General features: G+C 67.1%; 55 protein-coding genes and 1 tRNA gene (2 of these 56 only partly in view). 32 read left to right on the forward strand and 24 right to left on the reverse strand.

The features are described 5' to 3' along the window. Positions 1–368, forward strand: the end of a protein-coding gene (locus ACS0OT_RS00995; RefSeq protein ID WP_065178417.1) for a patatin-like phospholipase family protein. The gene continues 1,480 nt to the left of window position 1, outside the view; only the last 368 of its 1,848 coding nucleotides appear in the window; its start codon lies off the left edge, out of view; it ends in the stop codon at positions 366–368. Between the two features lie 43 nt (positions 369–411). Next, positions 412–849 (forward strand): hypothetical protein, encoded by a 438-nt coding sequence (locus ACS0OT_RS01000; RefSeq protein ID WP_065185588.1) that lies wholly within the window; start codon positions 412–414, stop codon positions 847–849. Between the two features lie 426 nt (positions 850–1,275). Here the strand turns inward: ACS0OT_RS01000 and ACS0OT_RS01005 are convergent, their stop codons facing one another. Then, positions 1,276–2,643: a helix-turn-helix domain-containing protein gene (locus ACS0OT_RS01005; RefSeq protein ID WP_065196016.1), complete on the reverse strand. Its 1,368-nt coding sequence runs from the start codon at positions 2,641–2,643 to the stop codon at positions 1,276–1,278. Between the two features lie 115 nt (positions 2,644–2,758). Between ACS0OT_RS01005 and ACS0OT_RS01010 the strand changes: the two genes are divergently transcribed. The 5 genes from ACS0OT_RS01010 to mmsB are packed head-to-tail and all read left to right on the forward strand — an operon-like array spanning position 2,759 to position 8,298. After that, positions 2,759–4,264, forward strand: a complete 1,506-nt coding sequence (locus ACS0OT_RS01010; RefSeq protein WP_188239505.1) for a CoA-acylating methylmalonate-semialdehyde dehydrogenase — start codon at positions 2,759–2,761, stop codon at positions 4,262–4,264. A 14-nt stretch (positions 4,265–4,278) separates the two neighbouring features. Then, positions 4,279–5,445, forward strand: a complete 1,167-nt coding sequence (locus ACS0OT_RS01015; RefSeq protein WP_065185591.1) for an acyl-CoA dehydrogenase family protein — start codon at positions 4,279–4,281, stop codon at positions 5,443–5,445. Then, entirely contained in the window at positions 5,442–6,239 is a 798-nt protein-coding gene (locus ACS0OT_RS01020; RefSeq protein ID WP_005420654.1) for an enoyl-CoA hydratase, read from the forward strand. The genes ACS0OT_RS01015 and ACS0OT_RS01020 overlap by 4 nt, the downstream gene beginning before the upstream one ends. Beyond that, the gene (locus ACS0OT_RS01025) at positions 6,236–7,411 is read left to right on the forward strand and encodes an enoyl-CoA hydratase/isomerase family protein (RefSeq protein WP_164093131.1); all 1,176 of its coding nucleotides are present in this window, start codon (positions 6,236–6,238) and stop codon (positions 7,409–7,411) included. Before ACS0OT_RS01020 ends, ACS0OT_RS01025 begins: the two co-directional genes overlap by 4 nt. Further along, positions 7,408–8,298: a 3-hydroxyisobutyrate dehydrogenase gene (mmsB, locus tag ACS0OT_RS01030; protein ID WP_005420650.1), complete on the forward strand. Its 891-nt coding sequence runs from the start codon at positions 7,408–7,410 to the stop codon at positions 8,296–8,298. Before ACS0OT_RS01025 ends, mmsB begins: the two co-directional genes overlap by 4 nt. A gap of 317 nt (positions 8,299–8,615) precedes the next feature. On the opposite strand, the gene ACS0OT_RS01035 is transcribed toward mmsB, so the two are convergent. Next, a complete protein-coding gene (locus ACS0OT_RS01035) occupies positions 8,616–9,041 on the reverse strand; it encodes an organic hydroperoxide resistance protein (RefSeq protein ID WP_004153735.1) in 426 nt (141 codons plus the stop codon). A gap of 111 nt (positions 9,042–9,152) precedes the next feature. Then, a complete protein-coding gene (locus ACS0OT_RS01040) occupies positions 9,153–10,133 on the reverse strand; it encodes a cation diffusion facilitator family transporter (RefSeq protein ID WP_262089783.1) in 981 nt (326 codons plus the stop codon). Positions 10,134–10,341: 208 nt separating this feature from the next. Between ACS0OT_RS01040 and ACS0OT_RS01045 the strand changes: the two genes are divergently transcribed. The 7 genes from ACS0OT_RS01045 to ACS0OT_RS01075 all read left to right on the forward strand — a co-directional run bounded on the left by ACS0OT_RS01045 (position 10,342) and on the right by ACS0OT_RS01075 (position 18,878). Continuing rightward, a complete protein-coding gene (locus ACS0OT_RS01045; RefSeq protein ID WP_442256003.1) occupies positions 10,342–11,793 on the forward strand; it encodes a SulP family inorganic anion transporter in 1,452 nt (483 codons plus the stop codon). Positions 11,794–11,939: 146 nt separating this feature from the next. After that, a complete protein-coding gene (locus ACS0OT_RS01050) occupies positions 11,940–12,542 on the forward strand; it encodes a lysozyme inhibitor LprI family protein (protein WP_329953537.1) in 603 nt (200 codons plus the stop codon). A gap of 25 nt (positions 12,543–12,567) precedes the next feature. Further along, the gene (locus tag ACS0OT_RS01055) at positions 12,568–14,958 is read left to right on the forward strand and encodes a peptidoglycan-binding protein (protein WP_235648718.1); all 2,391 of its coding nucleotides are present in this window, start codon (positions 12,568–12,570) and stop codon (positions 14,956–14,958) included. A gap of 94 nt (positions 14,959–15,052) precedes the next feature. Continuing rightward, entirely contained in the window at positions 15,053–16,084 is a 1,032-nt protein-coding gene (gene dusA, locus ACS0OT_RS01060) for a tRNA dihydrouridine(20/20a) synthase DusA (RefSeq protein ID WP_176556893.1), read from the forward strand. Positions 16,085–16,296: 212 nt separating this feature from the next. Further along, on the forward strand, positions 16,297–16,671 hold the full coding sequence (locus ACS0OT_RS01065) for a hypothetical protein (protein WP_005420623.1): 375 nt from the start codon (positions 16,297–16,299) through the stop codon (positions 16,669–16,671). A gap of 73 nt (positions 16,672–16,744) precedes the next feature. After that, on the forward strand, positions 16,745–17,428 hold the full coding sequence (locus tag ACS0OT_RS01070) for a response regulator transcription factor (RefSeq protein ID WP_004136763.1): 684 nt from the start codon (positions 16,745–16,747) through the stop codon (positions 17,426–17,428). A gap of 25 nt (positions 17,429–17,453) precedes the next feature. Continuing rightward, positions 17,454–18,878 (forward strand): ATP-binding protein, encoded by a 1,425-nt coding sequence (locus ACS0OT_RS01075; RefSeq protein ID WP_014645620.1) that lies wholly within the window; start codon positions 17,454–17,456, stop codon positions 18,876–18,878. Positions 18,879–18,963: 85 nt separating this feature from the next. Here the strand turns inward: ACS0OT_RS01075 and ACS0OT_RS01080 are convergent, their stop codons facing one another. Continuing rightward, positions 18,964–19,755 (reverse strand): zinc-dependent peptidase, encoded by a 792-nt coding sequence (locus ACS0OT_RS01080; RefSeq protein WP_176556894.1) that lies wholly within the window; start codon positions 19,753–19,755, stop codon positions 18,964–18,966. Next, positions 19,722–20,006: a hypothetical protein gene (locus ACS0OT_RS01085; RefSeq protein WP_049412595.1), complete on the reverse strand. Its 285-nt coding sequence runs from the start codon at positions 20,004–20,006 to the stop codon at positions 19,722–19,724. The genes ACS0OT_RS01080 and ACS0OT_RS01085 overlap by 34 nt, the downstream gene beginning before the upstream one ends. 144 nt (positions 20,007–20,150) lie before the next feature. Between ACS0OT_RS01085 and birA the strand changes: the two genes are divergently transcribed. From birA to ACS0OT_RS01105, 4 genes are all read left to right on the forward strand, one after another. After that, complete coding sequence (birA, locus tag ACS0OT_RS01090; protein WP_065179623.1) at positions 20,151–21,119, forward strand: bifunctional biotin--[acetyl-CoA-carboxylase] ligase/biotin operon repressor BirA; 969 nt, start codon at positions 20,151–20,153, stop codon at positions 21,117–21,119. Then, a complete protein-coding gene (locus ACS0OT_RS01095) occupies positions 21,116–21,847 on the forward strand; it encodes a type III pantothenate kinase (protein WP_053498757.1) in 732 nt (243 codons plus the stop codon). Before birA ends, ACS0OT_RS01095 begins: the two co-directional genes overlap by 4 nt. A gap of 9 nt (positions 21,848–21,856) precedes the next feature. Next, positions 21,857–22,705: an SPOR domain-containing protein gene (locus ACS0OT_RS01100; RefSeq protein WP_065185600.1), complete on the forward strand. Its 849-nt coding sequence runs from the start codon at positions 21,857–21,859 to the stop codon at positions 22,703–22,705. A gap of 40 nt (positions 22,706–22,745) precedes the next feature. After that, a tRNA-Thr gene (locus tag ACS0OT_RS01105) sits at positions 22,746–22,821 on the forward strand. 83 nt (positions 22,822–22,904) lie between these two features. On the opposite strand, the gene ACS0OT_RS01110 is transcribed toward ACS0OT_RS01105, so the two are convergent. The 3 genes from ACS0OT_RS01110 to ACS0OT_RS01120 form a co-directional block, all read right to left on the reverse strand. Then, positions 22,905–24,029: an XVIPCD domain-containing protein gene (locus ACS0OT_RS01110; RefSeq protein WP_442256004.1), complete on the reverse strand. Its 1,125-nt coding sequence runs from the start codon at positions 24,027–24,029 to the stop codon at positions 22,905–22,907. A 22-nt stretch (positions 24,030–24,051) separates the two neighbouring features. Next, positions 24,052–24,651 carry a hypothetical protein gene (locus ACS0OT_RS01115; RefSeq protein WP_139726619.1) on the reverse strand — a complete coding sequence of 200 codons (600 nt, stop codon included), beginning with the start codon at positions 24,649–24,651 and terminating at the stop codon, positions 24,052–24,054. A gap of 287 nt (positions 24,652–24,938) precedes the next feature. Further along, positions 24,939–25,340, reverse strand: a complete 402-nt coding sequence (locus tag ACS0OT_RS01120) for a hypothetical protein (protein ID WP_164229725.1) — start codon at positions 25,338–25,340, stop codon at positions 24,939–24,941. A gap of 577 nt (positions 25,341–25,917) precedes the next feature. On the opposite strand from ACS0OT_RS01120, the gene ACS0OT_RS01125 reads away from it, so the two are divergent. Next, positions 25,918–26,688 carry a DUF3011 domain-containing protein gene (locus tag ACS0OT_RS01125; protein WP_111176962.1) on the forward strand — a complete coding sequence of 257 codons (771 nt, stop codon included), beginning with the start codon at positions 25,918–25,920 and terminating at the stop codon, positions 26,686–26,688. Positions 26,689–26,743: 55 nt separating this feature from the next. Here the strand turns inward: ACS0OT_RS01125 and ACS0OT_RS01130 are convergent, their stop codons facing one another. Then, entirely contained in the window at positions 26,744–27,193 is a 450-nt protein-coding gene (locus ACS0OT_RS01130; RefSeq protein WP_065196028.1) for a hypothetical protein, read from the reverse strand. A gap of 275 nt (positions 27,194–27,468) precedes the next feature. On the opposite strand from ACS0OT_RS01130, the gene rocF reads away from it, so the two are divergent. From rocF to ACS0OT_RS01145, 3 genes are all read left to right on the forward strand, one after another. Continuing rightward, positions 27,469–28,389 (forward strand): arginase, encoded by a 921-nt coding sequence (rocF, locus tag ACS0OT_RS01135; protein ID WP_005420594.1) that lies wholly within the window; start codon positions 27,469–27,471, stop codon positions 28,387–28,389. A 163-nt stretch (positions 28,390–28,552) separates the two neighbouring features. Next, positions 28,553–28,690: an entericidin A/B family lipoprotein gene (locus ACS0OT_RS01140; RefSeq protein ID WP_005407710.1), complete on the forward strand. Its 138-nt coding sequence runs from the start codon at positions 28,553–28,555 to the stop codon at positions 28,688–28,690. A gap of 206 nt (positions 28,691–28,896) precedes the next feature. Continuing rightward, complete coding sequence (locus ACS0OT_RS01145) at positions 28,897–29,118, forward strand: CsbD family protein (RefSeq protein ID WP_004153772.1); 222 nt, start codon at positions 28,897–28,899, stop codon at positions 29,116–29,118. A 72-nt stretch (positions 29,119–29,190) separates the two neighbouring features. Here ACS0OT_RS01145 and ACS0OT_RS01150 read toward each other — a convergent pair whose 3' ends face one another. Further along, the gene (locus ACS0OT_RS01150; protein ID WP_164093135.1) at positions 29,191–29,991 is read right to left on the reverse strand and encodes a hypothetical protein; all 801 of its coding nucleotides are present in this window, start codon (positions 29,989–29,991) and stop codon (positions 29,191–29,193) included. Between the two features lie 108 nt (positions 29,992–30,099). Here ACS0OT_RS01150 and ACS0OT_RS01155 point away from each other — a divergent pair, with 108 nt between their 5' ends. From ACS0OT_RS01155 to ACS0OT_RS01170, 4 genes are all read left to right on the forward strand, one after another. Then, complete coding sequence (locus ACS0OT_RS01155) at positions 30,100–31,395, forward strand: tryptophan--tRNA ligase (protein ID WP_065178978.1); 1,296 nt, start codon at positions 30,100–30,102, stop codon at positions 31,393–31,395. Between the two features lie 204 nt (positions 31,396–31,599). Next, a complete protein-coding gene (locus tag ACS0OT_RS01160) occupies positions 31,600–31,902 on the forward strand; it encodes a hypothetical protein (RefSeq protein ID WP_032954673.1) in 303 nt (100 codons plus the stop codon). Positions 31,903–32,061: 159 nt separating this feature from the next. Next, the gene (locus ACS0OT_RS01165) at positions 32,062–32,994 is read left to right on the forward strand and encodes an MBL fold metallo-hydrolase (RefSeq protein ID WP_065185635.1); all 933 of its coding nucleotides are present in this window, start codon (positions 32,062–32,064) and stop codon (positions 32,992–32,994) included. A gap of 105 nt (positions 32,995–33,099) precedes the next feature. Next, positions 33,100–34,752, forward strand: a complete 1,653-nt coding sequence (locus ACS0OT_RS01170; protein WP_053498772.1) for a M28 family metallopeptidase — start codon at positions 33,100–33,102, stop codon at positions 34,750–34,752. Between the two features lie 73 nt (positions 34,753–34,825). Here the strand turns inward: ACS0OT_RS01170 and ACS0OT_RS01175 are convergent, their stop codons facing one another. Both ACS0OT_RS01175 and ACS0OT_RS01180 read right to left on the reverse strand, forming a co-directional pair. Beyond that, positions 34,826–35,161: a hypothetical protein gene (locus ACS0OT_RS01175; protein WP_231109056.1), complete on the reverse strand. Its 336-nt coding sequence runs from the start codon at positions 35,159–35,161 to the stop codon at positions 34,826–34,828. Positions 35,162–35,192: 31 nt separating this feature from the next. Beyond that, positions 35,193–36,527, reverse strand: a complete 1,335-nt coding sequence (locus tag ACS0OT_RS01180) for an MFS transporter (RefSeq protein ID WP_005420583.1) — start codon at positions 36,525–36,527, stop codon at positions 35,193–35,195. 223 nt (positions 36,528–36,750) lie between these two features. Here ACS0OT_RS01180 and yedA point away from each other — a divergent pair, with 223 nt between their 5' ends. After that, positions 36,751–37,656, forward strand: coding sequence for a drug/metabolite exporter YedA (gene yedA, locus ACS0OT_RS01185; RefSeq protein ID WP_188239499.1), 906 nt, complete (start codon positions 36,751–36,753; stop codon positions 37,654–37,656). Further along, the gene (gene rarD / locus ACS0OT_RS01190) at positions 37,653–38,549 is read left to right on the forward strand and encodes an EamA family transporter RarD (protein ID WP_065178981.1); all 897 of its coding nucleotides are present in this window, start codon (positions 37,653–37,655) and stop codon (positions 38,547–38,549) included. The genes yedA and rarD overlap by 4 nt, the downstream gene beginning before the upstream one ends. 120 nt (positions 38,550–38,669) lie before the next feature. On the opposite strand, the gene ACS0OT_RS01195 is transcribed toward rarD, so the two are convergent. After that, positions 38,670–41,495, reverse strand: coding sequence for a TonB-dependent receptor (locus ACS0OT_RS01195; protein WP_188239498.1), 2,826 nt, complete (start codon positions 41,493–41,495; stop codon positions 38,670–38,672). Between the two features lie 358 nt (positions 41,496–41,853). Between ACS0OT_RS01195 and ACS0OT_RS01200 the strand changes: the two genes are divergently transcribed. After that, positions 41,854–42,153 carry a YrhB domain-containing protein gene (locus ACS0OT_RS01200; RefSeq protein ID WP_005420578.1) on the forward strand — a complete coding sequence of 100 codons (300 nt, stop codon included), beginning with the start codon at positions 41,854–41,856 and terminating at the stop codon, positions 42,151–42,153. 74 nt (positions 42,154–42,227) lie between these two features. Here ACS0OT_RS01200 and ACS0OT_RS01205 read toward each other — a convergent pair whose 3' ends face one another. The 4 genes from ACS0OT_RS01205 to ACS0OT_RS01220 all read right to left on the reverse strand — a co-directional run bounded on the left by ACS0OT_RS01205 (position 42,228) and on the right by ACS0OT_RS01220 (position 46,775). Then, positions 42,228–43,550 carry an ABC transporter permease gene (locus ACS0OT_RS01205; RefSeq protein WP_005420576.1) on the reverse strand — a complete coding sequence of 441 codons (1,323 nt, stop codon included), beginning with the start codon at positions 43,548–43,550 and terminating at the stop codon, positions 42,228–42,230. Between the two features lie 13 nt (positions 43,551–43,563). Continuing rightward, a complete protein-coding gene (locus ACS0OT_RS01210; protein WP_005420575.1) occupies positions 43,564–44,721 on the reverse strand; it encodes an ABC transporter permease in 1,158 nt (385 codons plus the stop codon). A 14-nt stretch (positions 44,722–44,735) separates the two neighbouring features. Next, positions 44,736–45,425 carry an ABC transporter ATP-binding protein gene (locus tag ACS0OT_RS01215; protein WP_005420572.1) on the reverse strand — a complete coding sequence of 230 codons (690 nt, stop codon included), beginning with the start codon at positions 45,423–45,425 and terminating at the stop codon, positions 44,736–44,738. A 102-nt stretch (positions 45,426–45,527) separates the two neighbouring features. Then, positions 45,528–46,775, reverse strand: coding sequence for an efflux RND transporter periplasmic adaptor subunit (locus ACS0OT_RS01220; RefSeq protein WP_139726627.1), 1,248 nt, complete (start codon positions 46,773–46,775; stop codon positions 45,528–45,530). 202 nt (positions 46,776–46,977) lie between these two features. Here ACS0OT_RS01220 and ACS0OT_RS01225 point away from each other — a divergent pair, with 202 nt between their 5' ends. The 3 genes from ACS0OT_RS01225 to ACS0OT_RS01235 are packed head-to-tail and all read left to right on the forward strand — an operon-like array spanning position 46,978 to position 48,925. Next, positions 46,978–47,106 (forward strand): hypothetical protein, encoded by a 129-nt coding sequence (locus ACS0OT_RS01225; protein WP_258391628.1) that lies wholly within the window; start codon positions 46,978–46,980, stop codon positions 47,104–47,106. Continuing rightward, positions 47,103–48,326 carry a sensor histidine kinase gene (locus ACS0OT_RS01230; RefSeq protein WP_235649715.1) on the forward strand — a complete coding sequence of 408 codons (1,224 nt, stop codon included), beginning with the start codon at positions 47,103–47,105 and terminating at the stop codon, positions 48,324–48,326. The genes ACS0OT_RS01225 and ACS0OT_RS01230 overlap by 4 nt, the downstream gene beginning before the upstream one ends. Beyond that, complete coding sequence (locus tag ACS0OT_RS01235) at positions 48,323–48,925, forward strand: response regulator transcription factor (RefSeq protein ID WP_005420563.1); 603 nt, start codon at positions 48,323–48,325, stop codon at positions 48,923–48,925. The genes ACS0OT_RS01230 and ACS0OT_RS01235 overlap by 4 nt, the downstream gene beginning before the upstream one ends. A 559-nt stretch (positions 48,926–49,484) precedes the next feature. Here the strand turns inward: ACS0OT_RS01235 and ACS0OT_RS01240 are convergent. From ACS0OT_RS01240 to ACS0OT_RS01270, 7 genes are all read right to left on the reverse strand, one after another. Further along, entirely contained in the window at positions 49,485–50,021 is a 537-nt protein-coding gene (locus ACS0OT_RS01240) for a cytochrome b (RefSeq protein ID WP_065178987.1), read from the reverse strand. Next, positions 50,018–51,121, reverse strand: coding sequence for a catalase family peroxidase (locus tag ACS0OT_RS01245; protein ID WP_442256005.1), 1,104 nt, complete (start codon positions 51,119–51,121; stop codon positions 50,018–50,020). Before ACS0OT_RS01245 ends, ACS0OT_RS01240 begins: the two co-directional genes overlap by 4 nt. Positions 51,122–51,256: 135 nt before the next feature. Beyond that, positions 51,257–52,624, reverse strand: a complete 1,368-nt coding sequence (locus tag ACS0OT_RS01250; RefSeq protein WP_235649718.1) for a leucyl aminopeptidase family protein — start codon at positions 52,622–52,624, stop codon at positions 51,257–51,259. A gap of 3 nt (positions 52,625–52,627) precedes the next feature. Beyond that, positions 52,628–53,347: an HAD family hydrolase gene (locus ACS0OT_RS01255; protein ID WP_235649719.1), complete on the reverse strand. Its 720-nt coding sequence runs from the start codon at positions 53,345–53,347 to the stop codon at positions 52,628–52,630. A gap of 31 nt (positions 53,348–53,378) precedes the next feature. Beyond that, positions 53,379–54,488 carry an AI-2E family transporter gene (locus ACS0OT_RS01260; protein ID WP_005420552.1) on the reverse strand — a complete coding sequence of 370 codons (1,110 nt, stop codon included), beginning with the start codon at positions 54,486–54,488 and terminating at the stop codon, positions 53,379–53,381. Positions 54,489–54,555: 67 nt separating this feature from the next. Next, the gene (locus ACS0OT_RS01265) at positions 54,556–55,017 is read right to left on the reverse strand and encodes a protein sip-5 (RefSeq protein ID WP_235649720.1); all 462 of its coding nucleotides are present in this window, start codon (positions 55,015–55,017) and stop codon (positions 54,556–54,558) included. After that, on the reverse strand, positions 55,014–55,194 hold the 3' portion of the coding sequence (locus tag ACS0OT_RS01270) for a phage holin family protein (protein WP_004153834.1). It continues 290 nt past the right edge of the window; 181 of the gene's 471 nt are visible here — the last part of the coding sequence; the start codon falls outside the window, past its right edge; its stop codon occupies positions 55,014–55,016. The genes ACS0OT_RS01265 and ACS0OT_RS01270 overlap by 4 nt, the downstream gene beginning before the upstream one ends.

A 55,194-nucleotide genomic window follows, 5' to 3' on the forward strand; every position in this document is an offset into this window, starting at 1 on the left:
TGCTGACCCGCATCGCCGACAAGGGCAGCCTGGCGGGCGCGCGCTTCTGTTCGTTCTCGTTCGGGAACCACTACTGGATCCGCTGGCGCAACCTGGCCTCGGCCTATCAGCGCTACACGTTGGAAGTGGCGCGTACCGACGACCCGGCGCAGCAGGTGCTGGCCTATCGCGCGGCGTACTCGATGGTTGCCCGTGGCGAGCCGGCACCGCCGTCGTACAAGCTCGGCTCGGAAGACAAACGTCGCGGCTCGCAGCAGCTGTGGGCGCAGATGGTCGAGCAGGGCCGCACGTGGGAAGACCTTGGCCCGGACCTGACCGACGGCGCACCGCGCCCGCTGCCGCAGATGAAGGTGACGCCGATCTACTGAGCGCGATCGATACAATCGTGCTTCATGTCGCAAGGAGCTGTGGATGTCTGCCCGCCAGGAACTGCTGGATCTGCTTGAACGCCTCGATACTCGCGACCCGGAACACCTGCCGGTGGTGCCACTGGCTGCGTACTTCGAAGGCAATGATTTCGAAGAATGCATCGCGCCCAACCAATGGGGTTTCGGCCGCCCGCCGATTGCCGAGCTGTACGCGCGCCTGGCCGTGATTGCAGCGAAGCCTGAAGTGGAAGGCGTGTACGTCGGCCTGCACCAGGACTGGGGCAGTGCATTGGAAGACGACAGCGAATGGCCTGCTGCGGAGAACGTGCATGTGCTGACCAGTGCCGACGTCGAGACCGTGGAAGGCTGGCTGCAGGGTCTGGAATGCGACGGTGTGGGCGAAGGCTGGCCGTACGGCCAACACATCGACGCACCTGTGCCCTCGGAAGGCCACCGCGTACTGACCGTGTTCTGGGACTAAAACGCGCCAACCAGGGTTGGCACCTACCAGTAGAGCCACGCCACGCGTGGATGCATTCCAAAATGAGAATTCATCCGGATGGGGTGGGTCCGGTGGCAGGGGCGTGAGCCGCATGGGCCCGAGGCGTGCCTCGGGCGGGTTGGGCAGGACGCCCAACCCCGCTCTTGCCGTGTGCGCAGGACAGCGCACACGAGCAAGCGGCGACCGAGCTTACATGGGTGAGGACGCTTTGCTTGCGAAGCACTGCTTCGCAAGCGCCCGAACGCACAGCCGCCAGCGGCTGGGCCGGGCCCCGGAGGGGTACTTGCAGCGTCCCCTGCAACCGGACCCACCCCGCCAACCCACGGAATGCCCGCTTTTGCCTTTGAGGTTGCCGGCCAGCGGCCGGCACTACCGCAGGTGCGGGGCGCAGCCCTGCAAAACCCCCTACCTGCCCGGCAACTGCGCGAACGCACGCTGCATGCAGTCCTCGCGTGGGCACACCCGGCAACCCGGTCCGATCGAAACCGAGTTCCCTGGGCTCTGCACATCCAGCCCCAGCGAATACACCATGCGTTCGGCATGCTGCAGATCGCAGCCCAGCGCCACCGCGAAGGTCTTGCGGGGCTGGCCATGGCCCACCGGGCCACTGCTGACCTGCCGCGCCAGCCAGAAATGGCGGCGGCCATCGGGCATGCGCGCGGTCTGGGTAAGGATGCGGCCTGGCTGGTTGAACGCCTCGTAGACGATCCATAGCGGGCACGAGCCGCCCACCTGCGAGAAGTGGAAGTCGGTGGCCGAATGGCGCTTGGATACGTTGCCCGCGCGGTCCACGCGGATGAAGAAGAACGGCAGGCCGGGCGCACTGCGCCGTGCCAGCGTGCTCAGCCGGTGGCAGACCGCCTCGAAGCCGACGCCGAACTGGTGCGCCAGCAGTTCGATGTCGTAGCTGCTGGCCTCGGCCGCACGCAGGAAGCGCATGTAGGGCATGACCAGCGCGCCGGCGAAGTAGTTCGAAAGACCCACCCGCGCCTGCGCGATGCGCGCGTCATCGGTGAAGCCCGCACGCGCCACCACCGCGTCGATCTGCGGCAGGTAGCCGTGCAGGGCCAGTTCGGCGGCCATCTGGAACGCCTGCTGGCCTGGCTCCAGGTAGTCCGGCAGCCACAACCGGCGCGTGCCGGCATCGTAATGGCGCTTCTCGCGCCCGGCCTGCAGTGCGGCCACTTCCACCAGCACGCCGTGGCGGTCGGCCAGCAGCTGGCGCAAGCGCGGCGCCACATGCCCAGGCGATAGCCCCCACTCGGCGAACAGGCGCTCGGCCAGTTCGTCCAGCTCGGGAATATGGTTGTGCATGCGGTTGAAGAACTCGCGTACCTGGTCGCCGGCCGGCAGGGTGCTGCCGGCGCCGGGCTCGCCCAGCTGGAATTCCAGCGCGGCGGCATGCTCGCGCAGTGCCAGGTGGCGGCGGTGCAGGTCCAGCAGCGCACGGCTGACCTGCGGCAGGTTGCCCGCCAGGGTGCGCAGTTCGGTGGCGCTGACTTCGGCCAGGCCCAGGTCGCGCAGGGTCTCGCCCAGCGCTTCCTGCAGCGCGGCGGGCTCATCTTCGTCGAACAGTGCGGAAACATCGCCGAGTACCTGGCCCAGCTTCTTCTGCACGGCCGGGGTCAGTGGGCGCTTGTTGCGCTCGATCTGGTTCAGGTAGCTGGCCGACAGCCCTAGCGCCCGCGCCAGGTCAACCTGGCTGTAGCCGCGCTGTTCGCGCAACCGCCGCAGGCGCAGGCCGAGTTGCCGCTGGGGAGCTGAGGGATTCACAGAATTAACAGGAATCGTGGGGCGTGTTGGCCAGATTAAGCGGATTCAGCCCAGAAATCGAGCTGGGTGCTGTGAATAATGCCAAGCATCTTTCGCACCCTGTGGGATTGTCGTCATGACTGTTGCAGCGCCCCGTATCCGCATGCTGATCGATGGCCAGTTCGTTGAATCGGCCACCTCCCACTGGCAGGACGTGATCAATCCGGCCACCCAGGACGTGCTGGCCACGGTGCCCTTCGCCACCACCGGCGAAGTGGACGCCGCCGTCGCCGCCGCCAAGGAAGCCTTCAAGACCTGGCGCAAGACCCCGATCGGCACCCGCGCGCGCATCTTCCTGAAGTACCAGCAGCTGATCCGCGAGAACATGAGCGAGCTGGCCCACATCCTCACCGCCGAACAGGGCAAGACTCTGCCCGACGCCGAAGGCGATGTGTTCCGCGGCCTGGAAGTGGTCGAGCACGCCGCCGCCATCGGCAACCTGCAGCTGGGCGAGCTGGCCAACAACGTGGCCAATGGCGTGGACACCTACACGATCATGCAGCCGCTGGGCGTGTGCGCCGGCATCACACCGTTCAACTTCCCGGCGATGATCCCGCTGTGGATGTTCCCGATGGCGATTGCAACGGGCAACACCTTCATCCTCAAGCCGTCCGAGCAGGACCCGATGGTGACCATGCGCCTGGTCGAGCTTGCCCTGGAAGCCGGCATTCCGAAGGGCGTGCTGAACGTCGTCCACGGTGGCGAAGAAGTGGTCAACGCGATCTGCGACCACCCGGACATCAAGGCCGTGTCGTTCGTCGGTTCCACCCGCGTCGGCACCCACGTCTACAACCGCGCCTCGCTGGCCGGCAAGCGCGTGCAGTGCATGATGGGCGCCAAGAACCACGCCGTGGTGCTGCCGGACGCCAACAAGGAACAGACCCTCAACGCGATGGTCGGTGCCGCCTTTGGTGCCGCGGGCCAGCGCTGCATGGCCGCCTCCACCCTGGTGCTCGTCGGTGAGGCGCGCAACTGGGTGCAGGACCTGGTCGAAAAGGCCAAGACGTTGAAGGTCAGCGCCGGCACCGTGTCCGGCACCGACGTCGGCCCGGTCATTTCCTGCAGCGCCCGCGAGCGCGTGGAAGGCCTGATCGCCTCGGGCGTGGAGCAGGGCGCCAAGCTGGTACTCGACGGCCGCAACCCGCAGGTCGATGGCTTCGAGAAGGGCAACTTCGTCGGCCCGACCATCTTTGCCGGTGTCACCACCGACATGCGCATCTACCAGGAAGAAATCTTCGGGCCGGTGCTGGTCATCCTCGAAGCAGAAACGCTGGAAGACGCCATCGCGATGGTCAACAGCAACCCGAACGGCAACGGCACCGCACTGTTCACCCAGTCCGGCGCGGCCGCGCGCAAGTTCCAGGAAGACATCGACGTCGGCCAGGTCGGCATCAACGTGCCGATCCCGGTGCCGGTGCCGCTGTTCTCGTTCACCGGTTCGCGCGCCTCCAAGCTGGGTGACCTGGGCCCGTATGGCAAGCAGGTGGTGCTGTTCTACACCCAGACCAAGACGGTCACCGCGCGCTGGTTCGATGACGAGACGCTGAGCCACGGCGTCAACACCACGATCAGCCTGAAGTAACGGCAGGAGCAGCCATGAGCCACTCGATGACGACGGAACTGGAAGAAGCGCAGCAGGCGTACCGCGAGGCGGCGCGCGACTTCGCACAGGCCGAACTGGCGCCACACGCCGCGCGATGGGATGCGGAGGGCATCTTTCCGCGCGAGGCGATCGCCAAGGCCGGTGAACTGGGCTTCTGCGGTCTGTACATGGACCCGGAAGTGGGCGGCAGCGGCCTGAGCCGGCTGGACGCCGCCGTCGTCATCGAGGAGCTCGCCAACGTCGATCCGTCGACTGCGGCCTACATCAGCATCCACAACATGGCCTCGTGGATGGTGTCCACGTGGGGCCAGCCAGCACTGCGCGATGCGTGGGGCACTGACCTGTCCTCGGGCAACAGGCTGGCCTCGTACTGCCTGACCGAACCGGGTGCCGGCTCCGATGCGGCCTCGCTGAAGACCACCGCCGTGCGCGACGGCGATCATTACGTGCTGAACGGCTCGAAGGCCTTCATCTCCGGCGCCGGTGCCACCGAACTGCTGGTGGTGATGGCACGTACCGGCGGTGCCGGTGCCGGCGGCGTCAGCGCCATTGCAGTGCCGTCGGACCTGCCGGGCATCAGCTTCGGCCGCAAGGAAGAGAAGATGGGCTGGAACAGCCAGCCCACCCGTGGCATCACCTTCGAAAACGTCCGCGTGCCGGTCAGCCACCTTCTGGGAGAGGAAGGCGGCGGCTTCAAGCTGGCGATGAAGGGGCTTGATGGTGGCCGCATCAACATTGCCGCCTGCTCGCTGGGTGCCGCGCAGGGCGCGCTGGATGCCGCGCGCCGCTACATGGGCGAGCGCCGCCAGTTCGGCAAGGCGCTGGCCGAGTTCCAGGCGCTGCAGTTCAAGCTGGCCGACATGGTCACCCAGCTGGTGGCCGCGCGGCAGATGGTGCACACCGCCGCACGCAAGCTCGATGCCGGGGCCAGCGATGCCAACGTATGGTGCGCGATGGCCAAGCGCTTCGCCACCGATGCCGGCTTCAACGTCTGCAATGAAGCGCTGCAGATCCACGGTGGCTACGGCTACATCCGCGAGTACCCGATCGAGCGCCTGCTGCGTGACTGCCGCGTGCACCAGATCCTGGAAGGCACCAACGAGATCATGCGGGTGATCGTTGCCCGTCACCTGCTCAACACCGAAGAGGAACTGCGATGAAGGATTGGCGTACCCAGGAGCACGTGGGCCTGAAGGTCGAGGCCGACGGCCACACCGCCGTGGTCACCCTGAACAACCCGCCGGCGCACACCTGGACCGTGCACAGCCTGTCGGCGCTGCGCGACCTGGTCGGCGCGCTCAACGCAGACCGCGACATCTACGCGCTGGTGATCACCGGTGACGGCGAGAAGTTCTTCTCCGCCGGTGCCGACCTCAACCAGTTCGCTTCCGGCGACAAGGCCGCAGCGCGCGAAGCCGCGCGCCGTTTCGGCGAAGCCTTCGAGGCGTTGTCCGGTTTCCGTGGCGTGTCGATCGCCGCGATCAACGGCTACGCGATGGGCGGAGGCCTGGAATGCGCACTGGCCTGCGACCTGCGCATCATCGAAGAGCACGCCCAGGTGGCGCTGCCGGAGGCCACCGTCGGCCTGCTGCCGTGCGCCGGTGGCACCCAGAACCTGCCGCGCCTGGTTGGCGAAGGCTGGGCCAAGCGCATGATCCTGCTGGGTGAGCGCATCAACGCCGAGACCGCGCTGCGCATCGGGCTGGCCGAAGAAAAGGTCGGCAAGGGCGAAGCCAAGGCACTGGCGCTGGAATGGGCGAAAAAGGCCGGCAAGCAGAGCCCGACCAGCATCGCCGCCTGCAAGACCCTGGTGCAGTCCACCCGCACCGGCACCCACGCCTCGGCGCTGGTGGCCGAGCGCGAAGCCTTCGTCGACCTGTTCGACACCGCCGACCAGGTCGAGGGCGTGACTGCCTTCCTGGAAAAGCGCGCCGCGCAGTGGAAGAACGCATGAGCGCCGACACCGCTGCCGACGACGCACCGGTGCTGTTCGAGGAGCGCGTGGCCGGTAACGGCGTGCGCATCGGCCTCGCCACGCTCAACGCGCCGCGCACGCTCAATGGCTTCTCGCTGCCGATGGCACACCTGCTGCTGGAGCAGTTGAACGCCTGGGCCGACGACGACGGCATCGCCATGGTGGTGCTGCAGGGTGCTGGCGAAAAGGCGTTCTGCGCTGGCGGCGACCTGCACAGCCTGTACAAGGCCATGGTCGCCTTCCGTGAGGACGGCCGCAGCGACATCCGCGAGAACGACTACGCCGCCGAGTTCTTCGACGTCGAGTACCGCGTCGATTACCTCATCCACACCTATACCAAGCCGATCCTGTGCTGGGGCCACGGCATCGTGATGGGCGGCGGTATCGGCCTGATGTCCGGCGCCAGCCACCGCGTGGTCAGCGAGCGCTCCAAGCTGGCCTTCCCGGAAATCACCGTTGGCCTGTTCCCGGATGTCGGTGGCAGCTGGCTGCTGCCGCGCGTGCCGGGCAAGGGCGGCCTGTTCCTGGCCCTGACCGGCGCGTTGCTCAATCCGGGCGATGCCATCTATGCCGGCCTGGCCGATGTGCACGTGGCTGAAGAACGCCGCAGCGCGGTGTTCGATGCGCTGCTGCAGGTGGCCTGGTCCAGTGATTCCGCACACAACCACGAACGCCTGACCCATCTGCTGCAGTCGCATGCCAGTGATGCTGCGACCGGTCCGCTGCTGGCCAACGCGGCGCAGGTCGATGCGTTGTGCGAAGGCGATGACCTGCCCGCGATCATCAAACGCATCAGCGCGCTGCAGACCGACGATGCCTGGCTGCAGGCGGCACAGAAGACGCTTGCCGCCGGCGCGCCCGGCTCGGCACGTCTGGCGTTCGAGCTGCAGCGCCGCAGCGCCGGCCAGGACCTGGCCAGCGTCTACCGGCTGGAGTACATCACCGCGCTGCACTGCGCCGCCCACGGCGATTTCGCCGAAGGCATCCGCGCACTGCTGATCGACAAGGACCGCAATCCGCAGTGGAACCCGGCCACCCTGGCCGAGGCCACCGGCGCGTGGGCCGACACCTTCTTTGCTTCCCCCTGGGCCGCTGCCGCGCATCCGCTGGCCGACCTGGGCACTCCCCTTGTTGAAAGGAGCCTTGCATGAGCCGCATTGCATTCATCGGGTTGGGCAACATGGGTGGCCCGATGGCCGCCAATCTGGTCAAGAACGGCCACACCGTGCGCGTGTTCGATCTGGTCCCGGCTGCGGTGCAGGCCGCCGTCGATGCCGGTGCCAGCGCGGCGTCGTCGGCACGCGACACCCTGGCCGATGCGGAAGTCGTGATCTCGATGCTGCCGGCCAGCCGCCACGTCGAAGGCGTGTACCTGGGCGATGACGGCATCCTCGCCGCCATCCCAGCGGGTGCACTGGTCATCGACTGCAGCACGATCGCACCGGCCAGTGCCCGCAAGGTTTCCGAAGCGGCCGCCGCGCGTGGCCTGCAGATGATCGACGCGCCGGTCTCCGGCGGTACCGCGGGCGCCCAGGCCGGCACCCTGACCTTCATCGTCGGTGGCGAAGAGGACGCGCTGGAACGCGCTCGCCCGGTGCTGCAGGCGATGGGCAAGAACATCTTCCATGTCGGCGCCAGCGGTGCCGGCCAGGTCGCCAAGCTGTGCAACAACATGGCGCTGGGCGTGATCATGGCGGTGACCGGTGAAGCCATCGCGCTGGGTGTTGCGCACGGGCTGGACCCGAAGGTGCTGTCGCAGATGATGGCGGTCAGCACCGGCCGCAGCTGGGCCACCGAAGTGTGCAACCCGTGGCCGGGCGTGCTGGAAAATGCGCCGGCCTCGCGCGGCTACAGCGGCGGTTTCGGCAGCGATCTGATGCTGAAGGACATGGGCCTGGCGGTGGAAGCGGCGATGAGTGTCGGCGCCTCGATCCCGCTGGGCGAAGTGGCCCGCAACCTGTACTCGATGAACCACCAGGCCGGCCGCGGCAAGCTGGATTTCTCCAGCGTCGTGCAGCTCATCACCAGCGACCGGTAACCGGTCGCTGGTCCGCGCATTCCACCTTATCCCCGCGCCGTTGGCGCACCCCCTTGAACAACAAGGGGGCTCTCCTCCAGAAGGATGGATGCGCGCCGTAGCGAATGCGTCCCCGGCCACGTGCCGGGGCCCACCCGAGGTGGGATGGGCGGATGCTCGGTTTCGACCGGCATCCGCCCATTTTTTTGGGGGGCTGATCACTGGGGTCGGATCCCTTTCGCAACGCGAAAGGGCTCTGACCCCATATAGCCGTGCCGGGCCTGGGATGGGGTCAGAGCCCTTTGCTGTTGGCAAAGGGATCCGACCCCGGCGCTGCATCAGGCAACGATCAGCGTCACGTCGATGTTGCCGCGGGTGGCATTCGAGTACGGGCACACGATGTGCGCCTTCTGCACAAGCTCTTCGACCTGCTCGCGCGGCACGCCCGGCACGTTGATGGTCAGCTCGGCCTCGATGCCGAAACCGGTCGGGATCTGACCGATGCCGACCTTGCCGGTGACGGTGGTGTCGGCCGGCAACGCGACCTTGGCCTGGCCGGCCACGAACTTCAACGCGCCCAGGAAGCAGGCCGAGTAGCCGGCGGCGAACAGTTGTTCCGGGTTGGTGCCCGGGCCGCCGGCGCCGCCCAGCTCGCGCGGGGTCGACAGCTGGATGTCCAGCACGTTGTCGGAGGAGACGGAACGGCCTTCGCGGCCGCCGGTAGAGGTGGCCTGGGCGGTGTACAGAACCTTTTCGATGGACATCGGGATGCTCCTGGTCAGTGGGTGGGTGTTGCGTTGGAGCCTACTTTGCCCGCTTTCCGCGTACGTTGGGTTGCAACGCGTACGAAAAACTTGATCAATCGTCCTGCCGGCCTAGATCGTCCACTCGCGGTCGGTGGTGAACATGATGGTCAGCCAGCGGTCCGGCGAGGCCTCGCCCAGCGCTTCGCCGATCTCGTCGCGCAGCCGGTCCCATTCCACCAAGGGCCGCGGCGGGTCGTCTTCCGGCACCACAAAGAACAGCTCGATCTGCTCGCCACGCCCCACCTGCGCGACGTAGCTGCGGTGCTCAACGAAGCCGTGCCTGGCCACGATCGCGCGTGCCACCGCATCCACATGCGCCTGCAGTTCCGGCGGGGTGACCAGCAGGATGCCGGCCAGCGCCCGGCGCACGGTGCCGAGCGGGGCGATCATCACCAGCACGCAGACGAAGGCGAGGATGGCCGGGTCGATGTACGGCCCGACCCAGGCCCAGGAGGTGCCCTGCACCAGCACGCCGCCGAGGAAGGCCAGCAGGTAGCAGGCCGACATGCTGGCCGCGATCACCCAGTTTTTCGCATCCAGTGCGATGAACTCCGAGCCGATGCGGCGGTTGGCGCGCAGCACGAACCAGGCCAGCGCACCTTCGCCGACGATCGACAACCCGGCGAAGGCGATGGCCGGACCGAGCGCGATGTGGCGGCCGCCGGACATCAGCGCGTCGACCGCATTGACCAGCGCATACAGCGCAGCGCCGATCATCAGCGTGCCGCTCACCCCCAGCACGATCGGCTCCAGGTGCCAGAAGCCCATGGTGAAGCGCTGGTTGAGCCGCGACTGCAGCGCGTCGGTGCTGGTGGACAGTGCGATCAGCCGCGCGACCAGCAGTGACAGCCAGGTCATCACCACATCGATCAGGCCGTAGATGCCGTCGAAGATGATCAGCGAGGAATTGGCCAGCAGGCCGAACACCACCGCTGCCGCGGCCAGCAGCAGTGAGGCGGCGATGGACAGGCGCAGCACGCCTTGTTCGGTGGCGGGATCGAAGAACTGTGCGTGGTCGGTGGCCATGGCGCGATTGTAGAGCGGAGCCATGCTCCGCTGCCGTTGCGGACTGTCGACGCTGTCCCTTGGCAGCCCTGTGCCGTAGACTGCGTCCCTCCCACGTACCGATTCCCGCCTGCAGTGATCACGCCACCCTGACCCTTGCCGCATCTCGGCAGCCGGCCCGCCCGGCTCAGGAACCCGCGTCTTTCCACTGCAGCGCCATGCGGCCACGCCCGCGTGCGCGCGGAGTTTTTCCATGCAAACGTCCTACCCCCTGCGCCAGCAATGGCTCGGCAACATCCGTGGTGATCTGCTGTCCGGCATGGTCGTCGCCCTGGCCCTGATTCCCGAGGCCATCGCCTTCTCGCTCATCGCCGGCGTCGACCCCAAGGTTGGCCTGTACGCCGCGTTTTCCATCGCGGTGGTCACCGCCATCGCTGGCGGCCGGCCGGGCATGATCTCCGCCGCCACCGGTGCAATGGCGCTGGTGATGGTCGACCTGGTCAAGGACCATGGCCTGCAGTACCTGTTCGCCGCCAGCATCCTGGCCGGCCTGCTGCAGGTGCTGGCCGGTGTGTTCAAGCTTGGGTCGCTGATGCGATTCGTCTCGCGCTCGGTCATCACCGGCTTCGTCAACGCGCTGGCGATCCTGATCTTCCTGGCGCAGATGCCGGAACTGATCGGCCGCGGTCCCACCGTCTACGTGCTGTGTGCCGCCGCACTGGCGATCATCTACCTGCTGCCGCGCCTCACCCGCGCTGTGCCTTCGCCGCTGGTGGCAATCGTCGTGCTCACCGCCGTAGTGATCGGCTTTGGCGTGGACGTGCGCAGTGTTGGTGACATGGGCCAGCTGCCGGACAGCCTGCCGCAGTTCCTCATCCCCGATGTACCGCTCAGCTGGGAAACGCTGCGCATCCTGCTGCCGGTGTCGGCCACGCTGGCCGTGGTCGGCTTGCTCGAATCGATGATGACCCTGCAGATCGTCGAGGACATCACCGAGACGCCCAGCGAGCGCAACCGCGAATGCGTCGGCCAGGGCGTGGCCAACACGGTCACCGGGTTCCTCGGCGGAATGGCCGGCTGCGCGATGATCGGCCAGTCGGTCATCAACGTGACGTCTGGTGGCCGCGGCCGCCTGTCCTGCCTGGTGGCCGGCGTGCTGCTGCTGGTGCTGGTGGTGTACGGCAGCGACCTGGTGCGGCAGATCCCGATGGCTGCGCTGGTGGCGGTGATGATCATGGTCAGCATCGGCACTTTCAGCTGGCGCTCGCTGCGCGACCTGCGCACGCATCCGCGCAGTTCCTCGGCCGTGATGTTGCTGACCGTGGTGGTCACCGTGGCCACCCACGACCTGGCCAAGGGCGTGCTCAGTGGCGTGCTGCTGTCGGCGCTGTTCTTCGCCCGCAAGGTCGGCCGCATGCTGGAGGTGCAGCGCGAGGATGCCGGAGACACGCAGGTCTACCGCGTACGCGGGCAGGTGTTCTTTGCGTCTGCCGGCCAGCTGGGCGCGGCGTTTGACTACCAGCACGTCGCGCCGAAGGTGCAGATCGACCTGCGTGACGCCCACCTGTGGGACCTGACCGCAGTGGCCGCGCTGGAACGTGCGCAGGAAAAGCTGGCCGCGCATGGGGCGGAGGTGGTGGTAAGCCTCAATGTGGCTAGCCAGACGCTGATCGAACAGGTGGGCGGGCGCGCGGGCGGGCATTGAGGCTTACGCATCCTGCTTCTGCGACGAGGTGCACGCATTCTGAATCCGGTCAGGCATCTGAAACCGGCGCTCGCGTAGCATGCGTTTCCTGATGGGGCCGATGGACGGCCCCGCGTTGACGGGCCACGCGCCTGGATGCCAAGGAGATGCAAGCAATGCAGGGAATAAACCACCTTCCAGCGGCCCCCCGTGAAACGTTCGGCAAGGCTGGGGCCATCGCCCTTGCGCTGGCCTTTGGCCTCAGCCTGGCGGCATGCCAGGCCAAGAGCCCGGAGGCGGATACGGCAGCTGCTCCCGCGGCCGCCGCGCCGGCCACTGCATCGCCGCCCGCCACTGCAGAGCCTGCACGTGCCGCACCTGCCACGACGGTGGCCGATGCCGATGACCAGGACATGCCGCCGCAGCGCCCGGATGATTCCTACAACAAGGCGACGTTGCGGCCGCAGTATGCTGCATGCGTGAGATCCAGCGGCGGCGAGACATCGGCACTGCAGGCGTGTGGTGATGACGAGCTTGCTTGGCAGGAGCAGCGGCTCGAGCAGGCTTTCATGAAGATCGTTGACGGCCCCGATGGCAAGGACAAGGACAGGCTGATGGACGAGCAGGCTGCCTACATGTCCGATACCAATCGCTACTGCAGCTGGAACCCTGCCGAAGACGGGCAGGGGCAGATGCTGGACGCGCAGTCCTGCCGGATCAATCGCACCGCCAACCGTGCCGATGTGCTGCAGGCACTGACCTCAAAGTAAATCCCCCGCAAAGGAGTGCAGGAAGATGGATGTTGTGACCCAGGCAAAGCAGGCAATGGACAGCTGGCATCGCGGCCAGACGTCGGCGCATTTCGAAACCGGAGGTCGTGGCCCCGGCCACGTTTCCACCGGCAGGGGCGACCATGGTGGCGTGTCGTATGGCAGTTACCAGTACGCCACCAACGTTGGCGGCGTGGACGAATACGTCGCCGCCTCGCGCTATGGCAACCGCTTCAACGGCCTGCAGGCAGGAACCCCGGCCTTCACCGAACGCTGGAAGGAAGTGGCGGCGGCCGATCCGGCAGGGTTTGCCAGGGATCAGCACGACTTCATCCAGCACCAGTACTACGACGTGCAGATGGGCCGCCTGAAGGATGTAGGCATTGATCTTTCCGGCCGTGGTCCGGCCGTGCAGGACGCGCTGTGGAGCACCTCGGTGCAGTACCGCGGCATGACACGTTCGGTGTTCCAGAAGGGTCTCCAGCAAGCCTACAGCGAAGACTTCAAGCTGGCTGAGCTGAGTGACGAGCAGATTGTCCGCGCGGTGCAGGACTACAAGCACGCCAACGTGCAGTCGCACTTCCAGAGCTCGCCCACCCTGTGGGATTCGCTGCGTGATCGTGCGCTCACCGAGAAGAACGCGCTGGTCGGGCTGGCGCGCTACGACCAGGTCAACCAAAACCCCGAGGCTTACCGGGGCAAGGATTACCAGCAAGCGTTCGGTGAACCTGAGCCGGGCCGGCGCGGGCAGCGCGCGGCCGCATCGGCGATGGCCGACGGCGTGCTGGCACCCGGCGAGCACGGTACCGAGGTCCAGGCCCTGCAGGCCAAGTTGATCCAGGCCGGCCATACCGGCCGCAACGGGCAACCTCTGACAGCCGATAGCCACTACGGTGCCAACACCGAGCATGCAGTGCGCGAGTTCCAGCAGGCGCATGGGCTGACCGTTGATGGCAAGGCCGGCCGGCAGACCCTGCAGGCTCTGGATACGGTGGTACGCGAGCACACGCCGGCGCAGCCTGTGGCACCGGCCACGCCTGCTGCGGCACCCGCACCCGCGACTGCGCGCGAACCCGATGCCGCTGCCGCACCCGGTGGCCAGCGCATCGTCGTGGTCGAACCCTTTGGCAACGGCAGCAGCAACCGCACACTGCGTCATGGCACCAGTGGCGAGGATGCCTACCGCGAACTGAAGATCCATCACCCCAACACCAACGCCGAGGCCGTGCGCACCGGCAATGCCGCCAAGGCTGACCGCCCGTCGGCAATGGTCGAGGGCGAGCTGGAAACGGTGCGGACCCGTGGTGATCGCAACGGCATTCCGCTGGTGCACAAGGATCTGATCCTGAGTACTTCGCGCGGCGACCGGGAAGTGATGATTCCCAATCCGGTCGCGGGCTACGTGCAGGTCAACAACGACAAGTGGAACTCCATCAGCATCTGGAGCCATCCGGCCGGGCATCCGCAGCGTGAACTGGTCGGGCAGGTGCTGCATGGTGCACGTGGAAGCACCCCCTACAAGACTGGTGATTTCGTCGAGTACGGCGCGCCGTTGATCCGCCAGTCCGATGCCGGCACCCCGGGTGCCGTGCACGCACATATCGAGCTCGAGCCGGACCAGTACCGCAGGTTCCTGGGTGACATGCTCAATGACCGCATCACCCTGGGCGGCAAGGTCCACGCGCAGGGCCCCGAGGCCGCGCAGGCCGCACGCAGTGCACAGCAGGCGCCGATGGCCGATGGCGTGCTGAAGCAGGGCGAGCGCGGCGATGAGGTCAAGGCCTTGCAGGGCAAGCTGGCGGCGCTGGGCTATGCCGGGGCCAATGGCAAGCCGCTGCACGCCGATGGTGTGTATGGCAAGGACACCTTTGCGGCGGTCAAGCAGTTCCAGGCCAACAACGGCCTGGACGACGATGGCAAGGCAGGCCGCAAGACCCTGGCGCAGGTCGATGCCCCCAACGCGGTCAAGGCCGGTACCCCGCCGGCGGCACCGGCCCGGGCCGAGCCCGCAGAGCCGGCCAGCATGCGCGACCCCGGGCACGCCGACAACGCGCGCTTCGGCCAGGCGCTGGGCAAGCTGCAGGCGCTGGAGCAGCAGCGTGCCCAGGCCGGCCTGAAGCCACTGTTCGCCAACCCGCAGGAGGTTGAGCGGGCGGCCGGCCAGCTGGCGTACGAAAGCAAGGTGTCCGGGATGCGCCAGATCGACCACGTCGTGGCCCGCCCCGACGGCACCGGTCTGTTTGCGGTGCAGGGCGAGCTGGGCGACCCGGCGGCGCAGCGGACCTTCGTCGACCGCCAGCAGGCGGTATCGCACTCGGTCGAGGCCAGCAGCCGGCAAAGCGAAGCGCTGGACAGCCAGTTCAACCAGCGTGCGCAGGAGCAGCAGCAGGAACAGGTGCGCAACCGCGGGTTGTAAGCCACGCGGCGACCCCGGGGCCGGTCGAGCGGCCAGTCCCGGCGCCACCCGCCGCCGTTCAGCCGTCCGGTGTAAACTATTGATCTCACTGGCAATGCCAGTCTCCGCGATCAACACCCCGATGACGTCCGCCACCGCCCGTTACGCTGATTCCCTGCGCCTGTCCGTTGCCCCCATGATGGACTGGACCGACCGCCATTGCCGCGTGTTCCACCGCGTGCTGGCGCCGGGTGCGCGCCTGTACACGGAAATGGTGCACACCAACGCGGTCATCCACGGCGACCGCGAGCGCCTGCTCGGCTTCGACCGCAGCGAACAGCCGCTGGCGCTGCAGCTGGGCGGCAGCGACCCGGCGCTGCTGGCGCAGGCCGCGCGCATCGCCGCGGAGTGGGGCTACGACGAGGTCAACCTCAACTGCGGCTGTCCGTCCGACCGCGTGCAGGCCGGGCGTTTTGGCGCCTGCCTGATGCGCGAGCCGGCGCTGGTAGCCGACTGCGTGGCGGCGATGGTCGACGCGATCGGGATCCCGGTGACGGTGAAGTGCCGCCTGGGCGTGGACGAGGACAACGACTATGACGTGTTCGCCGCCTTCGTCGACCGCCAGGTCGCCGCCGGTGCCGCAATGGTGGTGGTGCATGCGCGCAACGCGTGGCTGAAGGGCCTGTCGCCGAAGGAGAACCGCGAGGTTCCGCCACTGAAGTACGACTGGGCCTACCGCCTGAAGCAGGAGCGCCCGGCGCTGCCGGTGGTGCTCAATGGCGGCCTGGCCAGCATCGAGGCGGTGCAGGCGCAGGCCGCGCACGTCGATGGCGTGATGCTGGGCCGCGCGGCCTACCACGACCCCTACCTGCTGCATCAGCTGGAGGCGCTGCAGACCGGCGCGCCGTTGCAGGCGCGCGGTGACCTGCTGCGCACGCTGCGTCCCTACGTGGAAGCGCGCCTGGGCGAAGGTCTGGCACTGAAGCACATCACCCGCCACCTGCTCGGCCTGTTCCACGGCCAGCCCGGTGGCCGCGCGTTCCGCCAGGTGCTGAGCGAGGGCGCGCACCGCCCGGGCGCCGACTGGAGCCTGGTCGAGCAGGCGCTGTCGGTCACCGAGCGCGATGCCGATCGTGCCGCAGCGTGACCGCAGTCACATTCCTGACTTGACAAGGGACGGCGATTCGTCCCGAATGTTCACCTAGCTGAACATCGCAGGGCTGCGGCCGGAAAAGTTCAGACCGGATTCACTGCCCCAAACCAAGAATTTGCAAAGGAATTGTAAAGGCCGGGTCCCGCACCCGGCTCCCGGATTTACGACTTTTGAACGAATCGCCGTGCTCGGCTAGGATCGCATCGATGTCTTCCGCTCCCTTCCATTGCCGCATTGCCCTGGCCACCTGCGTGGTGCTGTCGGCTGCGCCGCTGTCGTCGGCGCTGGCGCAACAGCCGCCGCGCGGCGAGCAGGCACGGGCGGAAATGATGGATCGGGGAGAGCGCGGCAACCGTGGCGACGAGCGTTCGCTGTCCGATGCCGTGCGCCGCGTGCAGCGCAGCACCGGCGGCCACATCCTCGGCGCCGAGCGCGTGCCGTTCGATGGTCGTGATATCAACCGGGTGAAGTACATGGACGACCGGGGCCGGGTCCGCTACATGGACGACCCCGCCCCGTCGCGTTCACAGCCGCGCACGCCGCGGTCGGATATGTCATCACTACGCGGCGATAACCCCTGAACAGGGATAGTCGTCGGTATCAACCCGTACCCCACAGGCCTCCGGGCCACACCCAGGACACTAGGGAGAGTTCATGCGTATCCTTCTGGTCGAAGACGAAGCCCCGCTGCGTGAGACCCTGGCAGCCCGGCTCAAGCGCGAAGGCTTTGCCGTCGATGCTGCGCAGGACGGCGAGGAAGGCCTCTACATGGGGCGCGAAGTTCCGTTCGATGTCGGCATCATCGACCTCGGCCTGCCCAAGATGTCGGGCATGGAGCTGATCAAGGCCCTGCGTGACGAAGGCAAGAAGTTCCCGGTACTGATCCTGACCGCGCGTTCGAGCTGGCAGGACAAGGTCGAGGGCCTGAAGCAGGGCGCCGACGATTACCTGGTCAAGCCGTTCCACGTCGAAGAGCTGCTGGCCCGCGTCAACGCGCTGCTGCGCCGCGCCGCCGGCTGGAGCAAGCCGACCCTGGAATGCGGCCCGGTCGCCCTGGACCTTGCTGCCCAGACGGTCAGCGTGGCCGGCAGCAATGTCGACCTGACCAGCTACGAGTACAAGGTGCTGGAGTACCTGATGATGCATGCCGGTGAACTGGTCTCCAAGGCCGACCTCACCGAACACATCTACCAGCAGGACTTCGACCGCGACTCCAACGTGCTGGAGGTCTTCATCGGCCGCCTGCGCAAGAAGCTGGACCCGGATGGAGAACTGAAGCCGATCGAGACCGTGCGCGGTCGCGGCTACCGTTTCGCGATCCCGCGCAACGAGGGCTGAGCCGGCTCACCCTGGCGATAACACGATGTCCGGCCGTCTGTGGTTCTTCCGACGCTGGCGGCCGCGCTCACTGCAGGCGCGCCAGATGCTCGCCGCGTCCGTGGGCCTGGTCGCGTTCCTGGCGCTGGCCGGTTACGCGCTCGACGCCGCCTTCGCCGATACGGCGAAGGCGAACCTGCGTGAGCGCCTGAAGAACTACGCCACCTCCTACGCGGCCGGCATCGACTTCACCCGCGACCGCTCGCTGTACATCCGCGAGCAGCCGCCGGATTCGCGCTTCGACGTACCGGGCAGTGGCCTGTACCTGCAGGTGGTGATGCCGCACGGCAAGGGCAATTCGATGTCCGCCGAAGGCCCGATGCTGCCCACCGTCGGTGGCGGCCTGCTGGCGCCGCGCCAGGAAGTGTTCGAAGGTCCGCTGCCGATGATCCAGATCGATGGCAGCCAGGGCTCGGTGTACCGCTATGGCCTGGGCCTGGTGTGGGGCGCCGACGCCGACCCCGCCACCGAATTCCCGTACACCATCTACGTGATGGAAGACTCGCGCGCGCTGGGTGCGCAGCTGCGCGTGTTCCGTGGCCGCGTCTGGTTCTACCTGGGCGGCATCGGCCTGATCCTGCTGCTGCTGCAGACCGTCATCCTGCAGTGGAGCCTGCGCCCGCTGCGCCGGGTGATCACCGAGCTGACCAAGGTGCAGCGCGGCGAGACCGAGCGCATGAGCGAGCGCCACCCGCGCGAGCTGGAACCGCTGACCGACAGCATCAACGCCTTCATCGAAAGCGAGCGCGAGAACCTCGAGCGCCAGCGCAATACCCTTGCCGATCTGGCGCACAGCCTGAAAACGCCAATCGCGGTACTGCGCACGCAGATGGACAGCGGTGCCGGCGACGGTGCGCTGCGCGAAGAACTGGACGTGCAGCTGCAGCGCATGAACAACCTGGTTTCGTACCAGTTGGCACGCGCGGCCTCGTCGGGCCACAAGCTGTTCTCCGCGCCGCTGCCGATCGAGTCCAACGCCGAGGAAATCGTGCGTGGCCTGGAAAAGGTCTACGCCTCCAAGGGCGTGCTGTGCGAATTCGATATCGACCCGGCCGCGCGCTTCCACGGCGAACCGGGGGACCTGCAGGAACTGCTCGGTAACTTGCTGGAGAACGCCTTCAAGTGGGCCAACCGCCGCGTGCTGCTGACCGCGCAGCCGCTGCCGGCGCCGAACGCACGCCGTGCCGGCCTGCTGCTGGCGGTGGACGATGATGGCCCGGGCATCGCCCCGGACGACATCGGCAAGGTGCTGCAGCGTGGCGTGCGTGGCGACGAGCGCGTGCAGGGCCACGGCATCGGCCTGTCGATCGTGCAGGACCTGATCAAGGACTACCGCGGCGAACTGACCGTGGGCCGTTCAGCCGAACTGGGTGGCGCCCGCTTCGAAGTGCGCTTGCCGCCGGGGCCGTAAACCTCGTTGATCGGTAGTGCCGGCCGCTGGCCGGCAACCAAGCAATGCCATCGAAGATCATGAGGTTGCCGGCCAGCGGCCGGCACTACGGCATTTCGATCTTCGGCGGCTCGCCATAGAACCGCCGCAGCTGCGCGGCCACCTCCGGCAACGCCTGCTGCAGCAGATCCGGTGCCGAGAAGTGGTACTCGCTGGCCACCGCGAAGAACTCCTCCGGCGCCTCGGCCGCATACGGATCGATCAGGGTCTCTTCGCCGGCGTCCACCTGCGCGCAGAAGGCGTCGTAGGCGCGCTGGAACGTGGCTGCCCACTCAAGCTGCCATTGCCGCGGCAGCGGCGGTGTGCCGTCCATTGCACCATCCAGCGCATCGAGCTTGTGCACCATCTCATGCACCGCCACGCAGTAGCCGTCGTGCGGTGCGGCCAGGTCGGCCTGCACATCGGCCCAGGACAGGATCAACGGACCGCTGTCCCACGACTCGCCGATCAGCTCGTCATCCCACTCGTGCAGCACGCCGGCCGCATCCATGTGGCTGCGGTGCACGCGGAACGCATCCGGGTAGACGATCAGTTGCGACCAGCCCTCCAGCCCCACCGCGCCGAACTCCAGCAGCGGCAGGCAGCACAGCGCGGCCAGCAGCACGCCGTCGCCGGCCTGCAACTGCAGCTCACCGATCGGAGTAATGGTCTTCTCATGCAGGAAGCGCGTGGCCAGCACGCGCAGTCGCGCGCGGCGTTCATCGTCCAGGCCGTGCAGCCAGGCCGCACGGCGGCAGGCGTCTTCCCAAAGCGCATCGTCGATCGGCCGCGGCGAGGGCCGCAGCCACTGCAGCAACGACTTGATCAGCGGAACATTCCCGGCAGGTAGCTGTGCCACTTCGGCGCACGGATGCGCTGCAGCACGTCGTCGTCGCTGCCGCCGCCCCCGGTGCTGGTGGCACTGCCGGCCGCAGGGCGTACCGGTGCCGGCTTGGTGGTCGCAGCCGAGGCGGTCGCGGTCGGCGCGCGCTGCGAGGCGGCATCACCGTTGGAGGACACGCAGGCGCCCCGGCTGTCGTCCAGCGCTGCCGTTGCAGACGCCGCGAAGGGCATCATCAGCAGGATCAGGCAATGGGCATAACGGCGCATTGACGACATCCACGTTAAGGGAGGGTGAGTTCCCGATTCTAGCCCGAACCCGGCGCCCCGTTGGAAGCCCCGGCGGAACCCAGCGTGGCAGGCGTCGCTGGCGGCTTTCCCGCATAATTCCTTCCTGACTTCGTGGAAGCTGCCGTGGACGATCGCCAATTGCTGGCCAAACTCGCTGCCGGTCGCCTGTCCGGCGACGCCCTGGCCCGAGAGCTGGGCCAGACCCGGGCGGCTGTTTGGAAGCGTATTCAAGGGCTTAGGGCCGCAGGTGTGGACATCAAGGGCCGTGCTGGCGAGGGCTATGGCCTGACCCGCCCGGTCGACCTGCTGGACCCGGTGGCGATCCGCGCCGGCCTGCCCGCCGATGCCCAGGCCCTGCTGCACGACCTGCAGGTGGCCTGGACGGTGGACTCCACCAACGCTGAATTGCTGCGGTGCAGCGCGCCCCAGCGCGGGGTCAGCGTGCTGCTGGCCGAACGCCAGACCGGTGGCCGCGGCCGTCGTGGCCGCACCTGGGCCTCGCCGTTGGCCGCGCATATCTACCTGTCGGTGATGCGCCTGTACTCCGGCGGCCTGGGCCGCCTGGCCGGGTTGAGCCTGGTGGCCGGCATCGCCGTGGCCGAAGCGCTGCACGACCTGGGCTACACCCAGGCGCAGTTGAAGTGGCCGAACGACCTGATCGTCGATGGCAAGCGCAAGCTGGTCGGCCTGCTTGCCGAGGGCGGTGGCGAATACGCCGGCCCGGCGCGCGCGGTGATCGGCATCGGCATCAACACCCACATGCCGCCGTCGTTCGGCGAGCAGATCACCCAGCCGTGGGTGGACCTGGACACGTTGGCCGGCAAGCCGGTGGACCGCAATGGGGTGGTTGCTGCCGTGCTGGCGCGTCTGCTGCCGGCGCTGGAAGAATTCGATCGCGAAGGCCTCGCTCCGTTCCTGCCGCGCTACGCTGCCTTCGACATGCTGGCCGGCCGCGAAGTGCGCGTGGAACTGGACGGGCAGTGGCAGCACGGTACTGCGCTTGGCCTGGCCGATGACGGCGCATTGCGCGTACGCATCGATGGCCAGGAACGCCTGCTGCACGCCGGCGAAGTCAGCGTGAGGGCGGCATGAGCGATTGGTTGTTCGACCTTGGCAACTCGCGCTTCAAGTTCGCGCCGTTGCAGGGTGACCGTGCCGGTGACGTGCAGGCCTGGGCGCATGGCGCCGAAGGCATGGCCGGGCAGCCGCCGCACAGCCTGCCCAGCGGCCGCACCGCGTTCGTGGCCAGCGTGGCGGCACCGTCGCTGACCAGCGCGATGCTGGACCAGCTGCAGCGCCGCTTCGAGCATGTGCATGTGGTGCGCACCAGCGCCGAATGCGCCGGCGTGCGCATTGCCTATGCCAGGCCGGAAAAGTTCGGCGTCGACCGCTTCCTCGCCCTGCTGGCTGCGGCCAAGGCGCAGCGCCCGGTGCTGGTGGTCGGCGTGGGCACCGCACTGACGATTGATCTGCTCGATGCCGACGGCCAGCACCACGGTGGCCGCATCTCCGCATCGCCCACCACCATGCGCGAAGCACTGCACGCCCGTGCCGTGCAGCTGCCCGCGACCGGTGGCGGCTACAGCGAGTTCGCCAACGACACCGCCGACGCGCTGGCCTCCGGCTGCGATGGCGCTGCGGTGGCGCTGATTGAACGCAGCGCACAGCACGCGCACACGCTGCTGGGCGTGGCACCGTCGCTGCTCGTGCACGGTGGCGGCGCACCGGCGCTGATGCCGTTGCTGCCCGCTGCCGATTACCACCCCTCGCTGGTGCTGGATGGCCTCGCCCGCTGGGCGGTGCACCAGCCCGCGCGCTAGTATCCGCGCATGCTCACCCGTGCCCTGATCGTCGTACTGGCCATTCTCAATCTCGGCGTCGCCTGCTGGTGGCTGCTGCGCGAGGCGCCGCAGAAGCCTGCGCCTGCGCCGCAACCGGCTGGCGTCGCCGAGCTGCGCTGGGTGCCCGGTGGCGTGGATGCCAATGCCGCAGCCGAGGCCACCGCCGCCGCCCCGACTGCACCGCTGATGGAGCGCGAACCGGCGGCGAAGACCGCGGTGGCTGCGACACCCGCGCCCGTTGCGCCGCCAAAGCCGGAGATCGCCAAGCCGCAGGTGGCTGAGGCTGCGCTGGTTGCTGCCGCTGCCAAGCCGGTAACACCGCCTGCACCCGTTCCGGCAGCGGAAAAGCCCGTAGCCCCGCCCGCGGCCGCCGAGCCGCCGCGCTGCGTCGCGCTGGGCCCGTTCGCCGACCGCGCCGCCGCCAGCAGCGCGCAGGGCAAGGCCGGCACGCTGCTCAGCCAGGTGCGCCTGCGCGAACAGCCCGCTGCCAGCGGCAGTGCCCGCTACCGGGTGATGCTGCCGGCCGCCGCCAACCGTGACGAAGCCCAGGCCACCGTGAAACGCATCGTCGCCGCCGGCCTGAGCGACTACTACATCATCAGCCAGGGTGAGGAGGCCAACGCCGTGGCGCTGGGCCAGTACCGCAACCGCGAAGGCGCCGAACGGCGCATGGCGGCGGTGCAGGCCGCCGGCTTCCAGCCGCGCCTGGTCGCCAGCGGCGACGCCGGCCAATGGTGGCTGGAAGGGCAGCTGGCGGCGGGCACGCAGCCGGCCCAGGCCCAGCAGCGCAGCGGCGCGGCGCAGAGCCGGTCGCTGGAATGCACGCGGTTGCGCTAGAATCCCCTGACCGCGGCGCTGCCGCCGGTGCACCACCCATGCCGCTTTAGCTCAGTTGGTAGAGCAACTGTCTTGTAAACAGTAGGTCATCCGTTCGATTCGGATAAGCGGCACCACCCCAAGATTCAGCGCCTCTTTGCGCTGCTCTAGGTACCTGCCCGGTGGTTCGAAGGGCGGCAGAGCTGTTTTCTCGACAGCCTCACCTTGAAAACGATGGCCCGTCCTGCGCATGAACCTGCTGCGCCGGCTGCTGTTCAAGATTTGCGGCCAACGCTTCAGCGCGATGAAGGGACTCTGCTTCAGGAACGCGAAGCGCGTCCATCATATTCATGGTTCCACGGCGTTGGGCAGGATCGTCCATCGCCCCCTCGACGATGAATACTTTCTCGCCACGTGCAAGGGACTCTGTCGGGTTGTTCAATGCAACGTGGTCAACTCTTGAAAACCCCTGCTCCTTCGCGAGCACCAACAGACTCGCGGATATGCGCTGACTCGACTCATCCCACTGCTTCCCGCTCTCGGCGTCCAAGCGTTCCACACCCGCTCTTATCTGCATGTAGAGAGAGCGGTCAGCGTTTCCGAGTTCAGCTACTGAGGAAGCTGTTCGCTGCACTGAGAGTGAGTCGTCGGCGACCACGGCGTCTCTTTCCGCAGCCGAAGTGCGCTCGGCGTCAAATTCTGGCTCGGGCCTACGTCGACGCTGCGTGGGTGCTATGTGCTGATCATAGTGCGCGCCATAGTAAAGCTCGTATGTCGCATGAGGACCAACAGAAGGAGCCTCCGTTTTGAACACCTCAGCGATCTGTCCAAGTGCCTGGTTTCGATTGATCCGCCCGGCCTGGAGTTCAACGGCAATGGCTCCATACTGTTGCGGTCGATTACCCGTACCCGACACGCCAATGTCCGGTCCACCGGCCGCAATGAGTTCACTCTGGACCTGGACATTACTGAGCGTCGCAGCGGCTTCTCCGCGTAGCAGGGTGTTTACATAGGTTTGCTTGGACGTCGGATCGGGACGTTCGGTGAAGAGATGGTGCCCCACCTCGTGTGAAAGAGAGCGCGCGATTCTGGAGCCTTGTCCAACCGCGTTCTCGTCAATAACGATCTTCTCACCGGGAACAAGATAGGTGCCCCTACCGGCTTGTCCCCAGACAACCTCCAGATCGTCGCGCTCGGCCTGTGCGAGACCCGCCCGAAGTGTTGGGGATTTCGCTAGAAGCGGCGCCAGCGAGGGGTCAGCTAACGGGGAGTCCGGCCGACGTTCGGGTCCTGGGCGAGGCCCCCCCTGCGGCTGCGGCAGTACAGAGTCTTCAGTACGTTCCATGTTGGAGCTCCTGCCCTGGGGGTCAACGCTGACTGATCAATACGTGGGTCAATGTCGCATTGTCAGGGGCCAGAGTGAGTACAACCTCAGCACCGTTCACTGGCGCGGTCCAGTAAGGGCGTGAGTCAGGGGCATCAGGCCGAGGTGGATATTGCGCGGTTCCCTCCCAGATGACTTCTTTGAGCGCGACGCTCGGTGGCGCGACATCGAAGGTCAGCTTCGCCTGCGCAGGATTATCGACAGCACTTCTCAGTGAGATGTTCCGAACTTCAAGGCCGCCCAACATTCCACGTTCTGCGGTTCGCTCGTCTCTCAGGCCCTGCCGGGTCGGTTTTCCAAGATGCGTGTGAAGCTGTTCGTTCAACGCATCGATATCGCCAAAACGCACATTGGACAATCGCTCGATGCTGTTCTTGAATCGCTCCATACCAGCTTCACTCCCTGATTTGATGGCCTGTCTTTGATTCACATGATCTGATGGGGGCGGCGTCGCGGCGCTCGAACATGCTGTCAGCACCAGCGCCGGAATAACGATCGCGAGGCGACGACGCGCTGCGATCCAGAGGCGGCGCCGAAGTCCGCGTTTTGATGAAGAATCGCATTTCTCGACCCACGCATCCATGAAAGCATCTCTCGCGCCACTGTCACGCTCTTGAATCTAGCACAGCATCTTTTGACTGCGGATTGGGTCCGTGATCCGTGCCTTGGGTGTGCGCTTGCATGCCAGAGCAGCATGGGCATGCGCCGAGCATGATGCGTCGGCGCGGCGCCGGTCGCAAAGGCGGGGGAACGAAAATGAAGAAACCGCCTTTCGCCGGTCTTCTCGCCCCAACCCGGTGAGTCAGCTCAATGTATGACGTGGGCAGATCCTTCGATCAACGCCGCACACACACTGCGACCGCAGCAGCCTCAGCTACGCACCTGCAACGCCACATACTCCGCCAGACCCCGGCAGGCCAGCATCAGTCCTTCGCGCGTGCCGTCGCCGATGTCGTCTTTCTCTTCCCCGTCCACGCGCACGCGCTCGGCGGCGTGGTACAGCTCCAGCAGTGACACCAGGCCCACTGCGGCGCGATCCCGGCGCGCGGCGGCCACGGCCTGGCCGGGTGTGCTGGCGGGCCCCGGCCACGGCTGTCCATCGGCGGCGTCACCGGCCTGGATGCGCTGCAGGCAGCCGGGCAGGTTGATCGGCGCGGGCGCCTCGTTCGCGGCGGCGAAAGCGGCTTCCAACGGCTGGGCCAGTTCAGGTGGCAGGCGCAGAGCCGCCTCGCCGAGGGTGGCGGTCAGGTACGGGTGAGGGGTTCTGGACATGCGGGCATCCTCGTCAGGAACAGAGGTGCCGCCACGGTAGGGTGGCGGGCGATGCGTGGCTTCCAAGACCGGGAATCGATGAGCCGGCGGGCACGGGGCCCCCACGCACCGCCCGCCATCGATCGGCGAACGGATTGCCAGCCGGCGCCGCTTGGGAAGACGGCGCCGGCTGGCAAGCGTATACAGCATCGATTACGCGGGCTTGGAAGACCCGGCCACCTTTGCAGGTGGCGATTCATCATGCGCACGTGAAATCACCGCCTGCCAGTCGTTTGTTTCGATGGCATCGGGAGATCTGAAAGGAAAAATGAATTATCGCGTTTGGCCCGTTTCGGGCATCGCAATGCCAGAAGCGACAGATTGCGCAGTGGCGCCATCAGCGAGAAATCTGCCCGAACCATCGCTGCCGCATGCCCTGAGCTGGCCCACGAAGTAAAGGTGACTTAACAGCCCGGGCAAGGCTCCACATCTACCATAGCAAACACAAACGCCCGAATGCGCTGCCGGCTTTTTGATTCACAGACCATTTGCAGACCCCCGACACATACTGGGGACACATGCCCTTCGGGACCCACCCATGCGTCGCCACGCCCTGCCGCTCACCGTCGCACTGTTGGTCACAACCTTCGCAGCCCCGGCCATGGCCGCCGTGCCGTTCTTCAACGCCAGCTGCCCGGGCGGCATCGATGTTCACGCAGACGATGGCGGGCCGGTCTACGTGCAGGGCCGCGAGACGGCGCTGAAGCGCTTCAACGACCGCTATTTCGAAGCACGCGATGCCAACAGCGGCATCACCCTGTCGATCAGCCGCAACGATGACGGCGCGCCGCAAGTCAGCTACACCGGCCGTGGCGGCGCCAATGGCATCTGCCAAGTCAGCGCCAGCGGCACGCCTGCGCCCGCCGCAAACGGCGAACGCTCTCGCGACGGTGCCGCCGGGGATGCCGCGCTACCGCGCGAAGTCACCTGCGAATCCACCGGCCAGCAGCAGGTGTCGTGCGATCTGAATACCCGCGGCAATGTGGAAATCGTGCGCCAGCTCAGCCGCACCCGCTGCGAGGAAGGCAGGAACTGGGGCCTGTCGCGGCACTCGGTGTGGGTCAATGGCGGCTGCCGCGCGGTGTTCCGCAATGTGTCTTCGGTGACCACCCCGGCGCCGGCAGGCGATACCGCGTTGGGCGCCTGCAACATGCGCAAGGGCGCTCAGGGCGCGCTGGTCACCCAGATGCCGGTGGGCAGCGATTACCAGGAACTGATCATCGATTATCCCGACGGCCGTTTCCTGTGCATGATGCGCAACAACGGTCAGGTGCAGAGCCTGACGCCGGTTCGCCGCCGCGGCGGTTGAGGCGCGGCGGCGGCGTGTCTAAGGGGGCAGCGCGGTGCGCGTTGCCCCCGTTCCGCTACTGCTGGTTCACCGGGTCATTTCCCTTCTTGTAGGTGTAGCCGGTGACGTCCCAGCCGCCGCCATGGCCGGAAGAGGGTTCCACCCAGGTGAATTCCCACGTCTGGATGGAACCGTCGGGAAGCAGGTTTTCCACCCGGTAGATCTCACCGGGAATGCCCTGGTCTGGCAGTTTTCCAGGTATCGATTCATCCGAGCGTGCAGACGCGCGGCCTACGGAGACTGCCTGTCGTTCCACCTGTACGTTGCCGTAGCCCTGGGGAGCGAACGACGGCTTTACCCGCTGCGCCACCCAGTCGAGTACCTGGCGTGCGCCTGCCGTCTGCATGGGATACGCGTCGGTGGTCACCGTATGCGTGATGCGTTGCGAGGGTGCACTGGCAGCGGCGGGAAACAGTCCGCCCAGGGCAATTGCCAGTACCGCAAGTCCATTGAGTGCATGTTTCATGCGCGTGGTGCTCCATGATTGAGGAAGTGAGGCGGCACCTTCAGGGTGCCTGCGCAGCGTGGACACAACAACAGCCTTGCGTAAGAGGCGAAACCGACCGGGATGTGAGGTGGATCGCGGAAGGTCCAATTCCTGACGACCCAGCGCTGGAATGCCTGACCGGATACGGCTGGCAGGCCGCGGCGATCTGACCCATGCCCTGCTGCACCGCCGCGAGTGGTGTCACACAGCTCTGGCTAGACTGTGCTTCTTTTTCCGCACCGCAGGAGGCACCCATGGCCCATCCCATTTCCGTATCCCTGATTGGCGTTCCCACCGATGTCGGTGCGGGCCATCGCGGCGCACGGCTGGGGCCGGAGGCGCTGCGCGTGGCGGGCCTGCCGGAGGCGCTGGAAGCGCGCGGCGTGGACGTGCGCGACGTGGGCAACCTGGATGGCCCGCGCAACCCGTGGACCGCGCCGGTGGAGGGCTACCGCCACCTGGATGAGGTGGTGGCCTGGAACCGCGCACTGATGGAAGCCAGCTACGCCGAGCTGCAGGCCGGGCGCATGCCGATCATGCTCGGTGGCGACCATTGCCTGGGCATCGGTTCGATCACCGCCGTCGCGCGCTGGTGCCGCGAGCAGGGGAAGAATCTGCGCGTGCTGTGGCTGGATGCGCATTCGGACTTCAACACCAGCGATGTCACGCCGTCGGGCAACATCCACGGCATGCCGGTGGCCTGCCTGTGCGGCCTCGGCCCGGACGCGCTGACCCGTCTGGGCGGCAGCGCACCGGCGATCACCCCGGCGCAGATGCACCAGATCGGCATCCGCTCGGTGGACCCGGAAGAGAAGCGCCTGATCAAGACCCACAAGGTGGATGTCTATGACATGCGCTACATCGACGAGAACGGCATGAAGCGTGCCGTGGAAGCGGCGCTGGCCGGCATTGATGAGAACACCCACCTGCACGTCAGCTTCGATGTGGATTTCCTCGACCCCAGCATCGCGCCGGGCGTCGGCACCACGGTGCCGGGTGGGGTGAACTATCGGGAGGCGCAGCTGGTGATGGAAATGATCGCCGATACCGGGCGCATGGGATCGCTGGACATCGTCGAGCTCAACCCCTTGCTGGACAAGCAGAATGCCACCGCCGAACTGGCCGTGGACCTGGTGGAAAGCCTGTTCGGCAAGTCCACCCTGATGCGCGACTGACCGCCCCCTGCTGAACGGATCGCCGAACCGTTCACGCCCGCTCCACGCCCCTGCCGCCAGATTGCACTTCACGCGGCGGCAGTGGGCATTGGTGCCCTCCCGCCGAGCGAAAGAATCCCATCCGCGAATGAAGCGGTATAGCGGCGAACCCAAGGAGAAGCCTATGAAGCGCGTAGTTGCCCTGATGCTGTTGTCGATGTTCTCGGTGGCCCTGCTGGCCGGTTGCAACACCGTGGCCGGTGCCGGCAAGGACGTGCAGAAGGCCGGTGAAAAGGTTGAGGATGCCGCCAAGGGCCGTTGAGCCTGAATTGGAACGGAAAGCAAAAAGGCCGGGGGATCTCCCCGGCCTTTTTGCTTGCGCGTTTCCCTGCAGCGTACGTGTCGAAGCGTAGTGAACCATTCAAGCAGGTGAGCGTGTATTTCATTGGCGGTTGACCGGCATTCAACAGCTGCTGCGCGAAGCTGGAGCCACGGTAAGAACGCCGTTGCAATCAAGGACTCCCAGCAATGAACAAAGACATCATTTCCGGCAAGTGGTCGCAGCTTAAGGGCAAGGCGCAGGCCAAGTGGGGCGATCTGACCAACGACGATTTCGATGTGGCCGAAGGCAATGCCGAGTATCTGGCCGGCCGCCTGCAGGAACGTTATGGCTGGGCCAAGGACCGCGCGGAGAAGGAAGTGCGTGAGTTCCAGGACGCGGTGAGCAAGGACTACCCGGACTACAAGTAAGCGCTTCGGTTTCCCCACATCACGACGCCCGCACCGTGAGGTTGCGGGCGTCGTGCTGTCTGCGCGGGACGATCAGCGGGCCGGAGGGTCCGGCACGTAGCGGTTGGGGAACGCCTGCGGTTCGCGCGGCAGGCGCGAGGGCGCATCGACCAGGATGCCGCGCGCACGCAGGTTGCGGGCACTGTCGTAGCGCAGCTGCAATACCTGTGCAGGGCTGCGGCTGGCACGTTCGAAGTCGGTGTCGCGTACCGAGGATTGCTCGCGTGCGCCATGGCCGGTACCCAGCGCCGGGGCCTGCGACTTGCTGGCGTAACCCTCGATGCGGCTGGCACTGGCGTCGGCCGCCGCTTCGGCCTGTGCGGCTGGAGCCGGCGGCGGCAGGCCACGGCGCAGGATCGGCTCGGGGCGCCAGCGGCGCGCTTCCTCGAACACCGCCACGCCGACCACGCCGACGTTGTCCGGGCGACCGGTGCGGCTGGCATAGCTGCCGCTGGGGCTGCTGAACACGAACTGCGCCACTTCATCCTGGCTCTTGCGCCAGCCGGTGATGTCGGCGCGCTGGCCGGGGTTGAGCACGTAGCCGGTCTGCGACGGATCGGCATCCTCGCCGGAGATGGCGTTGACGCCGTCTACCGACAGCACCACCAGCACCCGGCGCGGGCTGTCGTTGTACAGGCGCACGGCGTAGCGGTGGCCGCGCTCGCCGGCCACCCAGCGCTGGCCCTCGGCGGGGTAGCTGCGCAATTCGGTGCCGCGGTCGCGGTCGACCAGAGACATGCGCACGGGGCCGCCCTCGTAGGCCGGCGGCGGCATCGGGGCGGGGCGGAAGCCGGCCAGGGGCAGGATCAACAGCAGGGGCAGCAGGCGTTTCATCGGGCGTCTCCAGCGGGGTTGCGTGAATGAACGCGCCGCAGGCCCTGACGGGGTTGGTGGCGTGCAAGGTAAACTGGCCCCGTTCATCGAAGGTTACCCCACGCAGTCATGACGACCCGAGTCCTTACCGGCATCACCCCCTCCGGCACGCCCCACCTGGGCAACTACGTTGGCGCCATCCGTCCGGCCATCGCGGCCAGCCGCGCGCCGGGGATCGAGAGCTTCTTCTTTCTGGCCGACCTGCACAGCCTGATCAAGTCCCAGGACCCGCAGCGCACCCAGCGCGCGACCCTGGAGATCGCGGCCAGCTGGCTGGCCTGTGGCCTGGACCCGGAACACGTGTGGTTCTACCGGCAGAGCGACATCCGCGAGACCACCGAGCTGATGTGGTTCCTGACCGCCATCGCCAGCAAGGGCATCCTCAACCGCGCGCACGCCTACAAGGCGGCGGTGGACAAGAACCGCGAGGAAGGCGTGGACGAGGACGCAGGCGTCAGTGCCGGCCTGTTCATGTACCCGGTGCTGATGGCCGCCGATATCCTCATCTTCAAGGCCAACCAGGTACCGGTGGGCCGTGACCAGATCCAGCACATCGAGATGGCGCGCGACTTCGCCCAGCGCTTCAACCACGTGTACGGCAAGGAGTACTTCCCGCTGCCGGACGTGGTGATCGATGAGCAGGTGGCAACGCTGGCGGGCCTGGATGGCCGCAAGATGAGCAAGAGCTACCACAACACCATTCCGCTGTTCGTGCCGCGCGAGGAGCTGAAGAAGCTGGTGTTCTCGATCCTGACCGACTCGCGCGCACCGGGCGAGCCGAAGGACACCGAGGGCTCGGCGCTGTTCCAGATGTACCAGGCGTTCGCCACGCCGGAACAGACCGCGGAATTCGCCAGGGCCTTCGCCGCCGGCATCAGTTGGGGCGACGCCAAGCAGCAGCTGTTCGAGCGTATCGACAGCGAGCTGTCGCCGCTGCGCGAGCGCTACAACGCGCTGATGGCCGAGCCGGAGAAGATCGAAGCGCTGCTCAAGCGCCGTGGCCAGCAGCTGCGCGAGCAGCTGGCGGCACCGCTGCTGGACGAGCTGCGCCATGCGGTGGGCCTGCGTGACCTGTCCAGTGCCGGTGACATCGCCAGCGAAGATGCCGGCGTGGCCCGCGTGGCGCCGCCGCAGTTCAAGCAGTACCGCGAAAAGGACGGCCGCTTCTACTTCAAGCTGACCGCCGGTGACGGCACGCTGCTGATCCAGAGCGAAGGCTTCGATTCGCCACGCGATGCCGGCCAGTTGATTGCGGTGATCAAGCAGGCCGAGCAGGGCGACCAGTTGCAGAGCGAGCTGTTCAAGCTGGAAACCGAGGTGGACGCCGTGCTGGCCGCCCTGGCTGCGTTGCGCGAAGCGGCCTGATCGCCGGGCCTGCCTGCCCTTTGTAGAGTCGAGCCATGCTCGACCCGGCTCCGCCTCTGTAGAGCCGAGTCCACGCTCGGCTGCTTTGCTAACCAGCCGAGCATGGGCTCGGCTCTACAGGGAAGACCCCCGCCAGCACGACCGTGGCACAGCACCCATGGCATGATGTCCGCGCGCCTCTGGCGCGATGACATGGAGTCTGCGATGGCCTGGTTGTCGCTGCTGCTGTTCCTGCCCTGGTTCCTGCTGCTGGGCAGCCTGTACTGGCTGTTTCCGCGCCAGCCGCGCAGCGCGCGGCGGCGCCTGTTCGATGGCACCACCCTGGTCGTGGCGTTCGCGCTGAGCATCGTGTCGATGCTGTGGGGCTACCGCATTGGCGTGGTGCAGCCCGGCGCCGGCCCGATCTGGCCGCAGGTGCTGGCGGTGCTGTATGCCTATGGCGCGTTCCTGGCGGTGCTGGTGCTGGCGTTGCTGCTGCGGCCGCGGTTCGGATTGCGTTCTGGCTGATCGGTAGTGCCGGCCGCTGGCCGGCGGCACATGCATTCTCCCGGCCATCCCGAGGTTGCCGGCCAGCGGCCGGCACTACCCGACCAAAGCCGCATCGAACCCGGACCGCCTGCGCGCCTACCATGGGCGTCTGTTTCCGAGACTGCCAGGTGCGTGCCGATGACCGCCGATCCCAGCATCCACACCATCGATACCGGCTTCCAGCGCCCGGACTTCGACGCGGCCTACCTGATCGTTGAAAACGGCCGCGCGGCCTTCGTCGACTGCGGCACCGGCCTGTCTGTGCCGGCGATGCTGCAGGCGCTGGTGGACGCTGGCCTGGGCGTGGATGCCGTGGACTGGCTGCTGCTCACGCACGTGCACCTGGACCACGCCGGCGGCGCCGGACTGCTGATGCAGCAGCTGCCCAACGCAAAGGCGGTGCTGCATCCGCGCGGTGCGCCGCACATGATCGACCCGACCCGGCTGATTGCGGGTGCGACGGCGGTGTACGGCGCCGAGGAGATCGCGCGCAGCTACGGCCGCATCGAGCCGATTCCCGAACACCGCGTGGTGGTGGCCGAAGACGGCCACCGCATCGATCTCGCTGGCCGCGAGCTGGTGCTGCTGCACACGCCGGGCCACGCACTGCACCATTATTGCGTGTGGGATGCGCGCAGCCGCAGCTGGTTCACTGGCGATACGTTCGGCATCTCCTACCGCGAGCTGGACAGCGCGCAGGGCGCTTTCATCTTCCCGACTTCCTCGCCGGTGCAGTTCGACCCGGAGGCGATGAAGGCCTCGATCCGACGCATGCTGGGCTACGGCCCGCAGGCGATGTACCTGACCCACTATGGGCGCGTGCAGCAGGTGCAGAAACTGGCCAACGACCTGTTCGAACAGATCGATGCGATGGCCGCGATCGGCCGCCAGTGCGATGGCCGGCCGGACCGCCACCGCTGCCTGCTGGCCGCACTGCAGGCGCTGTACCTGGAACGGGCGCAGCAGCATGGTTGTGCGCTGGACGATGCGGCGGTGATTGCCGTGCTGGCGATGGACATCGAACTCAACGCACAGGGCCTGGCCTGCTGGCTGGATCGCATCAGCAGGTAGATCAACGCGATGCGTGGATGACACAGGCCCAAGCCGCGCCGTGGTGTCACGACCACGTTACACTCTGGTGACTTCCAAGCTAGCCGTGGTACTGCCGTGAATCCGATGCGCGTGTTGCTGCTGTCGTCCTGCCTGTTCGTCGGGGGCCTGGCCCATGCGGCCAACGACCTGCCGGGTGGCGGCATCGATCCGCAGGCACTGTCGCGGCATGTGCGTGTGCTGGCGTCGGATGAGTTCGAGGGCCGCGCACCGGCCACCGAGGGCGAAGAGCGCACGGTGCAGTACCTGATCGAGCAGTTCCGCAGCTATGGCCTGCAGCCGGGCGGCGTGGACGGCAGCTGGGTGCAGCCGGTGCCGCTGGTGCGCGCGCAGCTGGAGGGTGAGGCCAAGGCCAGCCTGTCGCTGAAGCAGGGCAAGCGTGCGCTGGCCAATGGCGTGGACGTGACCCTGCAGAGCCTGCAGCCGCGCAAGCGCGTGCAGATCAAGGATGCACCGTTGGTGTTCGTCGGCTACGGCATCGACGCACCGGAACGCCACTGGAACGACTACAAGGACGTGGACCTGCACGGCAAGATCGCCGTGGTGCTGATCAACGACGCCGACTTCGAGGCCGACGCGCCGGGCGCGTTCGATGGCAAGGCGGTGACCTACTACGGCCGGTGGACCTACAAGTTCGAGGAAGCCGCACGCCGGGGTGCCGAAGGCGTGCTGATCGTGCACGAGACCGCGCCGGCCGCGTATGGCTGGGCCACGGTAAAGAGCTCGGGCACTTCGCCGCTGTTCGACATCGAGCGCGGCCACGCCGAAGCGATGGCGCAGCACACCCCGCTGCGCGGCTGGATGCAGCGCGAGCTGGCCGAGGCGATCTTCGCCGACGCCGGCCTCGACTTCGATGCGGAGAAGCGCAAGGCGATGCGTGCCGACTTCCGCCCGGTGGCACTGGACAACGCGAAATTGAGCGTGGATTTCGCGCTCAAGCGCGAGCAGGTGGTGACCCGCAACGTGGTCGCCAAGCTGCCCGGTGGTGAACATGCTGACGAGGCCGTGATCTTCTCCGCGCACTGGGATGCGTTCGGCATCGGTCAGCCCGACGCCAAGGGGGACCGCATCCGCCGCGGTGCGATCGACAACGCCACCGGCGTGGCCACGGTGCTGGAGCTGGGTCGGGTGTTCGCTGCCGGCCCGCAGCCACAGCGCACGCTGTACTTCGTGGCGCTGACCGCTGAAGAGAAGGGCCTGCTGGGGGCCAGCTACTATGCTGCGCACCCGCTGGCGCCGCTGGACAAGACCGCTGCGGTGCTGAACATCGAGATGTTCAGCCCGGATGGCCCGACCCGCGACATTGCCTCGTGGGGCAAGGGCCGGGTGTCGTTGGAAGGCGATCTGGAGCGCGTGGCCAAGGCCCGTGGCCGCAGCTACAGTCCGGACCCGAACCTGGAAGCCGGCTTCTTCTACCGTGCCGATCACTTTGCCTTCGCCCGCCTGGGCGTGCCGGCGATCACCATCGGCCCGGGCCTGGACAAGCTGGACGGTGGCGTTGAAGGCGGCCGCGCGCTGCGCGAAAAGTACTTCGCCGACTGCTACCACCAGGCCTGTGATGCCTGGACGCCGAGCTGGGACCCGAGCGGCCACGCTGCCGACACGCTGCTGGTCTACGACCTGGGTGCCGAGCTGGCCAACAGCCGCCGCTGGCCGACGTGGGAAAAGGAATCGGAGTTCCGCGGCGCGCGCGACAAGAGCGAAGCGGCCCGCCGCTGAGTAATGCCGGCCGCTGGCCGGCAACTCCCTGCTCTTTCCGGAGGTTCATGAGGTTGCCGGCCAGCGGCCGGCACTACCCGCGCCGTCGCAGCAGCTTCCACGCGCCCCAGCCGCCGGCGGCGAGCGCGGCCAGATAGCACGCCGCCATCGTGCGCAGGCCGACCAGCGGCCCCGCGTTGACGCCGCGATGCAGCCGCAGGTGCAGCGAGCTGTGGCCGCTGCCCAGGTCCATCGCCAGCTGCAGCGCCAGCGCGGCGCAGAACACCAGCAGGGCGATCCCGAAACCCGTGCGCGGCCACGTGGCCTGCGCGTTGGGGCGGCGCAGCACCCAGGCCAATGCCGTGGCTGCGGCCAGCGTCACCGCGATCCACATCAGCGTGGTGGCGGGAGACGTAGCGGCCACCGGCATTGCGCCAGTGGCCGCGATCAGGGCAACGCGCTTACTTGCGGGTGCCGTCGAGCCAGTTCGGGCCCTTGTTGGTAAGGAAGAACACATAGACCACCAACGATACCGCGATCGTGGCGGTCACGTAGATGGCGAACCAATCGACGTGGCCGGTCTTCAGCGCGCCCTGGTACAGCAGCGGGGCGGTGCCGCCGAACAGCGAGTTGGCCAGCGCATAGCCCAGGCCCACGCCCAGTGCACGCACGTGGGTGGGGAACAGCTCGGCCTTCACCACCGCGTTGATCGAGGTGTAGCCGGTGAGGATGACGAACGCCAGCGCCAGGGTCAGGAAGGCCAGGGTGGCGTCATGCTGGTGCGGCAGCTGGGTGATCAGGTACCAGCTGTACAGCACGCCGCCGACGCCGAAGAACACCAGCAGGGTCTTGCGGCCGATGATGTCCGACAGCCAGCCGCCGACCGGTTGCAGCACCATCAGGAAGGCCAGCACGCCCAGGTTGATCAGGGTGCCGGTCATCGGGTCGTTGCCGGCGAAGGCGCTCTGGATCATCTTCGGGCCGTTCACCGAGTAGGTGTAGAAGGCCACGGTGCCGCCAGCGGTGATCAGGAAGCACAGCAGCAGCGGCCGCCACTGGTGCACGAACAACTCGTACATCGAACCGGACTTCTTTGCCTTGCCCTCGCGCGCGGCCTCGATCGACGACTCCGACAGCGATTCGTCCATGCCCCGGCGCAGCCAGAACACCACCACCGCAGCGATGCCACCGATACCGAAGGCGATGCGCCAGCCCCACTCGGAGATCTCCGGCTTGCCCCAGAAGGTCAGCATCAGCAGCAGGGTCAGCTGGGCCAGCACGTGGCCGCCGACCAGGGTGACGTAGTGGAACGAGGACAGGAAGCCGCGACGGCCCGGAATGGCGGCCTCGGACATGTAAGTGGCGCTGGCACCATACTCGCCGCCAGTGGCGAAGCCCTGCAGCAGGCGTGCGAACAACAGGATCACGGCGGCCCAGATGCCGATGCTGGCGGCGGTGGGGGTGATGGCGATGAGGAACGAGCACAGCGCCATCAACGTGACCGAGACGGTCAGCGCCAGGCGGCGGCCGTGGCGGTCGGCGAAGCGGCCGAAGAACCAGGCGCCGATCGGGCGCATCAGGAAGGTCGCCGCGAAGATCGCCCACACGTACAGGGTGGAGTTCTTGTCGTCCGGCGAGAAGAACTGCGATTCGAAGTACACGGCAAACACCGAGTACACGTAGACGTCATACCACTCCACAAGGTTGCCGGCGGAGCCTTTGAGGGTGTTGGAGATCGACCGCCGCAAAGCGGCACGGTCGTTCGCGGGGACAACAGGTTGGGACGTGGTGCTCATCTGGGTGGAAATCCTCGATGCGGCGCGTCCGTGCGCAGGGAAAACGGCGTCCGGCCTTGGGGCGGCGCGGCCGGGCAGCCCTCTTGGTACTGCATCGGCCGTCAACACGGGGTAGCAGACCAGAGCAGGGTGCATGGATGGATGACAGCGTGCCACCGTATGGGGTCCCGGACCATACTCAAAACGTCCTAGAATCCGCCTTCCCCCGGCTCCCTGGTGTGTCATGTCGGCTCCCCCCTCTTCGTCTGCGGCTGCCCCCCGGGGTGGCCTTGTCGCGCTGGCACTGCTGCTGGTCTACGTGGTCTGGGGCTCGACCTATCTGGGCATCGCCAAGGCCCTGCACGGCGGCGCACTGCCGCTGACGATGGTCTCCGGCAGCCGCTTCATCATTGCCGGCGGCCTGATGTTCCTGGCCTTGCGCCTGTTCTGGAAGCTGCCGAACCCGACGCTGCGGCAGTGGCGCAACCTGGTCATCATGGGCGTGACCATGCTGGTGCTGGGCAACGGCATGGTGGTGCTGGCCGAGCGCGAGGTGTCCTCGGGCCTGGCCGCCACGGCGGTGGCCTCGGTGCCGCTGTGGATGGCGCTGTTCTCGGCGCTGCGCGGGCAACATGCCAGCCGTGGTGAGTGGCTGGGCATCGCCATCGGCTTCCTCGGCGTGGTCTGGCTCAACGCCGGCAGCAGCCTGACCGGCTCGCCGACCGGGCTGGTGCTGCTGCTGATCGCGCCGATCGGCTGGGCGTTCGGTTCTGTGTGGGCACGCGGCCTGGACCTGCCGGGTCCGTTCATGACCGCGGCCGGGCAGATGATCTGCGGCGGCGTGCTGCTGGTGCTGATCGGCCTGGCGGTGGGCGAGCGCCCGACCACGCTGCCCGATACCGGTGGCCTGGTGGCGATGGCCTATCTGTGCGTGTTCGGCTCCATCGTCGCGTTCACTGCCTACGTGTGGCTGCTGCAGAACGTGCGCCCGGCACTCGCGGGCAGCTACGCGTATGTCAATCCGGTGATCGCGGTGCTGCTGGGCGCGCTGCTCAACGGTGAGCGCTTCGGTTGGCGCGACCTGCTGGCGATGGCGGTGATTCTTCTGGGTGTGGTGGTGCTGACAATGGCAAGGACGAGAAAGAAGTGAGCATGGACGAGAAAGAACAACGCCGGGGCCTGCTGGTCACTGCATCCACCTTCGTGATCTGGGGCCTGGTGCCGGTCTATTGGCACCTGCTCAACGAGGTGCCCTCGTTCCAGATCATCGCCCACCGCATCATCTGGAGCACGGTGCTGGTGCTGGGTTGGCTGTTGATCAGTGCGCGCCTGGGCTGGTGGCGGAAGATCGCCGCGCAGCCGCGCGCGCTGCCGATCCTGCTGGTGTCGAGCCTGACCATCGCGTTCAACTGGGGCCTGTACATCTGGGCGGTCAACGCCGGTCATGTCATCGAGACCAGCCTGGGCTACTTCATCAACCCGCTGGTGAACGTGCTGCTGGGCGTGCTGGTGCTGAAGGAACGGCTGCGCCGGCTGCAGTGGGTAGCGGTGGCAATGGCGGCGGTGGGCGTGGCCTGGCTGACCATCGATGCAGGTACGCCACCGTGGATCGCGCTGGGCCTGGCCTGTTCGTTCGGCTTGTATGGCCTGCTGCGCAAGCTGGTCTCGGTCGACCCGGTGGCCGGCCTCGGCGTGGAGAGCATGTACCTGTTCCTGCCGGCGCTGGCGTTTGCGATCTGGGCCGAGAACGGCCACGGCGGTGCGTTCTTCCATGGTTGGGGCTGGCGCAACGACCTGCTGCTGATCTTCGGCGGCGCGGTCACCGCAGTACCGCTGATCGGCTTCGCCTACGGCGTGAAGCGCATTCCGCTGTCGCTGGTCGGCATCCTGCAGTACATCGCGCCGAGCCTGCAGCTGCTGCTGGGTGTGTTCTTCTTCCATGAGGCATTCGACACTGCCAAGGCGATCGGGTTTGCAGCGATCTGGGCTGGCCTGGTGCTGTTCGTCGGCGACAACATCCGCACGATGCGCGCCAAGCGCTAGCGCCGGCGGGGATCCGACCCTGCTTCCACGCAAAAAAGAACGGCGCCCCGAGGGGCGCCGTTCTGCTTCCATCCACGGCCAGGAGAGAGGGATGGCCGTGGCGGGAACGCGGTTGCAGGCTTAGAAGCGCTGCTGGTACTTCATGTACATGAAGCGGCCGATGTCGAAGCCACCGTAGTAGGTGAAGCTGCTGTTCGGCTGGCTGTACATGATCGGGCCCTGGTGGTTGAACACGTTGTTCACGCCCAGCGACACGGTGCCATCCCACGGCAGGCTGTAGCGCACCTGCAGGTCGTGGAAGGTGTTGGAGCCCACCTTGTTGGTCGGCGAGGCGCTGGTGTACGACGAGTTGAAGCCCGGCATGTTGCACTCGTCCATGTACGAGCACTTCTCCTTCATGCTGGAGTAGTAGCGCGCGGTCCAGCCGATGCCGAGGTCGCCATACTGCCAATCCAGGTTGAAGGTGGAGCGCACGCGGAAGTCGCCCGCCCAACCGGTACGCTGTTCCACCGGGGTGGTGGCGGCGCTGTCGTTGCGCTGCTCCAGATAATCGGTGTAGGTGGTGTTCCAGTTGACGGCGAACTTGCCGAACGCGGTTTCCGGCAGGCGGTAACGCACGTTGATGTCATAGCCGGCAGTTTCGCGGTAGCCCGCGTTGACCAGCGAGCGGTCCAGCGAGTTGACCTGGCCGTTGCTGCCACGGGTGAAGCGGCCACAGGCAGCATCCGAACCCTGCACGTAGCACTGTTCCAGGATGTTGGTGGCCGACTCACCGACGATGGCGTTGTCGATGCGGATCTTCCACCAGTCCAGGCTGACGTCCAGGCCCTGCACGAAGTCCGGGCTGTAGACCAGGCCCACGGTCCAGGTCTTGGCGGTTTCCGGCTTCAGGTCCGGGTTGGAACCCGAGCTGAAATCGGTGGTGGCCTGCTGGCCGGGCTTGGTGGCCACGCTGCCATCGCTGTTGAGCTGGCGGAAGTTGGCCGGCACCTTCAGCGCCTGGCAACGGGCAGCGACGGCCGGGCTGCTGGCGGCGGTGCCGAAGGAGGTATCGCACGGGTCGGTGAACGAGTCGCGACTGCTGACGGTGCCGCCATACAGGTCATCCACGGTCGGCGCACGGAAGCCGGTGCCGTAGGTGGCGCGCACCAGCAGGCTGTCGATCGGCTTCCACTTCAGGCCGAACTTGCTGTTGGTGGTGGAACCGAAGTTGTTGTAGTCCGAGTAGCGACCGGCCACGTCCAGCGACAGTTCGCGGGCGAACGGCAGGTCGGCCAGCAACGGCACCTGCAGTTCCAGGTAGGCCTCGTTGAGCGAGTAGTTGCCGCGGGTCGGCTGGCCGCTGGTGCCGGCGATCTCGCCCTTCTGCACCTTCATGTCCGGCGTGTAGCTGGCCTCCTCGCTGCGGTGCTCGAAGCCCATCGCGGCCAGGATGTCGCCGGCCGGCAGGGTGAACAGCGAACCGGAGATGTTGCCGCTGACGACCTTGGTGGTGCTCTGCATCTTGTCGACGAAGCGGGTGAACAGGTAGTCCTGCACATCCTGGTTGCTCAGCGAGCCCGGGCCGGTGTAACCCATCGGGGCAGCCGGGTTCCACGGCACGCAGCCGGCGATCACCGCGCCCGGCGCACCGCAACGGGCCACGTTGCCGTCCATGAAGGACGGGCCGACGGCCAGGTTGACGTGCGGCTGGTACATGCTGCCGGTACCGATGCGCTCGCCTTCGTTGCGGTTGTACATGTAGTTGATGTTCCAGTCCCAGTACCGCGAACCGGTTTCGAAGCTGCCTTCCAGGCCGATGCTGGCGCGCTTGGTTTCCAGGTTGTTCTCGGTGCCGCGCGGCAGTTCCTCGGTGCGGTGCGCGAACAGCGCATCCTGGCCCCACAGGTTGAACGCGCTGTCCTTGGACAGGGCGGCACGGCTGCCATTGCGGGCCTGCGCGGCGCTGACCGAGTACGGGTAGCCGGCCAGGTGCTTGGTCGACTCGCGCTTGCTGTACAGCGCGTCGGCGACGATGCGCAGGTTGTCGGTGATCGAGAAGCCACCGTTGGCGAACACCGAGGTGCGCTCCAGGCCGGTCAGCAGGCTCATGTTCGACTTGGTGTTGGCACCATCGGCCGGGTTCGGCGCATGGAAGTTGCCGGCCTTGCTTGGGTCGCCGCCCGGACCCACGGTCAGGTTCTTGCCGCCGACGGTGACGTAGCCCCACGGCGTGTTGCCGTTGAGGCCATCGTTCGGGTGGCGCGGGCCGTTGGTGTAACGGCTGAACTCGCGGTCCTTGCCCAGCACCTCGTCTTCCTTGGTGCGCTCGGCGCCCACGCTGAACCAGCCGCGCTCGAAGGTCTTGCCGAAGGTTGCACTGTATGCGCGCTTCTGGCCGTCACCCTGGCCGTACTGGCCGACATAGACGCTGGCCTCGCCACCATCGAAATTCTTGCGGGTGATGATGTTGACCACACCGGCGATGGCATCGGAGCCGTACAGCGCGGAGGCGCCGTCGGTCAGCACTTCCACGCGCTCGACGATGGACGACGGGATCGAGGCCAGGTCGGAGTAGCCGCCGGCGCTGACGCCCATGCGGCGGCCGTCGATCAGCACCAGGCTGCGTTCGGGGCCAAGGTTGCGCAGGCTGACGTACATGCCGCCGAAATCGCGCGAAGAAGTCAGCGACGAGGCGCGGCTCATGCTCGGCGCACCGGCGGCAGGAATGTCCTGCAGGATGTCGGCGACGTTGACGTAACCCTTCTTCTCGATCTCGGCGCGGTTGAGCGCGACCACCGGCTGTGCGGTTTCGACACTGGCCTGGCGGATGCGCGAGCCGGTGATTTCGATGCGGTCGAGGTTGGTCGGGGTATCGCCGGCGCTCTGTGCGAAGGCGGGGGTGGTGCAGCTGGCGGCCAGCGCGATGACGATCGCGTTGCGCAGCGGATTGGTTTTCAGGGACATCCGTGAAATCTCGTGTTTCAGTAAAAACATGCGCCCGTTCTATGGGCGCGTGGGGTGCTGCAAACCAACGTGGGGGGCGCGATTCTAGAATGTTTTCATTCGTAACTGTTTGTCTCGACGCCGCTGGAAGTGCGCGAAGATGAATCGCAACCAACAATCCACAGATGCACTGTGCGCAGCGTCACGCGCACTGCGTCTGCGATGAGTAGAGGCATCGATAGCGGCACAGAACCGCCACGCTTGAGCGGTTGTGACAACACGCCGCAGTGCGCACTTGTACGCAGGTGCCTATCCGTTGCGATGCATCCACCCGCATGAAATGCTCTTCGCGCTGTCATCGAAAACAAGAGGCGAAGGAATGATCCAGCTCGACGAAGCACGCCGTCGCGTGCAGGCTGCACTTGCCAGCGACGATGAGCCGGTTGCCATCACGCACGAGCATGAGATGGTCGAAGGCTGGCTGTTCTGCTTCCAGTCGCTGCGCTACCTGCAATCCGGCGAGATCTCGGACGCGCTGGCCGGCAATGGCCCGATCTTCGTCGACAGGCATACGGGTGAGCAGCACGCGCTGGGCACGGCGTACGCGCCGGAGGAGGCTGTTCGCCGGCATTTGGCCCTGCGGCACCCACCATCCGATGTTGCGGCGATGGATGCCTGAGTTCAGCAACGAAAAAGGGACGGAGCCTTCGCTCCGTCCCCCTGCGTGATGCGCAGTCCACCGCTGCATGATGCTCAGGTTTCGCGCAGCGCCGTAGTGATCGGCAAGCGCGCCGCGCGCAGCGCTGGGAACAGGCCGCCGACCAGGCCGATGCCCAGTGCCCATTTCAGGCCGGTCCACAGCAGTTCCGGTGATACGTGGAACTTGAACACCACCGCGCTGAAGTTGCTGCCGATGGTGGACACGCTGTAGCCATTGAACAGCAGCCATGCAACCGCACAGCCGAGCAGGCCACCGAGCAGCGCCAGCAGCATCGTTTCCAGCATCACGGCCGTCACCACCGGCAGGCCGCGGAAGCCGATCGCACGCATGGTGGCGATTTCGCGGGCGCGCGTGGCCACGGCCGCATACATGGTGTTGAGCGCGCCGAACACCGCACCGACCGCCATGATCGTGCCGATCACCTTGCCCAGAATGTCGATCAGCTTGGTCAGCCCGCCGCCCTGCTTGCTGTAGTAGACGCGGGTGGTTTCCACGTCCAGCTTCAGGCGTGGGTCGGCAGCGACGGCCGCCTTGAACTGATCGAAGCCGGCCTTGCCATCGGTACGCACGCTGATCGACTGCCAGGCGCTGCGCTGGTAGGTGGTGGCCAGCGTATCGGCGTCGGTCCACAGTTCCGAATCATGCGCATCGCCAGTGGCGAACACACCGACCACGGTCCAGGTCTGGTTGCCCAGCGTCAGCGTCCTGCCGACCTCCATGTCGCGGAACTGGCCCTTGGCGCCCTGGCCGACCACGATCTCGCGCAGCCCGGTGGCGAACTTGCGGCCCTCAACGATCTTGACCTTGTCATGCACCGCCCACGCCTGCGGGCCGACGCCGCGGAACTGCGCGTTGACGTCGGTGCCATCGGACTTGGACACCAGGTTGACCACCTGCGACAGCTCCGGTGACAACAACGGCCGGCCCTGCGCATCGCGGCTGATGCCGGGCAGGGTGGACAGCATGGGTACCTGTTCGCGGGTGATCACCGAGTTGGTCTCGGCCTGCGAGCCACCGCGCAGCACGATGGCAGTGGTGTCATCGCCGGTGTTGTTGAGCGTGGCCTGGAAGCCTTCGCCCATCGCCAGCATCGCCACCAGCACGCCGACCACGCCAGCGATGCCGACCACGATCACCGAGGACGCGCCCCAGCGCTGCGGCAGGCTGGCAACGCCGATGCGGGTGGCGGCCAACGCCAGCCGTCCACCGCGGGTCAGCAGCAACCACAGGGCCACCAGCACGGCCACGGCCAGCACGCCGATCCACGGCAGGCTGATCCACAGCACCAGGCCGACCGCCAGCAGCAGCACCGTCACGCCGTTGCCCAGCCACTTCTTGAGTTTGCTCTTGAACATGTCGGTGTTCTCCTCAGCGACCGGCCAGTGCGTCGACGATCTTCAGGCGCTTGGCACGCAGCGCTGGCAACAGGCCGACGATGATGCCGATCACCACGATCAGGCCCAGCCCCATCAGCCAGGTTGGCGTCGGCACGTGCGGCGGCAGCATGCCCATGCTCTTCGGGCCTATGGCCGGCAGGATCAGGGCGGCCAGGCCCATGCCGATCAGGCCGCCCAGGCCGATCAGCAGCACCGACTCCACCATCACCAGGGTCAGCACGGTGCTGTCCTTGAAGCCCAGCGTTTTCAGCGTGGCCAGCTCCGGCACGCGCTCGCGCACGGCCTGCGCCATGGTGTTGCCGGTCAACAGCAGCAGGGTGAAGAACACCGCGCCCATGATCGAGGTGACGATCATGCCGATATCCGCGAACTGCTTGACGAAGGCCTGCTGGAACGCCGATTCGGTCTGGGTCTTGGTCTCGTGGTCGGAGTTCGCCGAGATCGCATCGATCGCCTGTGCGACCCGCGAAGAGTGGTCCGGGTTGTCCAGCGTCACCGTGTACCAGCTCACCTGGTTCTTGATGTAGTCGTTGGATTCATCGAAGTACTTCCAGTTCATCATCAACTGGCGTTCTTCGTTGGCGGCCAGCGCACGGTCCTTGGAACGGTAGATGCCCTTGAGCACCAGCGGCCAGTCGTTGCTGCCGCCACGCGGGAAGATCGTCGCCTGCAGCGGGATGGTGTCGCCGATCTTCCAGCCGAACTGCTTGGCCAGGGTTTCGCCGACGATGGCGCCGGTGCGGGTCTGCTTCCAGTCCTCCAGTTGTGCCGGATCGATCTGCAGTTCGCGGTAGACATCGAAGTAGTTGGGTGACACCGAGAAGTTCGGGAAGAAGTTCTTCGGGTCCTGGTAGATGCCACCAAACCACATGCCATAAGCCACGTCACGGACGCCGGCCACCTGCCGAACCTGTGCTTCCAGCCGGATCGGCAGTGACTGGGTGATCGACAGCCGCGAGGCCACCACCAGGCGGTTGGCGCCTTCCACGCTGCCACCCGACGAGAACGCCACGCGCACCGAATCGAGCATGCCGAACAGCAGGAACGCGGCCACCACCGACAGCAGGGTCAGCAAGGTGCGCGTGCGGCTGCGGAACAGCTGCGCCCACACCAACGAGAAGTATTTCATCGCTGTGGCCTCCGTCAGTGGGCCAGCGGCGCGTCGGCCAGCTCGCCCTTGTCCAGGTGCACCGTGTGCGTGGCGTACTCGGCGGCCTTCGGGTCATGGGTGACCATGATGATGGTCTTGCCGTGCTCGCGGTTGAGCTGCTGCAGCAGGCCGAGGATCTCCTCGGCCGATTGGCGGTCGAGGTCGCCGGTTGGTTCGTCGCAGATCAGGAAGGTCGGGTCGGAGACGATCGCGCGGGCGATCGCCACGCGCTGCTGCTGGCCGCCGGACAGTTCATTCGGGCGGTGGCTGCGACGGTCGGCCAGGCCGACCAGGGTGAGCGCGATTTCGGCATTGCGGCGGCGCTGCGCCGCACTGAGGTGGGTCAGCAGCAGCGGCAGTTCCACGTTCTTCTGCGCGGTCAGCATCGGCATCAGGTTGTAGAACTGGAATACGAAGCCGACATGGTGGCTGCGCCACGTCGACAGCTGGCCGCCACTCATCTGGTCGATGCGCTCGCCCTCGATGCTGATCTCGCCGCCAGTGGGGCTGTCCAGGCCGCCGATCAGGTTGAGCAGGGTGGTCTTGCCCGAACCGGACGGGCCCATCAGCGCGACGAAGTCGCCGCTGGCGATGTCCAGGTCGATGCCGTGCAGCACCTGCACTTGCTCGGGGCCACGCTGGTAGGTCTTGGTGATGTTGCGCAGTGAAACCAGGGTCGACATGGGTGGTTCTCCACGGGAGGCGGGAAACGGGGAAGCGCACCTGCGGCGGCCGCAGGCGTGCGTCGAGCGATGCTGCCGGCCGCGCCCACGGGCGCCAGGCCGTTACTGCGCTTGTTTCTGTTGCACCTTGGCGCCATCGCGCAGGGTGTCCGGCGGGTTCACCACCACCGATTCACCTGCGCTCACGCCCTTGAGGATCTGGCGGTCCTTGCCCATCGCCTGGCCGGCCTCGACCGTGCGCTGCTGCACGCGGCTCTCGTCACCCAGCACGAAGGCCACCGAGGCACCGTCGCGCTGCACCACGGCGCCGCCGGGCACGCGCACGCCCTGCGGCTTGGCCGCGGCCTGCGGCTGCGCCTGTTCCAGGAAGCTGACGCGCACGCCCATCTCCGGCACGATGCGCGGGTCCTTCACCTTCAGCGCCACGCGCACCTTGACCGTGGCCTTGCCGCGGTCGGCGGTGGGGATGATGGCGATCACCTCGCCGGGAATCTTCCATTCCGGGTAGGCGTTGAGCGTGGCTTCTACCGGCATCTTCGGCTGCACGCGGCCGATGAAAGCCTCGCCGACCTCGACTTCGATCTCCAGCGAGTCCATGTCCACGATGGTGCCGATGCCGGTACGGGTGAACCCACCACCCGCCGACAGCGGCGAAACGATCTCGCCGGGCTGCGCCGCCTTGGCGGTGACCACGCCGGAGAACGGCGCGCGCACGATGTTGTTGTCCACGCCCAGATCGGCGATGGCCAGCTGGTCGCTGGCAACCTTGACGTTGCGCTGCGCGGTATCCAGCTGCGCACGCAGACTGTCGCGCTGGGCCACGGCCTGGTCGTACTGCGAGCGCGAGACCAGCTGCTGGCCAACCAGCGCCTGCAGGCGGCTGGCTTCGGCGGCGGTCTGCTTCTGCTGTGCCTCCAGGCCGGCCACCTGGCTGCGCGCAGCCTGCAGCTGCGAGGCATACAGGCTGCGCTGCGCGTCGGCATCGATCGGGTCGAGCGTGGCCATCACCTGGCCGGCTTCGACCCGCATGCCTTCCTCGATCATCACCTCGCGCACCTTGCCGGTGATCTTGGCCGACACCGTGGCCATGCGACGGGCAACCACGTAGCCACTGGCGTCGAGCACCGAACTGCTGGCGCTGCCCTGCTGGATGGCCACGGCCGGAGCGGTTTCCACCTCTACGGCCGGTGCGCGACTGAACAGGTAGGCCACGGCCGCGGCGACCAGCAGCACGACCACGATGATCGCGATCCACAACCAGCGGCGACCACCGCCATTGCCTCCGGAGGCCGGCGGCGGCGACTTGCGGTCGATACGGAGTTCCTTCAACAGCTCGGCAGAGGCGTTCATTCGTTCCATCACAGGCGTTCGGGCGGGTGTGGCCGGAAGCGCGGACGACGGCGGTTCCGGCGGTGGAGCGTGCGGCACAGCATGAAGGCAGGTACAGCGATGACGGCAGTGACAGCTGTCATCCGATGACACTGACGGCGGCAACTGCGAAATGTGACCACGGCGGCACAGGATGGCAACGTTCCCGCTACCGGTACCGCTCATGGATCCGATCGCCCCATTGCCGGCCCGCCGCAGCGGCACCACCAAGCGTACCGTGATCTGCGCTCGGTTGCGCCGGTGCCAACTGGCCGGCGGTGGCGCCTGCGCGCAGCCGGCCGAACTGGCATGATCGGCGGCGATCATCCCCGCCTGGAACCGCCTGTGCCGTCCACCTGGCTTGCCTCCCTGCTGCGCCCCGCGCCGGACTCGGCGGTGGCCGAGACGCTGCGCCGGGGAAAATCACCCTGGAGCGAGGCGATCCACCTGCTGTGGTCGGTGTGGATCTTCCTGACGCCCTTGCTCGGCCATGGCTTTACCCTGCGCTGGCTGCTGCTGACGCTGGCCAGCTATCCGGTGTTCCTGCTGCTGTACGCCAAGGTGATGGTGGCGCCGCGCCATCACGCCCCGCGCTATGCCCTGGGCCTGATCGCGATGTCGCTGGTGCTGCTGCCCTGGTACCCGTCCGGGCTGACCTACTTCGTGTTCGGCTGCGTGCTGCTGCGGGTGAGCGGTCGCGGCGGCTGGTGGCAGTATCTGCTGCAGCTCACTGGCCTGAACCTCCTGTTCTGCAGCCTCGCCCTGCTGTTCCAGTACCCGTGGCAGAGCCTGGTCTGGATCCCCGCCGTGTCCTATATCGTCGGCCTGGTCGTGAACGTGGAGGCACTCAACCAGCAGAAGGATGCGGCACTGCAGCTGTCGCAGGACGAGGTGCGGCGGCTCGCAGCCACCGCCGAGCGCGAACGCATCGGCCGCGACCTGCACGACCTGCTCGGCCACACCCTGTCGCTGATCACGTTGAAGCTGGAGCTGGCGCGCAAGCTGCACGACCGCGGCGACGCGCGCGCGCGGGTGGAGATCGGCGAGGCCGAGGCCATCGCCCGCGAAGCGCTGGCACAGGTCCGCAGCGCGGTCACCGGCATCCGCGCCAGTGACCTGGCCGGTGAGCTGGCGTCGGCGCGGCTGCTGCTGGAGTGCCAGCAGGTCCACCTTCAATACGCACCCCCACCGGCGATGCCGGTGGATGTCGAACGTGGGCTGGCGCTGGTGCTGCGCGAGGCCGCCACCAATATCGTGCGCCACGCACAGGCAACGCAGGCACGGGTGGAGTTCATGCTGGAGGGACGCATGCTGGCGATGCAGATCCGCGACGATGGTCGTGGCGGCGTGCAGGCCGAGGGCAATGGGTTGTGCGGCATGCGCGAACGCGTGGCCGCCCTGGGTGGAAGCCTGCAGGTGCAGTCCGCAAGGGGCGAGGGTACGGTGCTGACCGTGCGCGTGCCACTGGCCGCCGCGACCACACCGCTGCCGCCAGGCGTGCCGCCGTCGCTGGTGCAGGACGGTGCCGCATGATCCGCATCCTGCTGGCCGAAGACCAGGCGATGGTACGCGGCGCACTGTCGGCGCTGCTGGGCCTGGAAGCGGATATCGAAGTGCTGGGCAGCGCCGCCGACGGCGAAACCGCGTGGCGCATGCTGCAGCAGCTGCAGCCGGACATCCTGGTGACCGACATCGAGATGCCGGGCTTGTCCGGGTTGGAGCTTGCACAGCGCATCGCGCGTCACGAGCTGCCGATCAAGGTGGTGATCGTGACCACCTTTGCACGCGCCGGTTTCCTGCGCCGTGCGTTGGAAGCGGGCGTGCTGGGCTATCTGCTGAAGGACGCACCGGCCGAGAACCTGGCCGAGGCACTGCGCAAGGTGAAGCAGGGCATCCGCGCGATCGACCCGCAGCTGGCACTGGATGCGTGGTCGCAGGCCGATCCGCTGACCGACCGCGAGCGTCGCGTGCTGCGGCTGGCGGGCGAGGGCCGCACCGCCAGCGAGATCGCCGAACAGCTGGGGTTGTCGCACGGCACAGTGCGCAACTATCTGTCCGAGTGCATCGGCAAGCTGGGCGTGGCCAATCGCATTGAGGCGTACCGGCTGGCGCGGCAGAAAGGGTGGCTGTAGGGGCGGCCTGCCTTTCCTGGTGATGTCGTTTCCGCGACCGCGGGTGGGTGTCACTTTCTTTGCGCGCAAAGAAAGTAACCAAAGAAACGCTCCGCCGGCCGCGAGCCGGCGCGCTTCGCACGCCGGTGCCCTGCGCTCCTCGGTCCGTCGAGGGACGGTGCGGGAACTCGCTGCGCTCAGACACCCGCACCTCTTCGCCCTCGCCGGACCTGCGGTGCTCGGCTCGCTCAAGGCGGACTTGAAGGTCAAGATCAACAGCAAGAGCATCCACGCATGGCGTGGATCTACTGGGTGCAGCTGTCGCTCTTGATGTTGGGTCCGCCTTGAGCGAGCCGAGCATCGCAGGGGAATCAGGGGCGAAGAGGCGCCGGTGTTTGAGCGTAGCGAGTTCGGCGCCGTCCCCTGATTCACCGAGAAGCACAGGGCACCGGTGCGCAGCACCGGCTCGCGCTCTGGCGGCGCGTTTCTTTTGGTTACTTTTCTTTTCGCGCGAAAAGAAAAGTGACACCCCCTGCGGTCGCGGAAACGATCCGCCGGGAACTCCCGGCGAACCCGATCATCACTTCTTCCCGCGCGCCATCGCCTGGAACACCCCGTCGCGACGCACCCACAGGTGGAACAACGCCGCACCCACATGCATCAGCACCGTAGCGAACAGCACATACGCCAACAGGCTGTGCGCATTGCGCAAGGCGGCATACAACGCCGGGGTGTGCGGCACGATCGGCGGCAGGTGCAGCCCTCCCCACAACACGATCGGGTATCCGCCGGCCGACAGCATCGCCCAGCCGATCAACGGCATCGCCAGCATCAGCGCGTACAGCATCCAGTGCGAGGCCTTGGCCGCTACCCCCTGCCAGACCGGCAGGTCGGCAGGCAGCGCCGGTGGGCGATGGCGCAGCCGGTTGTACAGGCGCAGCAGCGCCAGCAACAGGATCGCGATGCCCAGCGGGCGGTGCAGGTCGATCAGCGCGGGACGCAGGTGCAGCGAGGCGACCATGGTCACGCCGATGAACAGCATGGCGACGATCATCAGCGCCATGGACCAGTGCAGCACCCGCGCCAGCAGGTTGAAGTGGCCGTTGCCGGTGCTCATCGTGCGGCCTCCTTCGGTTGCTCGACATTGCCGGCGGCGCGCTCGCGTTCACGGCGGTTGAAGGACTGCGAGTACACCGCCGAGCGGGCCGCCAGGATCGGATCATTACTGCCGCGCACCCCACTGGGCAGGATCAGCGGATCGAAGTTGATCTGGCCGCAGGCGCCTTCTTCCTGCGACTGCATGCGGTCCAGGCTGAGTACGCCCGCCACTACCTGGTCACGCGACTCGGGCCACGGTACCGACGGATCATCGATGGCATCGCCGGGCTCGGCGGTGGTCACGACCAGGTTCCAGCGTACCGGGCCGCGGGCCAGGCGCTGCTGCAGTTCCTGGCTGAGGAAATCGACGCTGGCCTGCTTGCGCGCTTCCGCATCCATCTCCACCACCGGCGCCAGCGGCTGCCAGCGCCAGCGCACCGCACGCTTCTGGCCCTGCGCATTGGTGAACCAGAAACTGTTGACGCTGTTGAAAGTGGTGTCGGCCCAGCTGCTGGTCCATGGCGCTGTCTTCGCCCACTGCTGGAACGCCTGCGCACTGGGGTATTTCGCCAGCACTGCCGCCATCTTCTGCGGGTCCGGCTTGCCGGTGGCCGGGTCAGGAATCGAGGCGCGGGTCTGCTCGTAGAACGCCTCGGCCGTGGGTACCGCGAAGAACGGGAAGCTGTTCATCGCCATGCGCCATTCCTGGCCATCATCGCTGACCATCTGCACCGCCAGGCTGCGCACGCGTGCGGTGTTGTCGGCGCCGTAGGGGTCGCCGCCACCGATCGACAGGCGGCCCATCACCGGCACACGCGTCTGCGAGAACACCCGGGCACTGGACAGGGTAGGGGCCTGCGCGCTGGGTTCGAACCAGCCGCTTACGCAGACGCCCTTGCTGTGTGCACGGCGGAAGCCCGGATGGGCCGGGCCGGTGGCCTCGATGGTGTCGGTGAAGCGCTGCGCGGTGAGGCGGTCGCCCATCCAGCCGGCCAGCCAGGCGAAGGCCAGCGCCACGGTACCCAGGATGAGCGCGATCAGCGCGATCCAGAGCAGGGGGGAGTGCTTGCGCGGTGCGCCCGGCGTCTGGCCGGTGCGGGTGTAGCCGAAGAGCGACATGGTCGGAGTCCTGCCTTCACGGAGCGTGTGGGTGGTCGACCCACACATCCTCGCAGAACCCTTCCAGGCCCGGTATTCAAATTTTCGTCAAGTTTGCCGGGGACGGCGTGCCGACCAAGGCCGGCACCCACCCGGTCAGCTGTAACGCGCCTTCAACATCGCCCACGCCGAGCGCAGCGCCAGCGCTTCGCCACCGGCCGGACGGCCCGGGCGTTCACCGTCGTTCCAGGCGTACACGTCCAGGTGCGCCCAGCGCTGGCCGTCTTCGAGGAAGCGCTCCAGGTACAGCGCGGCGGTCACCGAGCCGGCCATGCGCGAACCGGCATTGGCCAGGTCGGCAATGCCGCTGCTCAGATAGCGCAGGTAGGGCCGCCACAGCGGCATGCGCCAGACCGGGTCACGGGTTGCGTCGCCGGCCTGCAGCCACTGCTGCGCCACCGTGTCGTCGTTGCTGAAGAGCGCCGGCAGATCCGGACCCAGCGCGATGCGTGCGGCACCGGTAAGAGTGGCGAAATCCAGCACAAGGTCCGGCTTCTGCTCACCGGCGAAGGTCAGCGCATCGCACAGGATCACGCGGCCTTCGGCATCGGTGTTGTCGATCTCCACGCTCAGGCCCTTGCGGGTGGCGATCACTTCGCCCGGGCGGAACGCATCCGGACCGATCGCATTTTCCACCGCCGGCACCAGCAGCGTCAGGCGCACCGGCAGTCCGCGCGCCATCACCAGGCCGGCCAGGGCCAGCGCATGCGCGGCGCCGCCCATGTCCTTCTTCATGTTGCGCATGCCGTCGGCCGGCTTGATGTCCAGGCCGCCGGTATCAAAGCACACGCCCTTGCCGACCAGCACCAGTGCCGGGTCGGTTTCCTTGCCCCAGCGCAGCACTACCAGGCGCGGCGCACGGTGCGAAGCGCGGCCCACGGCGTGGATGGCCGGGAAGTTCTGCTTCAGCAGTTCATCGCCGGTGATCGCCTCGACCTGCGCACCATATGCATCGGCCAGTGCACGCGCGGCGTCTTCCAGCTGCTGCGGCCCCATGTCTTCGGTCGGGGTGTTGACCCAGTCGCGCACGCGCAGGCTGGCGGCGATCAGGTCGGCCACTTCGCCGGACGGTGCGGCCACCAGCTGCGCCGGGGCGCGGTTGCGCTTGCGGTAACGGTCGAAGCGGTAGCTGCCCAAGCCCCAGCCCAGCTGCAGCAGCGCCTGTTCGGCGGCAGGCAGTTCATTGGCCAGCTGCCAGACACTGCCTTCCGGCAGCGCGTGCGGCGCATGCGCATAGCTGTAGGCATCGGCGCGATCACCGACACCGATCACCGCGCCGGCCAGGCCCTCACTGCCCGGCAGCAGGGCCACGCTGTGCGCACCGGCAGTGAAACCCTGCGAGGCCAGCCAGGCCTGGGTGGCGGCCGGTTGGCCGTTCTTCCAGGCGGCGAACTGCTCGCGGTCCAGCACGTACAGCGGCAGCGCCGCGGTGGTGTCGGCGGTGAAACCAGTGATCTCGCTCATGCGTCAGGTACTCCGGGATGCGGCGGCGTCGAGGTTGGCGTCCAACCAGTCGGCCAGGCCGGTGAGGGTGTCAAACTGCAGGTCCGGCTGCAGTTTCGGATGGGTCCAGGTGGCTGCTTCGCGGTTGATCCAGCACCCGCGCAGGCCGGCGGCGATCGCCCCGGCCACGTCCATTTCGGCGTGGTCGCCGACATGTAGCACCTGTGCCGGCGCCACACCCAGTCGGGTGCAGGCGGCGTGGAAGATGCTTGCCTCCGGCTTGGCCGCGCCGTGTTCGCGCGCGCCCAGCTGGAAGGCGAAATGATGCGCCAGGCCGATCCGCTCCAGATCGGCGTTGCCGTTGGTCAGCGCTGCCACCGGCACCCGCGCGGCAATCCGCGCCAGCGCATCGATTGCATCGGGATAGCACTCGACCTGATTGCGCGCGGCGTAGAACGCTTCGTACGCTGGCTCCAGCAGATCGAGGCTGGCGCCACTGGCGTGCAGCGCTTCGTGCAGGGTCAGCCGGCGCAGTGCGCTCAGGTCGTGATGGAGGTGCGGATGGGCGTGGTACAGGCGCTCGCGCAGTTCGCGCATTGCCGCCACCGGATACATCTCGGCCGTGGCGGGGCTGTGTTCACGCATCCACTCGTGCAGGACCAGGTCGATGCGGGCGCCGATCGGAGCGAACGGCCACAGCGTGTCGTCAAGGTCGAGAGTGATGGCTTGGACGGGGAAATTCACCCCGCCATTCTACGCCTGCCCGCGCGGGCTTTCATTCCAGCAGCCGTGCCCAGCCCTGCATGCCGTCCAGCCGTGCCAGCACCAGCTTGATGCAGACCAGCAGCGGCACCGCCAGCAGCAGGCCGATCATGCCCCAGGCCCAGCCGAACACCATCAGCGCCAGGATCAGCACCAGCGGCGACAGCTTCATGCGCCGGCCCAGCACGATCGGGGTCACCATCTGCCCTTCCAGAGTGTGCAGGGCCAGGTACGCGGCCGCCGGCAGCAGCGCCTGCAGCGGGTCGCGGAATTCCACGAAGCCCATCAGCAGCATCAGTGCCACGCCGATCAGCGGGCCGACGTACGGGGCAAAATTCAGCAGCGCAGCCACCGTGCCCCACAGCAGCGCCTCCTGCAGGCCGATGCCGAGCAGCATCAGCACGCCTGCGAACACCAGCCCGACCAGGGTGTTGATCACGCTGATGGTCAGCACGTAGCGCGAGACCTCGCGCTCGATCGACCGCAGGATGTCGGCGGTGAAGCGCTGCTGCTGGCGGTTCGGGAACAGCGCGATTGCCGCGCGCTGCAGGCTCTGCCCATAGATCATGAAGAACAGGGTCAGCAGCACCACGGCCAGCACCGAGGCGGCAAGCCGTGGCGCGCGGGTCAGCATGCGGTACGGGTCGTCGAGCTGGGTGCGGATCACCTGCACCTTGTGGTTGCTGTCGCCGCCGGCGACGCGCGCGAAGTTCTCCGCCGCCTGGTTGGCCTGCTGCACCGGCTTGGTCAGGTCCTGCACCTGGCGGGCGACCTTGCGCAGCTGCTGCGGGGCTTCCTGCGCCCATTCCATCGCCGGGCCGATCAATTGCACCGCCAGCGAACCGGTCACGCCCAGGCCGGCGCCGAGAATCAGCAGCGCGCCCAGCGCGCGCGGAATCCACAGTTTCTGCAGCAGGCGCAGGATCGGGTTGCCGACCAGTGCGAAGAACATCGCCAGCAGCACCGGCAGGATGATGTCCTGCGCAGCCCACAGCGTGTAGCCCACCGCCAGGGTCGCCAGCACCACCAGCGACATCGGCCCGCGTGGGCGAGACGGAGGCGGCAGCGGTGCCTCCGGGTCCTGCGGATCGGCTGGTGACAGGGACAGGGAGGACTCGCTCATCGACGCATCAGCCGGAAAGGGGAGCGCATTATCCGCCGGCCGGGATCGGCGCGGCGGATTCCATGGATCAACGTTCGGACAGTTCGGTGGCGGCTTCGGCCGGGCGCGGTTCGCGCGGCTCCGGTTCTCCGGCGGGCCGTGGCGCCGCCGCTGGCGCGGGCCGTGCGGTTGATGCCGATGCGGCCGCCTGTGCCTGTTCGCTGGCGTTGTCGGCTTCTTCGGCCGCATCGTCGGCGGTAGCCGCAGCCTGCGCCGCCATCGCCGTGGCGAACGCTGCCTGCGCACTGGCGAACAGGTTCGACACTGAACCCACCATCTGCAGCCAGCGCGCACCGTTGACCTTGCCCGGCATTTCCAGCTTGCCGGCAATGAAGCCACCGGCCAGGCCCACTACCACGATGCGTAGTGGCGACCAGCCCTGGCGCCAGACCTGGCTGAGCGTGGACCAGTGGTCCTGGGTCTCGACCAGACGCACGGTCACCACCTGTTCGCAGCGCTTCACCCGCCGCTGCAGCGCACCGAACTTCATGGCTTGCCCTCTGGCAGCTGCACATCGGCATCGGGGTCGTCTTCGCTGGGCTCGTCGAACAGGCCCAGGCGGGACAGCTGGCGCCGGGTGGCGTGCATGCCGGTGTGGTGGAAGAAGTAGGACACCCGCCAGATCGCATAACCGGTGACGGCCAGGCTCAGCAGCGAGGTGATCAGC

The sequence above is a fragment of the Stenotrophomonas maltophilia group sp. RY12688 genome, assembly GCF_052149045.1.
Classification (GTDB): Bacteria; Pseudomonadota; Gammaproteobacteria; order Xanthomonadales; family Xanthomonadaceae; genus Stenotrophomonas; species Stenotrophomonas sepilia.

Coding starts and splice junctions, on each gene's coding strand:
- ACS0OT_RS01000 (WP_065185588.1), top strand. CDS start 412: ATGTCTGCCCGCCAGGAACTGCTGGATCTGCTTGAACGCCTCGATACT.
- ACS0OT_RS01010 (WP_188239505.1), top strand. CDS start 2,759: ATGACTGTTGCAGCGCCCCGTATCCGCATGCTGATCGATGGCCAGTTC.
- ACS0OT_RS01015 (WP_065185591.1), top strand. CDS start 4,279: ATGAGCCACTCGATGACGACGGAACTGGAAGAAGCGCAGCAGGCGTAC.
- ACS0OT_RS01020 (WP_005420654.1), top strand. CDS start 5,442: ATGAAGGATTGGCGTACCCAGGAGCACGTGGGCCTGAAGGTCGAGGCC.
- ACS0OT_RS01025 (WP_164093131.1), top strand. CDS start 6,236: ATGAGCGCCGACACCGCTGCCGACGACGCACCGGTGCTGTTCGAGGAG.
- mmsB (WP_005420650.1), top strand. CDS start 7,408: ATGAGCCGCATTGCATTCATCGGGTTGGGCAACATGGGTGGCCCGATG.
- ACS0OT_RS01035 (WP_004153735.1), bottom strand. CDS start 9,041: ATGTCCATCGAAAAGGTTCTGTACACCGCCCAGGCCACCTCTACCGGC.
- ACS0OT_RS01040 (WP_262089783.1), bottom strand. CDS start 10,133: ATGGCTCCGCTCTACAATCGCGCCATGGCCACCGACCACGCACAGTTC.
- ACS0OT_RS01045 (WP_442256003.1), top strand. CDS start 10,342: ATGCAAACGTCCTACCCCCTGCGCCAGCAATGGCTCGGCAACATCCGT.
- ACS0OT_RS01050 (WP_329953537.1), top strand. CDS start 11,940: ATGCAAGCAATGCAGGGAATAAACCACCTTCCAGCGGCCCCCCGTGAA.
- ACS0OT_RS01055 (WP_235648718.1), top strand. CDS start 12,568: ATGGATGTTGTGACCCAGGCAAAGCAGGCAATGGACAGCTGGCATCGC.
- dusA (WP_176556893.1), top strand. CDS start 15,053: ATGCCAGTCTCCGCGATCAACACCCCGATGACGTCCGCCACCGCCCGT.
- ACS0OT_RS01065 (WP_005420623.1), top strand. CDS start 16,297: ATGTCTTCCGCTCCCTTCCATTGCCGCATTGCCCTGGCCACCTGCGTG.
- ACS0OT_RS01070 (WP_004136763.1), top strand. CDS start 16,745: ATGCGTATCCTTCTGGTCGAAGACGAAGCCCCGCTGCGTGAGACCCTG.
- ACS0OT_RS01075 (WP_014645620.1), top strand. CDS start 17,454: ATGTCCGGCCGTCTGTGGTTCTTCCGACGCTGGCGGCCGCGCTCACTG.
- ACS0OT_RS01085 (WP_049412595.1), bottom strand. CDS start 20,006: ATGCGCCGTTATGCCCATTGCCTGATCCTGCTGATGATGCCCTTCGCG.
- ACS0OT_RS01095 (WP_053498757.1), top strand. CDS start 21,116: ATGAGCGATTGGTTGTTCGACCTTGGCAACTCGCGCTTCAAGTTCGCG.
- ACS0OT_RS01100 (WP_065185600.1), top strand. CDS start 21,857: ATGCTCACCCGTGCCCTGATCGTCGTACTGGCCATTCTCAATCTCGGC.
- ACS0OT_RS01110 (WP_442256004.1), bottom strand. CDS start 24,029: ATGGAACGTACTGAAGACTCTGTACTGCCGCAGCCGCAGGGGGGGCCT.
- ACS0OT_RS01115 (WP_139726619.1), bottom strand. CDS start 24,651: ATGGATGCGTGGGTCGAGAAATGCGATTCTTCATCAAAACGCGGACTT.
- ACS0OT_RS01120 (WP_164229725.1), bottom strand. CDS start 25,340: ATGTCCAGAACCCCTCACCCGTACCTGACCGCCACCCTCGGCGAGGCG.
- ACS0OT_RS01125 (WP_111176962.1), top strand. CDS start 25,918: ATGCGTCGCCACGCCCTGCCGCTCACCGTCGCACTGTTGGTCACAACC.
- ACS0OT_RS01130 (WP_065196028.1), bottom strand. CDS start 27,193: ATGAAACATGCACTCAATGGACTTGCGGTACTGGCAATTGCCCTGGGC.
- rocF (WP_005420594.1), top strand. CDS start 27,469: ATGGCCCATCCCATTTCCGTATCCCTGATTGGCGTTCCCACCGATGTC.
- ACS0OT_RS01140 (WP_005407710.1), top strand. CDS start 28,553: ATGAAGCGCGTAGTTGCCCTGATGCTGTTGTCGATGTTCTCGGTGGCC.
- ACS0OT_RS01145 (WP_004153772.1), top strand. CDS start 28,897: ATGAACAAAGACATCATTTCCGGCAAGTGGTCGCAGCTTAAGGGCAAG.
- ACS0OT_RS01150 (WP_164093135.1), bottom strand. CDS start 29,991: ATGAAACGCCTGCTGCCCCTGCTGTTGATCCTGCCCCTGGCCGGCTTC.
- ACS0OT_RS01155 (WP_065178978.1), top strand. CDS start 30,100: ATGACGACCCGAGTCCTTACCGGCATCACCCCCTCCGGCACGCCCCAC.
- ACS0OT_RS01160 (WP_032954673.1), top strand. CDS start 31,600: ATGGCCTGGTTGTCGCTGCTGCTGTTCCTGCCCTGGTTCCTGCTGCTG.
- ACS0OT_RS01165 (WP_065185635.1), top strand. CDS start 32,062: ATGACCGCCGATCCCAGCATCCACACCATCGATACCGGCTTCCAGCGC.
- ACS0OT_RS01170 (WP_053498772.1), top strand. CDS start 33,100: ATGCGCGTGTTGCTGCTGTCGTCCTGCCTGTTCGTCGGGGGCCTGGCC.
- ACS0OT_RS01175 (WP_231109056.1), bottom strand. CDS start 35,161: ATGCCGGTGGCCGCTACGTCTCCCGCCACCACGCTGATGTGGATCGCG.
- ACS0OT_RS01180 (WP_005420583.1), bottom strand. CDS start 36,527: ATGAGCACCACGTCCCAACCTGTTGTCCCCGCGAACGACCGTGCCGCT.
- yedA (WP_188239499.1), top strand. CDS start 36,751: ATGTCGGCTCCCCCCTCTTCGTCTGCGGCTGCCCCCCGGGGTGGCCTT.
- ACS0OT_RS01195 (WP_188239498.1), bottom strand. CDS start 41,495: ATGTCCCTGAAAACCAATCCGCTGCGCAACGCGATCGTCATCGCGCTG.
- ACS0OT_RS01200 (WP_005420578.1), top strand. CDS start 41,854: ATGATCCAGCTCGACGAAGCACGCCGTCGCGTGCAGGCTGCACTTGCC.
- ACS0OT_RS01205 (WP_005420576.1), bottom strand. CDS start 43,550: ATGTTCAAGAGCAAACTCAAGAAGTGGCTGGGCAACGGCGTGACGGTG.
- ACS0OT_RS01210 (WP_005420575.1), bottom strand. CDS start 44,721: ATGAAATACTTCTCGTTGGTGTGGGCGCAGCTGTTCCGCAGCCGCACG.
- ACS0OT_RS01215 (WP_005420572.1), bottom strand. CDS start 45,425: ATGTCGACCCTGGTTTCACTGCGCAACATCACCAAGACCTACCAGCGT.
- ACS0OT_RS01220 (WP_139726627.1), bottom strand. CDS start 46,775: ATGAACGCCTCTGCCGAGCTGTTGAAGGAACTCCGTATCGACCGCAAG.
- ACS0OT_RS01225 (WP_258391628.1), top strand. CDS start 46,978: ATGGATCCGATCGCCCCATTGCCGGCCCGCCGCAGCGGCACCACCAAG.
- ACS0OT_RS01230 (WP_235649715.1), top strand. CDS start 47,103: ATGATCGGCGGCGATCATCCCCGCCTGGAACCGCCTGTGCCGTCCACC.
- ACS0OT_RS01235 (WP_005420563.1), top strand. CDS start 48,323: ATGATCCGCATCCTGCTGGCCGAAGACCAGGCGATGGTACGCGGCGCA.
- ACS0OT_RS01240 (WP_065178987.1), bottom strand. CDS start 50,021: ATGAGCACCGGCAACGGCCACTTCAACCTGCTGGCGCGGGTGCTGCAC.
- ACS0OT_RS01245 (WP_442256005.1), bottom strand. CDS start 51,121: ATGTCGCTCTTCGGCTACACCCGCACCGGCCAGACGCCGGGCGCACCG.
- ACS0OT_RS01250 (WP_235649718.1), bottom strand. CDS start 52,624: ATGAGCGAGATCACTGGTTTCACCGCCGACACCACCGCGGCGCTGCCG.
- ACS0OT_RS01260 (WP_005420552.1), bottom strand. CDS start 54,488: ATGAGCGAGTCCTCCCTGTCCCTGTCACCAGCCGATCCGCAGGACCCG.
- ACS0OT_RS01265 (WP_235649720.1), bottom strand. CDS start 55,017: ATGAAGTTCGGTGCGCTGCAGCGGCGGGTGAAGCGCTGCGAACAGGTG.